The organism is Flavobacterium commune, assembly GCF_001857965.1.
In the GTDB taxonomy this organism is placed as follows: Bacteria; Bacteroidota; Bacteroidia; order Flavobacteriales; family Flavobacteriaceae; genus Flavobacterium; species Flavobacterium commune.
In genome coordinates this window covers 576,716-634,386 of sequence record NZ_CP017774.1, presented here as the reverse complement: position 1 = coordinate 634,386, position 57,671 = coordinate 576,716, and the positions used below count along the sequence as shown (strand labels likewise).

37 protein-coding genes, 4 tRNA genes and 4 rRNA genes (2 of these 45 running past the window's edge) are annotated in these 57,671 nt (G+C 35.7%); 29 read left to right on the top strand and 16 right to left on the bottom strand.

All coding sequences use genetic code 11. The features are described 5' to 3' along the window. The 4 genes from BIW12_RS02615 to BIW12_RS02600 form a co-directional block, all read left to right on the top strand. Positions 1 to 2,178 carry the 3' portion of a YfhO family protein gene (locus BIW12_RS02615; protein WP_071183680.1) on the top strand. The gene continues 255 nt to the left of window position 1, outside the view, so only the last 2,178 of its 2,433 coding nucleotides appear in the window; its start codon lies beyond the left edge, outside the window; it ends in the stop codon at positions 2,176 to 2,178. 45 nt (positions 2,179 to 2,223) lie between these two features. Beyond that, complete coding sequence (locus BIW12_RS02610) at positions 2,224 to 3,510, top strand: glycosyltransferase family 4 protein (RefSeq protein ID WP_071183679.1); 1,287 nt, start codon at positions 2,224 to 2,226, stop codon at positions 3,508 to 3,510. An 8-nt stretch (positions 3,511 to 3,518) separates the two neighbouring features. Then, positions 3,519 to 4,988: a lipopolysaccharide biosynthesis protein gene (locus BIW12_RS02605; RefSeq protein WP_071183678.1), complete on the top strand. Its 1,470-nt coding sequence runs from the start codon at positions 3,519 to 3,521 to the stop codon at positions 4,986 to 4,988. A 133-nt stretch (positions 4,989 to 5,121) separates the two neighbouring features. Next, the gene (locus BIW12_RS02600) at positions 5,122 to 5,415 is read left to right on the top strand and encodes a hypothetical protein (RefSeq protein ID WP_071183677.1); all 294 of its coding nucleotides are present in this window, start codon (positions 5,122 to 5,124) and stop codon (positions 5,413 to 5,415) included. Positions 5,416 to 5,509: 94 nt separating this feature from the next. Here BIW12_RS02600 and uvrA read toward each other — a convergent pair whose 3' ends face one another. Further along, positions 5,510 to 8,317, bottom strand: coding sequence for an excinuclease ABC subunit UvrA (gene uvrA / locus BIW12_RS02595; RefSeq protein WP_071183676.1), 2,808 nt, complete (start codon positions 8,315 to 8,317; stop codon positions 5,510 to 5,512). A 198-nt stretch (positions 8,318 to 8,515) separates the two neighbouring features. Here uvrA and BIW12_RS02590 point away from each other — a divergent pair, with 198 nt between their 5' ends. From BIW12_RS02590 to BIW12_RS02555, 8 genes are all read left to right on the top strand, one after another. Further along, complete coding sequence (locus BIW12_RS02590) at positions 8,516 to 11,317, top strand: triple tyrosine motif-containing protein (protein WP_071183675.1); 2,802 nt, start codon at positions 8,516 to 8,518, stop codon at positions 11,315 to 11,317. A gap of 244 nt (positions 11,318 to 11,561) precedes the next feature. After that, positions 11,562 to 14,609: a SusC/RagA family TonB-linked outer membrane protein gene (locus tag BIW12_RS02585; RefSeq protein WP_071183674.1), complete on the top strand. Its 3,048-nt coding sequence runs from the start codon at positions 11,562 to 11,564 to the stop codon at positions 14,607 to 14,609. An 11-nt stretch (positions 14,610 to 14,620) separates the two neighbouring features. Then, positions 14,621 to 16,153, top strand: a complete 1,533-nt coding sequence (locus BIW12_RS02580) for a RagB/SusD family nutrient uptake outer membrane protein (RefSeq protein ID WP_071183673.1) — start codon at positions 14,621 to 14,623, stop codon at positions 16,151 to 16,153. Positions 16,154 to 16,157: 4 nt separating this feature from the next. Continuing rightward, entirely contained in the window at positions 16,158 to 17,783 is a 1,626-nt protein-coding gene (locus tag BIW12_RS02575; RefSeq protein WP_071183672.1) for a hypothetical protein, read from the top strand. 11 nt (positions 17,784 to 17,794) lie between these two features. Beyond that, the gene (locus tag BIW12_RS02570; protein WP_071183671.1) at positions 17,795 to 19,441 is read left to right on the top strand and encodes a family 16 glycosylhydrolase; all 1,647 of its coding nucleotides are present in this window, start codon (positions 17,795 to 17,797) and stop codon (positions 19,439 to 19,441) included. Positions 19,442 to 19,505: 64 nt separating this feature from the next. After that, positions 19,506 to 21,806 carry a beta-glucosidase BglX gene (gene bglX, locus BIW12_RS02565; RefSeq protein ID WP_232227131.1) on the top strand — a complete coding sequence of 767 codons (2,301 nt, stop codon included), beginning with the start codon at positions 19,506 to 19,508 and terminating at the stop codon, positions 21,804 to 21,806. Between the two features lie 3 nt (positions 21,807 to 21,809). Beyond that, complete coding sequence (locus tag BIW12_RS02560; protein WP_071183670.1) at positions 21,810 to 22,565, top strand: glycoside hydrolase family 16 protein; 756 nt, start codon at positions 21,810 to 21,812, stop codon at positions 22,563 to 22,565. A 256-nt stretch (positions 22,566 to 22,821) separates the two neighbouring features. Then, positions 22,822 to 23,406, top strand: a complete 585-nt coding sequence (locus tag BIW12_RS02555) for an RNA polymerase sigma factor (protein ID WP_071186085.1) — start codon at positions 22,822 to 22,824, stop codon at positions 23,404 to 23,406. 260 nt (positions 23,407 to 23,666) lie between these two features. Here BIW12_RS02555 and BIW12_RS02550 read toward each other — a convergent pair whose 3' ends face one another. Then, the gene (locus tag BIW12_RS02550; RefSeq protein ID WP_071183669.1) at positions 23,667 to 24,314 is read right to left on the bottom strand and encodes an endonuclease III domain-containing protein; all 648 of its coding nucleotides are present in this window, start codon (positions 24,312 to 24,314) and stop codon (positions 23,667 to 23,669) included. 153 nt (positions 24,315 to 24,467) lie between these two features. Here BIW12_RS02550 and bcp point away from each other — a divergent pair, with 153 nt between their 5' ends. After that, complete coding sequence (gene bcp / locus BIW12_RS02545) at positions 24,468 to 24,920, top strand: thioredoxin-dependent thiol peroxidase (RefSeq protein WP_071183668.1); 453 nt, start codon at positions 24,468 to 24,470, stop codon at positions 24,918 to 24,920. A 241-nt stretch (positions 24,921 to 25,161) separates the two neighbouring features. Here the strand turns inward: bcp and BIW12_RS02540 are convergent, their stop codons facing one another. Both BIW12_RS02540 and BIW12_RS02535 read right to left on the bottom strand, forming a co-directional pair. Continuing rightward, a complete protein-coding gene (locus tag BIW12_RS02540) occupies positions 25,162 to 25,770 on the bottom strand; it encodes an outer membrane beta-barrel protein (RefSeq protein ID WP_071183667.1) in 609 nt (202 codons plus the stop codon). 232 nt (positions 25,771 to 26,002) lie between these two features. Beyond that, the gene (locus BIW12_RS02535) at positions 26,003 to 27,457 is read right to left on the bottom strand and encodes a TonB-dependent receptor (RefSeq protein ID WP_071183666.1); all 1,455 of its coding nucleotides are present in this window, start codon (positions 27,455 to 27,457) and stop codon (positions 26,003 to 26,005) included. 101 nt (positions 27,458 to 27,558) lie between these two features. Here BIW12_RS02535 and BIW12_RS02530 point away from each other — a divergent pair, with 101 nt between their 5' ends. Both BIW12_RS02530 and BIW12_RS02525 read left to right on the top strand, forming a co-directional pair. Continuing rightward, a complete protein-coding gene (locus tag BIW12_RS02530) occupies positions 27,559 to 28,323 on the top strand; it encodes an MBL fold metallo-hydrolase (RefSeq protein WP_071183665.1) in 765 nt (254 codons plus the stop codon). 10 nt (positions 28,324 to 28,333) lie between these two features. After that, on the top strand, positions 28,334 to 28,834 hold the full coding sequence (locus tag BIW12_RS02525; protein WP_071183664.1) for a hypothetical protein: 501 nt from the start codon (positions 28,334 to 28,336) through the stop codon (positions 28,832 to 28,834). A gap of 237 nt (positions 28,835 to 29,071) precedes the next feature. Here the strand turns inward: BIW12_RS02525 and BIW12_RS02520 are convergent, their stop codons facing one another. The 4 genes from BIW12_RS02520 to BIW12_RS02505 all read right to left on the bottom strand — a co-directional run bounded on the left by BIW12_RS02520 (position 29,072) and on the right by BIW12_RS02505 (position 34,119). Continuing rightward, positions 29,072 to 30,025, bottom strand: a complete 954-nt coding sequence (locus BIW12_RS02520) for a transketolase family protein (protein ID WP_071183663.1) — start codon at positions 30,023 to 30,025, stop codon at positions 29,072 to 29,074. 97 nt (positions 30,026 to 30,122) lie between these two features. Then, positions 30,123 to 30,977: a transketolase gene (locus tag BIW12_RS02515; protein ID WP_071183662.1), complete on the bottom strand. Its 855-nt coding sequence runs from the start codon at positions 30,975 to 30,977 to the stop codon at positions 30,123 to 30,125. Between the two features lie 424 nt (positions 30,978 to 31,401). Continuing rightward, on the bottom strand, positions 31,402 to 31,959 hold the full coding sequence (locus BIW12_RS02510; RefSeq protein ID WP_071183661.1) for an RBBP9/YdeN family alpha/beta hydrolase: 558 nt from the start codon (positions 31,957 to 31,959) through the stop codon (positions 31,402 to 31,404). Between the two features lie 597 nt (positions 31,960 to 32,556). Further along, the gene (locus tag BIW12_RS02505; RefSeq protein ID WP_071183660.1) at positions 32,557 to 34,119 is read right to left on the bottom strand and encodes a protein adenylyltransferase SelO; all 1,563 of its coding nucleotides are present in this window, start codon (positions 34,117 to 34,119) and stop codon (positions 32,557 to 32,559) included. A 363-nt stretch (positions 34,120 to 34,482) separates the two neighbouring features. Between BIW12_RS02505 and tgt the strand changes: the two genes are divergently transcribed. The 6 genes from tgt (at position 34,483) to BIW12_RS02475 (ending at position 41,825) form a co-directional block, all read left to right on the top strand. Beyond that, the gene (tgt, locus tag BIW12_RS02500) at positions 34,483 to 35,613 is read left to right on the top strand and encodes a tRNA guanosine(34) transglycosylase Tgt (RefSeq protein ID WP_071183659.1); all 1,131 of its coding nucleotides are present in this window, start codon (positions 34,483 to 34,485) and stop codon (positions 35,611 to 35,613) included. Positions 35,614 to 35,700: 87 nt separating this feature from the next. Continuing rightward, the gene (locus tag BIW12_RS02495; RefSeq protein ID WP_071183658.1) at positions 35,701 to 36,789 is read left to right on the top strand and encodes an LptF/LptG family permease; all 1,089 of its coding nucleotides are present in this window, start codon (positions 35,701 to 35,703) and stop codon (positions 36,787 to 36,789) included. Continuing rightward, the gene (locus BIW12_RS02490; RefSeq protein WP_071183657.1) at positions 36,776 to 37,666 is read left to right on the top strand and encodes a DMT family transporter; all 891 of its coding nucleotides are present in this window, start codon (positions 36,776 to 36,778) and stop codon (positions 37,664 to 37,666) included. Before BIW12_RS02495 ends, BIW12_RS02490 begins: the two co-directional genes overlap by 14 nt. A 218-nt stretch (positions 37,667 to 37,884) precedes the next feature. Then, positions 37,885 to 38,838 (top strand): acetyl-CoA carboxylase carboxyltransferase subunit alpha, encoded by a 954-nt coding sequence (locus BIW12_RS02485; protein ID WP_071183656.1) that lies wholly within the window; start codon positions 37,885 to 37,887, stop codon positions 38,836 to 38,838. Between the two features lie 143 nt (positions 38,839 to 38,981). Continuing rightward, complete coding sequence (dnaB, locus tag BIW12_RS02480; RefSeq protein WP_071183655.1) at positions 38,982 to 40,526, top strand: replicative DNA helicase; 1,545 nt, start codon at positions 38,982 to 38,984, stop codon at positions 40,524 to 40,526. A gap of 36 nt (positions 40,527 to 40,562) precedes the next feature. Further along, positions 40,563 to 41,825, top strand: coding sequence for an asparagine synthetase B (locus BIW12_RS02475; RefSeq protein WP_071183654.1), 1,263 nt, complete (start codon positions 40,563 to 40,565; stop codon positions 41,823 to 41,825). Between the two features lie 6 nt (positions 41,826 to 41,831). Here BIW12_RS02475 and BIW12_RS02470 read toward each other — a convergent pair whose 3' ends face one another. The 7 genes from BIW12_RS02470 to thrS form a co-directional block, all read right to left on the bottom strand. Next, positions 41,832 to 42,221 carry a hypothetical protein gene (locus tag BIW12_RS02470; protein WP_071183653.1) on the bottom strand — a complete coding sequence of 130 codons (390 nt, stop codon included), beginning with the start codon at positions 42,219 to 42,221 and terminating at the stop codon, positions 41,832 to 41,834. Between the two features lie 157 nt (positions 42,222 to 42,378). After that, positions 42,379 to 43,050 carry a response regulator gene (locus BIW12_RS02465; protein WP_071183652.1) on the bottom strand — a complete coding sequence of 224 codons (672 nt, stop codon included), beginning with the start codon at positions 43,048 to 43,050 and terminating at the stop codon, positions 42,379 to 42,381. Between the two features lie 9 nt (positions 43,051 to 43,059). Further along, positions 43,060 to 44,787, bottom strand: coding sequence for a tetratricopeptide repeat-containing sensor histidine kinase (locus BIW12_RS02460; protein ID WP_083382032.1), 1,728 nt, complete (start codon positions 44,785 to 44,787; stop codon positions 43,060 to 43,062). Positions 44,788 to 44,940: 153 nt separating this feature from the next. Beyond that, positions 44,941 to 45,285 carry a 50S ribosomal protein L20 gene (gene rplT, locus BIW12_RS02455; protein WP_035633036.1) on the bottom strand — a complete coding sequence of 115 codons (345 nt, stop codon included), beginning with the start codon at positions 45,283 to 45,285 and terminating at the stop codon, positions 44,941 to 44,943. 169 nt (positions 45,286 to 45,454) lie between these two features. Next, the gene (gene rpmI, locus BIW12_RS16125) at positions 45,455 to 45,652 is read right to left on the bottom strand and encodes a 50S ribosomal protein L35 (protein WP_007810722.1); all 198 of its coding nucleotides are present in this window, start codon (positions 45,650 to 45,652) and stop codon (positions 45,455 to 45,457) included. A 126-nt stretch (positions 45,653 to 45,778) separates the two neighbouring features. Then, a complete protein-coding gene (gene infC / locus BIW12_RS02450) occupies positions 45,779 to 46,333 on the bottom strand; it encodes a translation initiation factor IF-3 (protein WP_394332097.1) in 555 nt (184 codons plus the stop codon). A 16-nt stretch (positions 46,334 to 46,349) separates the two neighbouring features. Beyond that, a complete protein-coding gene (gene thrS, locus BIW12_RS02445; protein ID WP_071183650.1) occupies positions 46,350 to 48,296 on the bottom strand; it encodes a threonine--tRNA ligase in 1,947 nt (648 codons plus the stop codon). 1,042 nt (positions 48,297 to 49,338) lie between these two features. Between thrS and BIW12_RS02440 the strand changes: the two genes are divergently transcribed. From BIW12_RS02440 to rrf, 5 genes are all read left to right on the top strand, one after another. Next, positions 49,339 to 50,852: ribosomal RNA gene (locus BIW12_RS02440) — 16S ribosomal RNA — on the top strand. Positions 50,853 to 50,983: 131 nt separating this feature from the next. Next, a tRNA-Ile gene (locus BIW12_RS02435) sits at positions 50,984 to 51,057 on the top strand. A 158-nt stretch (positions 51,058 to 51,215) separates the two neighbouring features. Continuing rightward, a tRNA-Ala gene (locus BIW12_RS02430) sits at positions 51,216 to 51,289 on the top strand. A gap of 194 nt (positions 51,290 to 51,483) precedes the next feature. Further along, a 23S ribosomal RNA gene (locus BIW12_RS02425) occupies positions 51,484 to 54,363 on the top strand. Between the two features lie 171 nt (positions 54,364 to 54,534). After that, positions 54,535 to 54,644, top strand: a 5S ribosomal RNA gene (rrf, locus tag BIW12_RS02420). 101 nt (positions 54,645 to 54,745) lie between these two features. On the opposite strand, the gene BIW12_RS16120 is transcribed toward rrf, so the two are convergent. After that, positions 54,746 to 54,973 carry an endonuclease III domain-containing protein gene (locus BIW12_RS16120; RefSeq protein WP_198033445.1) on the bottom strand — a complete coding sequence of 76 codons (228 nt, stop codon included), beginning with the start codon at positions 54,971 to 54,973 and terminating at the stop codon, positions 54,746 to 54,748. Between the two features lie 777 nt (positions 54,974 to 55,750). Here BIW12_RS16120 and BIW12_RS02410 point away from each other — a divergent pair. From BIW12_RS02410 to BIW12_RS02400, 3 genes are all read left to right on the top strand, one after another. Beyond that, positions 55,751 to 57,264 (top strand): 16S ribosomal RNA (locus BIW12_RS02410). Together the 16S, 23S and 5S rRNA genes with 4 tRNA genes alongside form the textbook arrangement of a ribosomal RNA operon. 131 nt (positions 57,265 to 57,395) lie before the next feature. After that, a tRNA-Ile gene (locus tag BIW12_RS02405) sits at positions 57,396 to 57,469 on the top strand. 158 nt (positions 57,470 to 57,627) lie between these two features. Further along, positions 57,628 to 57,671, top strand: a tRNA-Ala gene (locus BIW12_RS02400) (it continues 30 nt past the right edge of the window).

Genomic DNA, 57,671 nt, shown 5'->3' with positions numbered 1-57,671 from the left:
GTAATAGATGATGTATTGCGTTTTTTACCGCGTCCGGCAGATTATTTATTTCTATACTTTTTAGGGTTTTATGGATTGTTGTTGGTCTTAAAAACAGATCCTTTAAAAGCCTTTTTTGGAGCGGTAGCCTTTGGGTTTTCTACTTATTTGATTATTATTCTGGGGGTAGGGCATAATGCTAAGGCGCATGCTATAGCTTATATGCCATTAGTTATAGCTGGTTTTATATTGGTTTTTAGAAAAAAATATGTTGTTGGAGGATTGCTTACAATGATAGCTACGGCGTTAGAAATTAATGCCAATCACTTTCAAATGACCTATTATTTATTGATTTTTCTGTTGATTCTTTCGGCATATTTTACTTTTAATTTTATAAAAGAAAAAGAATATAAATCGTTTTTTACGGCAATTGGAGTTTTAGCTGTTGCAGGAATTTTAGCTATTGGTGCCAATGCTACTAATTTATTGGCTACAGCCGAATATGCTGATTTTAGTACCCGTGGAAAAAGCGAGCTGACTTTTAACCCCGATGGTTCGAAGAATACCGACACCAGTGCGATGACCCGTGATTATATTACGGAGTATAGTTACGGAGTTATGGAAAGTTTCAATTTGATTGCACCAAGACTTTTCGGAGGTTCTAATAGTGAAAGTTTAGGAACCGATAGCAGTATGTATGATTTTATGATTAGTCAGGGTGTTCCTGCTGGTCAGGCAGCTGATTTTGTTAGCGGGATGCCAACTTATTGGGGAGATCAGCCTATTGTAGCTGCTCCGGCTTATATAGGTGTGGTGGTTTTCTTTTTAGGAATTCTGGCTTTGATTATAGACGAAAGAAAAATAAAATATGTGTTTCTTTCGGGAGCAGTGGTAGCTTTGTTGCTTTCCTGGGGGAAGAATTTTCCGGCTTTAACGGATTTCTTTATTGATTATGTACCAATGTACAATAAGTTTAGAGCGGTTTCGTCTATTCAGGTCATTTTAGAATTATGCTTTCCTGTCCTTGCCGTTATGGGATTACAATCTTTTTTTAAGGCCGATAAAAAAGAACAATGGCAAGCTTTGTGGCAGTCAACAGCTATTGTGATTGGAACAATCGTTATTTTGTTTCTTTCCAAAGGGATGTTTAGTTTCTCAGGAGCCAGTGATAGTTATTTTACCGAAAGTTATGGGCCTAGTTTTGTTGATGCGCTTAAAAACGACAGAAAGACTTTGTTTAGTGCCGATTTATTGCGCTCCGCCTTTCTGATTATTTTGACAGCCGGCGTTTTGTGGATGCTTATTAAAAACAAAATTGCTCAAAATACCGCCATCATTCTGGTTGGTTTATTTATGGTTTCCGATTTGTTTTTTGTTGATAAAAAGTATGTTTCGGCTAAGGATTTTGTGAGTAAAAGAGAGGTTGAGGTGCCTTTTCAGGAAACTCAAGCCGATGCTCAAATATTAAAAGATTCTTCACATTACCGTGTTTTTGAAGTAAATGGAAACTTCTCCAGCGCCAGAGCATCCTATTTTCATAAATCCATTGGAGGTTATCATGCAGCTAAACCACGCAGAGTACAACAATTATTTGATTATCAAATTGCTAAAAATAATTTGGAGATTTTAAATATGTTGAACGTAAAATATGTGATTCAAACCGATAAAGAAGGAAAAGAATTTCCGGTTTATAATCCTGATGCCAACGGAAATGCCTGGTTTGTTAGTGATGTTAAATTAGTAAATAATGCCAATGCTGAAATGAAAGCATTGGAACATTTGAATACAAAAAAAGTGGCTGTTTTTAATATGCAGTTGCATAGAGATAAATTTAAAAACGCCCGTTTAAAACGCAATATGGATACCACAGGGAAAATTCAGTTGCGAGTGTACAAGCCTAATTATATTAAATACCTGTCAGAAAGTAAGGATGGAGGTTTAGCTGTTTTTTCTGAAATTTATTATCCAAATGGGTGGAATGCTTATGTTGACGGTGAAAAAACAGATCATTTTCCTGTGAATTATGTTTTAAGAGGGATGATGCTTCCTAAAGGAGTTCATACGGTAGAATTCAAATTTGAACCCGAAGTAATTAAAACAGGAAGTACCATTACACTGATAAGTGGAGTAGGTATGCTGTTGTTGTTAATAGGAGGAGTTTATTTTGAAAGGAAAAAAGGATCAAAGATTGTTGGTTAACGATTTTTGATTTGAATTAGTAAATTAAACTTAATTCCTTAAAACTTGGAATCAAAAAAAATTTTAATAATTACCTATTATTGGCCGCCGGCAGGAGGTCCTGGTGTACAACGCTGGTTGAAATTTGTAAAATATTTACCGGATTTTGGCGTAAAGCCTATTGTATATATTCCTGAAAATCCCACTTATCCTATTGTTGATGAAAACTTAGTAAAAGAAGTTTCGGATAAGGCCATTATTCTAAAACAGAAGATATTTGAACCTTATCAATTGGCTTCTTTTTTATCGAAGAATAAAACTAAGAAGATGAATTCGGGAATTATTCCCAACCAAAAGAAACAATCGTTTTTAGACAAGGTTTTTTTATGGATTCGAGGGAATTTATTTATCCCTGATGCCCGTTTTTTTTGGGTAAAACCTTCCGTATCTTATTTAGAAAAATACATCATTGAGAATAATATTGATAGCATTGTTACTTCGGGGCCGCCGCATAGTTTGCATTTAATCGGACTGGAATTAAAACAGAAATTAAATCTAAAATGGTATGCTGATTTTCGTGATCCCTGGACTACTATTGGTTATCATAAATCCTTGCGATTATCAGCTTATGCGGCTCAAAAACACAAAGAATTAGAATCACAAGTTTTAAATACTGCCGATACAATTATTGTAACCAGTAAAACTACAAAAACCGAATTTGAAGCCTTGACCCCAAAACCTATTGCGGTAATTACAAATGGTTTTGATATAGAAAAAGTAGAGAAACAAACATTAGATACTAAATTTTCTCTGGCGCACATTGGTTCATTTCTTTCGGCAAGAAATCCCAAATTATTGTGGGAATCGTTGGTGGAATTAATAGCTGAAATTCCTGATTTTAAAACTCATTTGGAAATCAAATTAATTGGAGCAGTAAGTCAGGAAGTTTTAGAGACAATCAGCCAATTTGGTTTGAACGACTATTTGAATAATCTGGGATATGTTTCGCATGAAGAAGCGATAGCACATCAACGAAAGTCACAAGTTTTATTATTGATAGAGATTGATTCAGAAGAGACCAAGAGTATTATTCCGGGAAAATTATTCGAATATATGGTTTCTAATCGCCCAATTATCGCTATTGGCCCTAATGGTTCTGATTTTGCCGAAATTATTACGGATACGAATACGGGAGTATTTTTTGATTATTCTGAAAAAGTAAAGCTAAAAAACTTAATTTTGGGCTTTTATAATCAATACCTGGAAGGAAAATTACAATCTCATGGTGTAGGTTTGCAAAAATATTCAAGAAAAAACTTGACCGAGCAATTGGTACAACTTCTAACCTCTTAATTTTATAAATGGGAATCGTATTAAATCAGTCCTTAAAAAACACCATTATTACCTATATCGGTTTTGCTATTGGAGGAATCAATACCATTTATTTGTATCCTGTTTTTCTTGGTGCAACCTATTATGCTTTAACTAATTATATTTTGTCTTCGGCCAATGTAATTATGCCTTTGTTTGCCATTGGAATGCAGAATACTTTGGTAAAATTCTATTCTCAGTATGAAACTAACGAGGAAAGATCCCGGTTTTTATCTTTTACCGTACTGTTTCCTTTGCTGTTGATTGTTCCCTTATGTTTGATTGGTTTTATCTTTTTTGATGAAATATTGTATTTTTTATCTAAGAAGAATATCATCGTTAAAAATTATATTTGGCTGATTCCTTTTATAGGGATTTGTATGGCTTATTTCGAAATTTTCTATGCCTGGCTGCGGGTTCATATGCACTCGGTTTTTGGAAATTTTATTAAAGAAGTAGCACTCCGATTGGCTTCCTTATTTTTATTGGTTGGCGTTTATTACAATTGGATAACGGTAGAAGGTTTTGTTTATGCTACAGCAGTTGTGTATCTTTTGGCACTTCTGATAACCATGTTTTATGCTTTTAGTATTCAAAAACCTGATTTTCAATTTACCATTCCGGCTAATACTAAAGATATTTTAGTTTATACATTTTACATTATTTTATCGGGTAGCGTTGCTAATTTATTGTTAGATGGTGATAAAATGATATTGAATCAATATATGAATATCGAAAATATAGCCTACTATTCGGTGGCTACTTACATTGCTTTGGTAATTTCGGTTCCCAGTCGTGCCATGCACCAAATTGTGTATCCTATCACAGCCCGATTAATGCACGAAAATAACCATGACGAAATGGATATTTTGTATAAAAAAACATCGATTAATTTACAGGTAGTAGGAGGATTTGTAATGCTGGGTATTTTTGTCAATATTAAAATGCTTTATCAGTTAGTTCCACCTGAATATGCCGGAGGGATATCGGTGGTTTTTATGATTGGTTTGTCTAAGTATTTTGATTTGATTTTGGGGAATAATAATGCCATTATTTTCAATACCAAGTATTATCGAGCCGTATTGTTTTTAGGTGTGCTTTTGGTTGTTCTAACCGTAGGTTTAAATATGGTTTTTATCCCAATTTATGGAATCATGGGGTCAGCATTTGCTACTTTATTGTCAATCACGTTATATAGTTTAGCTAAATTGATGTTTGTTGTAAAACGTTTGCATTTGTATCCGTTTACTAAACAAACACTGTATTCGTTATATCTCACTACGGTTTTGTTTTTAGCGTTCTATTTTTGGGATTTTTCTTTGAGTCCTATTGTCGCTATTATTTTAAAATCCATTTTAGTAACTATAGCTTATGTTTATTTGAATTATAAGTTTGTTATTTCTGTCGAAATCAATCAGGTTATGGATGGTTTGTTGAAAAAGCTTGGTATTGTAAGATAAAATTTTCTTTTTAGTCGTTTTTAGGAGTGTTAATCACTAAAAGTGGGTATTGAAAAAGTTGATTTGTGGTATTAAATTTGTGGCAGCTTTATTGTCGTTGAATAGGCATTAATCTGTTGATAACCCTCAAATCATGGAAAACACTTTAATTATTAAAAATCAGAATTTAAAATTGGCTACAGTTTTAGCCCAAAAGATTAAAAAGGGTTTTGTTGTAGAAGAAGTTAATGATAAATTACCTTTTGTAGTTTTGTCTAAAAAGCCCGATAAAATCAATCATCGTTTGAATTTTTGGATTTCCTGTGCCACTTTCGGATTGTGGTCTATTCCCTGGGCATTCAAATCTTTTGAAGCTAAAAAAGAGAGGAAAATTATAATTGCCATCGATGAAGACGGAAATCCTTTTGAGGATAAATGTTATAGTTAGTTTCGGAACTAAAATAAAAACCGCATGATTTAACCGCAGATTCGCAGATTTATATTTTTAATCTGCGAATCTGCGGTTCTTATTTTAAAGGTGTTCAAAGTTTTTCTTTGAGATATTGAGCGGTAATCGATTTTTTGTTTTTTACAATTTCTTCAGGTGTTCCTACTGCTAATAATTGCCCTCCGTTTTCTCCGCCTTCAGGTCCTAAATCAATAATCCAGTCGGCACATTTTATCAGGTCGAGATTGTGTTCTATCACCAATAAAGAATGTCCTTTTTCTATCAAGGCATCAAAAGAAGCTAATAGTTTCTTGATGTCATGAAAGTGTAAACCTGTGGTAGGTTCGTCAAAAACAAATAAGGCCTTGTCTTTAGTAGCTCCTTTTACCAAAAAAGAAGCCAGTTTGATACGTTGCGCTTCTCCACCAGAAAGGGTTGAAGAAGATTGTCCTAATTGTACATAACCCAAACCAACATCCTGCAAAGGTTTTAGTTTTTGGGTAATCTTGTTTTGTTTGTTTTTTTCGAAAAAAGCTAAGGCATCATCGATGGTCATTGTTAAAATGTCGTTGATGTTTTTGCCTTCAAAAGCCACTTCTAATACTTCTTTTTTAAAGCGTTTTCCATTGCAGGTTTCGCAAGGTAATTGCACGTCGGCCATAAAAACCATTTCAACATTGATGGTTCCTTCACCGCTGCAGGTTTCACAACGTCCTCCATCAACATTAAAAGAGAAATGTTTGGCCTGATAACCTCTTATTTTGGATAGTTTTTCTTTGGCAAATAAATCTCTGATGTCATCATAGGCTTTAATATAAGTCACCGGATTTGAACGCGAGCTTCTTCCTATTGGGTTTTGGTCTACATATTCAATGTGTTTTATTTGCGAAAAAGAGCCTGATATTTCGGTAAATTGTCCCGCTTTTTCTCCTGCATTATCCAGTTTCTTCTGCATAGCAGGAAACAGAATTTTCTTGATTAGCGTACTTTTTCCACTTCCGGAAACTCCTGTAATCACGGTAAGTACATCCAAAGGGAAAGTAACATCAATGTTTTGAAGATTATTTTCTCTGGCACCTTTTATTTCGATGTGATTTTTGAAAGTACGACGTCTTTTAGGTACCGCAATTTCTAAATCGCCATTGAGGTATTGTGCCGTGAGCGAAGTAGAATGGAGTATTTCTTCAAAATCACCTTGAGCGACTAATTCTCCACCAAAAGTTCCCGCTTCAGGACCGATGTCGATAATCATATCGGCTGCTTTCATGATGTCTTCGTCGTGCTCGACAACAATTACAGTATTGCCTAAATCACGTAGGGACAACAATACTTTTATCAAACGTTCGCTGTCTTTTGGGTGTAAGCCAATACTCGGTTCGTCCAAAATATACATTGATCCTACTAAACTACTACCTAAAGAAGTGGCCAGATTGATACGCTGCGATTCTCCTCCTGAAAGTGTGGCCGAATTTCGATTCAATGTTAAATAATCCAAACCGACTTCGGTTAAAAAGGATAAACGATTATTAATTTCGACCAAAAGTCTTTTGGCTATTTGTTTTTCGTATTCGTCTAATTCTAAATTTTTAAAGAAATCAACTAAATGTTTAATAGGTAAATCGACTAAATCAGAAACGGTTTTGCCATTTATTTTAACGTAAGAAGCTTCTACACGCAGGCGTTTTCCTTTGCAGGTCTGACATTTAGTTTTTCCTCGGTAACGCGAGAGCATTACTCGATTTTGTATCTTATAATTTTTCTCTTCCAGTTCTTTGAAAAAGTCATTCAGACCTTGGAAATAGGAGTTTCCAGTCCAGATTAATTCTTTTTGTTCTTCGGTTAACTGGAAATACGGTTTATGGATAGGAAAGTCAAATTTGTAAGCACTATTGACTAATTGGTCGCGGTACCAACTCATGCTTTCGCCACGCCAAGGGAAAATAGCATTTTCGTAAATCGATAAACTGGTGTTTGGAACTACCAATTCGGCATCAATCCCAATGATGTTTCCATAACCTTCACAGCTAGAGCAGGCGCCATAAGGATTGTTAAAGCTGAATAAATGCAGATTAGGTTCCAAGAACGTAATTCCGTCCATCTCAAAATTATTTGAATAATCAAATCGTTTTTCGGTGTTTAATTCCTGTAAATAACAGATTCCTTTTCCTTCATAAAAAGCAGTCTGTACGGCGTCGGCAAGACGGTTGTAGAATTCTTCCTCGTCTTTAACAACAATACGGTCTACAATCAGCAGAATGTCTTTGTGGTCAAAACTGTGTTTTTCGGTCACTTCTAACGAAGTTGAGAATTCGTCTAAGCGAACCGTTTCATTATTGACTAAAATTCTGGAAAAACCTTGTTGAAGCAATACTTTTAGTTTGTCTTCCAGTTGTCTTCCTTCTTCCAGGTGAATAGGAGCAAGGAGCAACCATTTGCTGTTAAGTTCCAGATTTTTTACATCGTTGATGACATCCGAAACCGTATTTTTTTTGACTTCACGACCCGAAACCGGAGAAAATGTTCTTCCAATTCGGGCATACAATAATTTCATGTAATCGTAAATCTCTGTCGAAGTTCCTACGGTAGAACGGGCGTTAGTGGTGTTTACTTTTTGTTCAATGGCTATGGCTGGAGCAATACCCTTAATGTATTCAACCTTTGGTTTGTCTAATCGTCCAAGAAATTGTCTCGCATAGGACGATAAACTTTCCACATAGCGACGTTGTCCTTCGGCATACAAAGTATCAAATGCTAAACTGGATTTCCCTGAGCCTGAAAGTCCTGTAATTACCACTAATTTATTTCGAGGAATGACAACATCGAGATTTTTTAAATTGTGTACCTGAGCCCCTTTGATTATTATATTTTTCTTTGGATCTATTTTAGAAAAGTCAACTTGCATAAAAAATATTGGATTTTTACAAAAGTAATCATTTTATGACTGAGAAACAGAGGTGAACAAATCCTAAATTTAGTTAAAATAAGTGGCTTTTGGATGGAGTTGAGTAAATTAGAATTGTGGAATTATTAAGTATTTATTTTTCAACAACTAATTGGATTTAGTTTTAAATTTACAATAGACCAAAAAAAAGACTTAGCCTTGAAAACAAAAATTACTTTCTTATTTTTTATTTTTTCTATTGCCGTTTTCTCACAAGATTTGCCTCCTATTGTGAAATACGTTCCTAGTAGTTATGGGGCAGGAAATCAAAACTGGATGATTTCACAAGATCAAAATCAGTTTGTGTTTTTTGCCAACAATGAAGGACTTTTAGAGTTTAATGGTTCGTATTGGAAATTGTACCCTTCTCCAAATGAAACTATTATCAGGTCAGTAAAAGTAATTGGAGATCGAATTTATACAGGTAGTTATATGGAATTTGGTTTTTGGAAGCGAAAATCAGATGGTTTGTTAGCATATAAGTCTTTAAGTGCTGCCATAAAATCTAAGATTTTAGATGATGAGCAATTTTGGAATATATTAAGTTATGATTATTGGGTTGTTTTTCAGTCTTTGAATCGGATTTATATTTATGATACACAAAATAATAGTTTTAAAATTATTGCGCCCAGTGCTAATATTATTAAAGCTTTTAAAACAAAGAATGCTTTTTATTATCAAACTAATAATGAAGGATTATTTGAAATTGAAGGAGGAAAGAGCAAATTAATTTCAGCTCATCCTGATTTGAAAAAAAATCGGATTGTAAATGTTTTTGAACAAGGAGATGAACTTTTAATTTTAACTCAAGGGGCTGGTTTTTATACTCTTTCAGAGAAAGAATTAAAGAAATTCCCAACCGAAATTGATGTTAATTTTGCCGACGAAAGTGTCTATAGTTGTGAGTCATTGTCTAATGGCGGCTATGTTATAGGAACGGTTTCAAACGGTATTTTTATCATAACCAAGGAAGGAAAAAAGAAATACCATATCTCTCAAAAGAAAGGTTTGAGCAATAATACCGCCTTATCATTGTTTGAGGATAAAGAAAAAAATCTCTGGATTGGTCTTGATAATGGGATTAACTGCATCAATCTCAATTCGCCTATACAGAGTTATGTGGATGATTCCGGGGTTTTAGGTACAGTTTATACTTCGCAATTGTACAATGGAAAATTATATGTAGGAACTAATCAGGGGTTGTTTTACAAGGATTATCAAAGTAACGATGAATTTCAATTTATAAGTGGTACAAAAGGGCAGGTTTGGTCCTTGTATTTGTATGATGGTACCTTGTTTTGCGGACATGATTTAGGAACTTTTGTGGTAACAAATGGAATTGTGAAGAATATTTTTTCCAAATCAGGAACCTGGAATTTTGTTAGAGTTCCCGGAAATAAAAATCTTTTGTTACAAGGGAATTATTATGGTGTTTCGGTTTTAGAGAAAAAAAATAACGAATGGGTTTTTAGAAATAAAATCAGAGGTTTTGATTATTCTTCTAAATATTTTGCTATTACTAAAGGTTTCGAAATCTATGTAAGCCACGAATACAAAGGGGTTTTTAGATTAGAAACCGATGCTAAACTTCAGGAAGTCAGAAGGAATTTTGCCTATAAAAATCCCAAAAAAGGGAAAAATGCCAGTTTGGTTCAGTTTAACAACGTAATCTATTATGCTAATAAAGAAGGGGTTTTTAAATTAAATAATGCAACAAAAGAGTTTTATAAAGAGCCGGTTTTGAGTTCTGTTTTTGAAAAAGACGAATATACTTCGGGTAAAATGATTGTAGATAATTCTAATAAAATATGGTTGTTTTCCAAGAATTATATTAGTTATTATGCTTCTAATAAGTTGATTAATAAGCTAAAAAGAAACAGTATTCCTATTCCTGCTTCATTGACAAATTCCATGTTAGGCTATGAGAATATTACTCAATTATCGCCTTCTACTTATTTTTTTGGAACTACGGATGGTTATTATACAATGAATATTAACGAATTGGCTTTCGAAAATTATAAAGTTTCTATTTCAAATATTAGTAGTAATACGCTAAATGGGTCAGTGAAAACTAATCCAATTCTTGAGGAAGGTCGATTTCCACATGATGAAAACAACCTTACTTTTTCATACACCGTAGCCGAGTACAATAAATATATTAATGTGGAGTACCAATATATTTTAGAAGGTTTTCAGGATCAATGGAGTGATTGGAATGTAAGGCCCTCAGTTAATTTTAAGAATTTACCATCAGGGGATTATGTTTTTAAAGTGAAGGCAAAATTGGCTAATTCGAATCTGGAAAACACAGTAACTTATCATTTTACCATTTTAAAACCTTGGTATGCTACTAATTTGGCTATTGTTATTTATATTCTTTTAGGATTTTTATCCATTCGATTAATTCATAAAGAATACAATAAATATTATCAACGTCAGAAAGAAAAACTGATTGAAGAAAATAATTTGTTGTTAGAGATAAAAGAGTTGGAAAATGAACAACAATTAATGCGTTTAAAAAATGAACAATTATCTCATGATGTGGATGAAATCAATAAAGAGCTTGCTGCTTCTGCTATGAGTTTGCATAGTAAAAATGAATTATTAGCCTTTATCCAGAAAGATTTAAAAAACAATGAAGAAAGTGATAGCCGAAGTATTAAAACCGTAATTTCTACTATCAATAAGAATATTACAGGAAAAGATTCCTGGAGTGTTTTTCAGGAAGCTTTTAATAAAACAGATAAGGATTTCCTGAAAAAAATGAAAGAGGCACACCCTTCCTTAACTGCAAATGATTTGCGATTATGTGCTTACTTAAGACTCAATTTGTCTTCAAAAGAAATAGCTCCATTGTTAAATATATCGGTACGAAGCGTTGAGATAAAAAGATACCGTTTGCGTAAAAAAATGGATTTATCACATGAACAAGGCTTGGTTGAGTATATTTTGACTGTATAGCTGACCTTTACAAAGACAGTAAAAACTATACATTACCACAACATTTGCTAAATATTGTGGTTTTTTTATGTTTTTTAATAAAAAATTAAGGATTCATTATTTCTTGTGTTTTCTTGTTTTTGTTGAATTATTGATAAATAAAAGTGTTTTTATTTTTATTGTATGTTTTTTGTAGGGGTTATTTTTAATGAATTAGCGTTTTAAGATTATAATTTTATAATTCACAATAAAAAACACAAACTATATGAAATCAAATTATCTATTAATTGTTTTTCTAATGTTTTCAACTTTGGTTTTTTCTCAAAGTTATGACATAGGTGGAACTGTAAAAGAAAAAAGTTCTGGTTTACCAATACCAGGGGTTAATGTTCAAGTTAAGAACAGCACTAGTGGTACCTCCACTGATTTTGATGGGAATTTTACTTTAAAGGGACTTCCATCGGGTTCCGTTGTTGTCTTTTCTTTTATAGGGTATAAAACTTTTGAATATTCCGTAACAGGAACTAACACTAATATGAGTATTACTCTATTAGAAGATTCAAAAGTGTTAGATGAAGTGGTTGTAATTGGTTATGGAAGCCAAAAAAAGAAAGAAGTTACCGGAGCAGTTTCTACTGTGGATAGTAAAACTTTAGAAGTATTAAAACCTGTAAGAATAGAACAAGCTTTACAAGGAACTGTTTCAGGGGTTAATGTTACTACTCAATCAGGATCTCCAGGTGCAGCATTGGATATCAGAATTCGTGGTATTGCTACTAATGGTGATGCCAAACCATTAACTATAATAGATGGTTATATTGGAGAATTGGGACTATTGAATCCTAATGATGTTGAAACCATCACTGTTTTAAAAGATGCACAGGCTGCCATTTATGGTTCTGCTGCGGCGAATGGTGTAATCTTAGTAACCACTAAAATGGGTAAAAAGAATTCTAAAGGTAAAATAGTATATAATACCTATGCTGGTTTCCAAGAAACTTCACGCACTTTACCAATATTAAATGCTACGGAATATGCTTTGTTGCTTAATGAAAGATATGCTAATAGTGGAAATGCAATACCATATACAAATGTTAGCGGATTTGGTAAAGGAACAAATTGGCAGGACAAAACGCTAAGTAAAGGGGTGCCTATCATTAGTCACGATTTGACTTTTTCGGGAGGATCTGACAAGATTACGTATTCTGTTAGTGGTTCACACTTAGATCAAGAAGGGATTGTAGGTGAATCAAAATCCGGATTTTTAAGAAATACAGCAAGGGTTTCTCTTGGTGCAGATGTTACTGAGAAGCTAAAGTTAAAAACAAATGTGATTTATACCTATTTTGACAGAAGAACCTTGCCTGAGAATAGCAATGCTTCCGTACTATTAAATGCAGTTAATGCGCCATCTAATCTTAATCCTTACGATTCATCAGGTAATTTTACGGTGTTTCCGGGAGGCTCCCTAGGAAATGAAATGATTAACCCTTTGGCTCAAATTGCTAATAGTTATAATGATTATAACTTTAAGCAAATAAATGGAAATTTTGGGTTGGATTATAAGTTCACTCCTGCTTTTGTATTAAGCAGTACCATTGGATTTAAAACGGCAAATAGTGAGTCTAAAAGCTTTTCTCCGATATTAGATTACGGTAGTGGTAAAGTGTTTAATACCACACGTAGCTCCGTCTCTCAAAATGCGGTTAACGACAACAACTATTCTTTTGATTTATTTGCTACTTATACTAAAACCATAGCTGAAAACCACAAATTGGTTGGTGTAGTTGGTAATACTATTTTTAAAGAATATGGTAACGGTTTATTTGCAACAGGTTATGATGTGCCTAATAATTCATGGGATTTTGCCGATATTAGCTTGGCTAACGGTGCTCCTCCTGCAGGAACAGTGCCTGTAAGTTCTTATGTATATGACGAAAGAAGGTTGTCTTATTTTGGAAGATTACAATACGATTATAAAGGAAAATATCTTTTGTCTGCCATGTTAAGACGAGATGCTTCAACCAAATTTGGTCCGGGAAATAAAGTAGGTTATTTTCCTTCGGTAACGGCTGGTTGGGTAATTTCTGACGAAGGATTTTTTGGTGAATCATCAATTATAAATTTCTTAAAATTAAGAGGAAGTTATGGTATAGTAGGAAATGATGCTATTCCTAATAATGGCTACATTTCTCAGCTTACGGGTGAAGCAACCTATGTTTTTGATGGTACTTTAATAAATGGTCGCGCTAGTGGTCAAATTCCGAATCCGAATCTTAAATGGGAAGAAGCTAAGAAATTTGATGTTGGAGTAGATATGAATTTGTTTGACAATAAAATAAATATAGTTGTTGATTATTTTATTGATACCAGAGCTGATTTATTAATCCCTGGCATTCCAGTTTCAGGCATATCAGGAGGGCAAGCACCCGGAGCTTCAAATCCTACGATTAATGCTGGAACAGTTAGAAATGAAGGTATTGAATTTGCTGTAAATTATAGCAATAGATTTTCAGATGATTTTAATATGAGTTTAGGTTACAATGTTACTATGCTACGCAACAATGTAACTTATATGGGGACACCATTTATTGCCGGTGGCTCCTTTGGAATTGGTCAACAAGCGCCTTCAAGAATGCAGGTAGGTCATTCCATAGGGTATTTTTATGGTTTGAAAACAAATGGTATTTTTCAAAATCAACAAGAAGTTAATGATGCCCCATCTCAGGTTGAGCTTGGAGTAGCGGCATCTCCGGGAGATATTAGATATGTTGATGTTAATGGAGATGGCAAAATCAGTTTTGATGACAGAACAGATATTGGAGATCCAATCCCTACAGCAACAATGGGTTTCAATGTGCAGTTTAATTATAAAGCACTTGATTTTTCGATGTACACCTTTGCTTCTTTAGGCAATAATATGGTTCGTAATTACGAGAGTGTTGCACCAGATGCCAATCGTTTAAATTATGTTTTAGGCAGATGGACTGGAGAAGGAACTAGTAATAGCGTTCCCAGAGTTACAACAGCAGCTACAACTAATAATTTGTTTTCTGATTATTTTGTTGAAGATGCGTCCTATGTAAGAATCCAAAATATCCAATTGGGATACTCTTTAAATCCAAATACAATAGAAAAAGTTGGACTAAGTAAGTTACGCCTATATGCTGGGGTTAATAATCTTTACACTTTTACAAAGTACAAAGGATTTGACCCGGGTGCTTCTAATGGTGCTCCTATAGGAGGTGGGATCGATTATGGTTTCTATCCTATTCCAAAAACGTATATGTTAGGTTTAAACATTAATTTTTAATTTATATTAAAATGAAAAAGTATCTATTTATCACCATAATGACGATAACTGTTTTTGCTACAATGACTAGTTCTTGTAGTGATGATTTTGTGAGTCGTCCTGTTCAATACTCTATCGATTCAGAGAATTATTTTAATTCTAAATCCGATTATGAAAATGCTGTAATTGCAGCCTATGATTTATTACAGTCCACTTTTATTAATGTTTTAATGGGAGAAATAGCCTCTGATAACACATTTGCAGGAGGAAACAGTCCAACAGACGTTATAGGCTACCAACAAATTGATCAAATGATTCATGGTCCTGTGAATGAAAATTTAAAACAACTTTGGGATTGGATGTTTGCAGGAGTTCAAAGAGCTAATTATATCCTTGAATTCAAAGATAAAACGGATTTTGAAGGAAAAAATAAAATTATTGCAGAAGCCCGTTTTCTAAGAGCTTACTATCAATTTGAGTTGGTAAAATGGTTTGGAGGTATCCCAATGAAAGGAGACGCACGTTTTTCCCCTGGTGATGAGACTTCAATACCACGTTCATCAGTTTCAGATGTTTATGCTTCTATCCAAAATGATTTAATTTATGCCGCTGAAAATTTACCTGCAACCCCTGCACAACAGGGCAGAGCTACAAGCGGTGCAGCTTTAGCCTTACTTGGAAAAGCATACTTGTATGATAAAAAATACGATTTAGCTGCCGAGACTTTTGGAAAATTAATTGCGACTGGTAGATACCATTTAGTTCAAACTGCTGATTTGACAACACAGCAAATAAATGCTGGTTTGACTCCTTTTGGAAGTATTTTCGAAGAATCGGGGGAAAACGGACCTGAATCTGTTTTTGAAATTCAGTACACAGATGTTGAAGGTGCCAGTTATGGACAATTACAATATAGCGAAGGAAATGTTGCAGTAGGTTTTGCAGGTCCTTTTGGATACGTTGGTCCTGTATTTGCTGATGGAAACAACTTTAATTTACCTACTCCAAAGATAGTTAGTGCTTTTGAAGCAGGCGATTTAAGAAAGGAGGTAACTATTTTAGATATGGTAGCATGGATAGCACAAAATCCAGGTACGAGTTACACCAAACAAAATCAAGATACAGGATATTTTAATAGAAAATACATACCTAGAAAAAGAAGAACAGAAGCAGCTGGGGATGTTAAATTGACAAGTCCAAATAATTACAGAGCTATTCGCTATGCTGATGTATTATTAATGGCAGCAGAAGCATACAATAAAAGTACAGCTCCAAATGATGCTCTTGCTCGAAATTATCTGAATGAAGTAAGACGTCGTGCTTTTGGGGATAACAACCATGATATTACTGCATCAGGAGCAGCCTTAGCTGATTTTATTCAGGCAGAAAGAAGAGTAGAATTAGCAGGAGAGGGACATCGCTTCTTTGATTTGGTTCGAACAGGAAAAGCGGCTCAGGAAATTCCGGGATTTACGGCTAATAAGAATGAATTATTTCCTATTCCAATTGAAGAGATTCAATTTGCAGCAGGAAACTGGCAACAAAATCCTAACTATAATAATTAGTACAATGAAAAAGATAAAATACATAACAAGTCTTATTGTAGCAGCTATGATTTTTAGTTGTTCAACCGAGAATGATCTGATTGATTTGGATACACTGGGTGCTCCAACTAATATTTCAGCATTAACTACTGTTACGCAGGATAATACAGGAAAAGTAACTTTCTTGCCTAAAGGAGAGGGAGTTACTAAATACGAAATATATTTTGGTGATGAAACCACAACACCGGCTTATGTGAATCCGGGGGCTACGGTAGATCATGTTTACAAAGAAGGAACGTATAATGCTAAAATTGTTGGAACTACTTTAAATGGAAAAAGAACTGAAGTCACTCAACAAGTTGTCGTTTCTTTTAAAGCACCACAAAATTTAGTGGTTACTATCGAAAATGATTTAGCTGTTTCTAAAAAAGTGAATGTTGTGGCAACTGCAGATTATGCCTTGTTTTATGATGTTTATTTTGGCGAGGCTGGAAAGCCAGATCCTATTTCGGTTAATAATGGAGAACCGGTTTCTTATACCTATCAAAATGCAGGCGTTTATACGATTAGAGTAGTTTCTAAAAGTGCAGCGATTCAAACCACTGAATTTTCACAGCAATTTACGGTAACTGTTGTGAATAAGCCTTTTACTTCGGCTCCAACACCACCTAATCGTCAGGCGGCTGATGTTATTTCTATTTATGGTTCAAAATATACGAATGTTGTCGGTACCAATTATTTCCCGGATTGGGGACAAGCAGGTCAGGGAAGCAGCTGGACAGAATTTGACTTAAATGGCGATAAAATGCTCAATTATATCAAATTAAGCTACCAAGGGATAGCATTGGCTGACGGAACAACCATTGATGTTTCCGGAATGGAATTCATTCACATGGACGTTTGGACTGCTGATTTACAAAAAATAGAAACTTCTTTAATCAGTAAAACCAATGGTGAAAAACCAGTAGTAAAGGATTTAACTGCAAATCAATGGACCAGTATTGATATTCCAATCTCAGCTTTTACAAGCCAGGGATTAACAGTAGCTGATATATTTCAATTGAAATTTGTAGGAACACCTTGGGCAGGAGGAAGTGTTTTTATCGATAATATTTATTTCTACAAAACACCTTCTGCTTTAATTGAAATGCCTATTGATTTTGAATCTACAACCTTAACGTATCCATGGGCAGGTTTTGGAGCAGCTGATTTTGGAGCTATTCCGGCAGCTGTGATTGATAATCCTGATAAATCGGGTAATAATTTATCCAATAAAGTAGTGAAAATTGAGAAACCATCAGGAGCACAGGTTTGGGCTGGAGCGAGTTTGAATTTAGATGCTAAAGTTGATTTTACTAAAGGAACTAAGGTGAAAGTGAATGTTTGGTCGCCAAAAGTTGGAGCTAAGATTTTGTTCAAAATGGAAGTTTCAACCTCTCCAAAAGATGGTAATGGTAATCCAACAGTTTTTGTTGAAATCGAAGCCACAACAACAGTGGCTAATTCATGGCAGGTACTCACGTTTGATTTGACAAGCTCAGCTGCGTTCAATACTGCTAATGCGTATGATAGAGTCATTTTGTTCCCTGATTTTGGTGTAAATGGAACAGGAACTACCTATTATTTTGATGATATCAAACAATCTAACTAAAACTACAAAAGATGAAAAATATATTAAGAAGCACAATTGCCATTTTTGCATTGTTACTGATGGTCAATTGTCAGGAGGATAATTTAGTTTTTGGAACATTAAGCGCTCCAACTAATCTAGATGTTACAGTAGAAATAGTTGGAAAAACTGATGCTCTGCCTAATGGAGATGGTTCTGGTACTGTTAAGTTTAAGAGTACAGCTGATGGTGCTATTTCCTATAAGTATATCTATGGGGATGGCGTTACAGAAAATTCTCCAGGAGGTATTGTAGAGCACGGCTTTACAACAGTTGGTGTTAATACTTATACAGTAACAGTAATTGCTTATGGTAAAGGAGGTTTAGCTACCAATGAAACAGTAGAAGTCACTGTTTTTAGTAATTTTAGCGATGAAAGATCTACACAGTTTCTTACTGGTGGTACGGCTACTGGAAAAAAATGGTATTTAGCTGCCTCCGAAAAAGGTCATCTTGGAGTTGGACAAAATGATGGTGACGCTACTAAAAATTATTTTGCTAATTATTACCAGGCAGAGCCTTTTGAAAAATCAGCTACTTGTTTCTATGATGGAGATTATACTTTTGCTTTGGTAAATGGTAAAATTGAATACAAACAAGATAACAAAGGAAATACCTTTTTTCACAACTCTTATAAAAGTGTTGCAGGCGGAACAAATGGTGGCGATGATGCTTGTTTAGCTTATAGTACAGCAGGTACTAAAATTGTATCTTTAAGTCCTTCCACTTCAGTTGTTTCTAAAAATCCAGCTGAGACAAGAGTAACTACAGGAACAGTGATGAATTTTTCTGATGGAGGTTTTATGGGCTATTATGCAGGAGCGACTCAATATGAAATTTTATCCATTACTGAAAATAGAATGGTAGTGCGATTAGTTCAAGGAAATAATGCAGCACTAGCCTGGTATCTCATATTTACTACTACTATACCAACTTCGTCTCCTGATCCAGACTATACTGTTTTAAAATTCTCAGATGAATTTAATACCGATGGCGCTCCCGATGCTACTAAATGGACTTACGATTTAGGAACCGGTACTGATGGCTGGGGGAATAATGAAGCACAAAGTTATACGAATGCTTCTGACAACGTAATTGTTGCTGGTGGAAGTTTGAAAATTACCGCTAAAAAAGTAGGTTCGTCTTATACTTCAGCCCGACTAAAAACAGAAGGGAAATTTGATTTTACCTATGGAAAAGTTGAGGTTAGAGCTAAGTTGCCCGTTGGTGGAGGAACCTGGCCTGCAATCTGGATGTTAGGGGCTGATTATGCTACTAATACGTGGCCGGCTTGTGGAGAAATAGACATCATGGAGCATAAAGGAAATGAACCTAATAAAATCCATGGTACTTTACATTATCCGGGTCGCTCAGGAGGAAATGGGAATACAAATACTACGACAATAACAAATGCTTCTTCTGAATTTCATGTATATAAAGCTGTTTGGAGTCCTGCGTCAGTAAAAATATATGTGGACGATGTGCTTTTCCATACGGTTACTAACGACAGTAGTTTGCCTTTCAATAAAGATTTCTTTATGATTCTAAATGTAGCCATGGGGGGAACCTTTGGAGGAACTATTGACCCGGCATTTACGCAATCTTCTATGGAAGTAGATTATGTAAGAGTGTACCAATAATCAAATTAAAAATGCAATTGAAAGGTCGAATAAAATCGGCCTTTTAATTAAAAACAGACAGAAAATGAGAGTAATAAAAACAATGTCATTTGTTTTCATTACCATTGCTATATTGAGTTGCAGCCAAAAAATAATAAAGCCCAATGTAAGTTTTGTTCCAAAAAATCAATTAGAAATGAGAGTTGACTCTGTTTTGAAATTGATGACTTTGGAAGAAAAAATTGGACAACTCAATCAATACAATGGTTTTTGGGAAATTACAGGACCTACGCCTAAAGAAGGTCAGGCAGCTAAGAAATACGCCGACTTAAAAAATGGTTTGGTAGGTTCGATGTTGAATGTGAAAGGAGTAAAAGACGTAAGAGCTTTACAGAAAATAGCAGTCGAAGAAACACGATTAGGAATTCCATTGTTATTTGGTTTTGATGTGATTCATGGGTATAAAACCATCAGTCCTATTCCATTAGCCGAAGCTGCCAGTTGGGATTTAGTAGAAATAAAAAAATCAGCTGCCATAGCTGCTGAGGAAGCGGCTTCTGTAGGGCTCAATTGGACTTTTGCTCCTATGGTAGATATTTCCCGTGATGCCCGATGGGGTAGAGTGATGGAAGGTGCCGGGGAAGATCCTTATTTAGGAAGTCAGATAGCAATTGCCCGTGTGCAAGGTTTTCAAGGCGATGATTTGAAAGCGAGAAATACTATTTTGGCTTGCGCCAAACATTTTGCGGCTTATGCTTTTGCTGAATCAGGACGAGATTATAATACAGTTGATATTGGCGAATCTACTTTGCAAAATATCGTTTTCCCTCCATTCAAAGCCGCTGTCGATGCCGGGGTTCGCACTTTTATGAATTCTTTTAATGAACTGAATGGAATTCCCGCAACAGGGAACGCTTATTTGCAAAGAAAAATCCTGAAATCCGATTGGGGTTTTGATGGTTTTGTGGTTTCTGACTGGGGTTCGATTAACGAAATGATTCCTCATGGTTTTGCTAAAGACAGTAAACATGCGGCCGAAATCGCTATTAATGCAGGTTCGGATATGGATATGGAATCCAATGCTTATGTGGAGCATTTAGCCACTTTAGTAAAAGAAGGAAAAGTAAAAGAAAGCCTAATTGATGATGCCGCCCGACGAATTTTGAAAGTTAAATTCGAATTGGGTTTGTTTGATAATCCTTATTTGTATTGTGATGAAAATTACGAAAAAGAAACCCTAGGAAAAGCGGCTTTCCAGGAAGGAGTTTTAGAAATGGCTAAAAAATCAATTGTTCTTTTGAAAAACGAAAAAGAGCTATTACCATTAAAAAAATCCGGTCAGAAAATTGTTGTAATTGGTGCTTTGGCAAATGATAAAACCAGTCCGCTGGGGAGTTGGCGCATCGCAGCCGATGATAATTCGGCAGTATCTTTATTAGAAGGATTACAAAATTATAAAGGAAACCAATTGAGTTATGTAAAAGGTGCCGATGTAACCGAAGGTAGAACCGAATTTATCTGGGAAACCAAAATTAACACCACTGACAAAAGCGGATTTGACGAAGCAATACAGGCCGCAAAAACTGCCGATGTAGTGATTATGTCTTTAGGTGAACACGGTTTGCAGTCAGGAGAGGGTAGAAGTAGAACTGATATTGGATTGCCGGGAGTACAACAGGAGTTATTAGAAGCGGTTTATAAAGTGAATCCGAATATTGTTTTGGTTTTAAATAACGGAAGACCATTAGCCATTCCTTGGGCCGATGCTCATATTCCTGCTATTGTAGAAGTCTGGCAATTGGGAACACAAAGTGGAAATGCCATTGCACAGGTGTTGTATGGAGATTATAATCCGAGTGGAAAATTACCTATGACTTTCCCCAGAAATGTGGGACAGGTTCCTATTTATTACAATTATAAAAACACCGGTCGCCCTTTTATGACAGAGCCCGATAGCGTATTTTGGTCGCATTATATTGACGAAAAAAATACGCCTTTGTATCCTTTTGGTTATGGTTTGAGTTATGCAAAATTTGAATATTCAAATTTAAGTTTAAGTCAAAAAGCATTTTCAGGAAACGAGCAAATTGAAGTTTCAGTAACGGTTAAAAATTCAGGAAAATACGCTGGAAAAGAGGTGGTTCAGTTATACATTCGTGATTTGATCGCATCGGTAACCCGTCCGGTAAAAGAATTGAAAGGATTTGAAATGATTGAATTACAGCCCGGTGAATCTAAAAAAGTAAATTTTACAATCAATAAAAAAACAATTGAATTTTATACTGCCCAATCAAAGTGGGAAGCAGAACCGGGGGATTTTAAAGTTTTTGTCGGAGGAAATTCAGTGCAAACTTTGGAAAATGATTTCCAATATTTAAACAACTAAAAAATGAATAAATTTTTAATTATACTTTTCGTCAGCACCCTTTCTTTGGCCCAGCCAAAAGGGAAAAAATTAGTTTGGGAAGAACAATTTAACGCTAAAGAATTAGATTTGAATAATTGGAATGTTGAATTAGGAGATGGTTGCCCCAACTGCGGTTGGGGTAATAATGAACGCCAACTTTATACTAAAGAAAACCAACAGCTAAAAGACGGATACTTAGTGATAACAGCTAAAAAAGAAGGAGAAAAATATACTTCTTCGAGAATTACAACTAAGGGAAAAAAGGAATTTCAGTACGGCTATTTTGAAGCCAAAGCTAAATTGCCTGTTGGTTCCGGAATTTGGCCGGCTTTTTGGATGCTTGGAGCTAATATTGATAAGGTGGGTTGGCCTAAATGTGGAGAAATTGACATTTTGGAATATGTTGGTAAAGAACCTAATACCGTTTTTACATCCTTGCATACCCAGGACAGTCATGGAAATACAATTAATACAAAGAAAACTAAAATAGCAACAATTGAGCAAGGATTTCATTTGTATGCAATAGACTGGAATCCGGAAAAAATTGATTTTTATGTCGATAATCAATTGGTTTATACCTTTAATCCGGAGCATAAAACAGAGGCTATTTGGCCATATAATCAACCATTTTATTTTTTGGTAAATATGGCTATAGGCGGAAATTTTGGTGGTCCGGAAGTAGATGATGCTATTTTTCCGCAAGAGTTTAAAATAGATTATATCAAGGTTTATCAGTAAAAAAAATGGAGAGAGGAAGCAGTAAGGTTTTGGTTTTCAGAATTTAAGTTGAAATGTTGTAAAAGAATAACAATATTTTATAAAATATTGTAAAACTTTATTTTTGGTTTAATTTTTGTCAAATTTATTTACCAAGCAAGACAATTATTCGTTAAATTTGGAGAATTAATCACCTCAAAAATAGAAGCGCCTATAGTATAAAACTACTTTTTAGAAAAATACCCCAATTTAACTCATACTAAAAAGTATTACTATGATAGCTAATATTCAAATTCCAGACGCCTTGTTGGTACAGGATTATGTGGCAGGTAACGAAGAGGCCTTAGCTACTTTGATCAAAAGACACGAATCTAAAATTTACGGTTTTATATATTCAAAAGTTTCCGATAGAGATGTTGCTAACGATATTTTTCAGGACACTTTTATAAAAGTTATTAAAACCCTTAAATCCAATTCCTATAACGAGGAAGGGAAATTTCTTCCTTGGGTGATGCGTATTGCTCATAATTTGATTATCGATTATTTTAGAAAAAACAAAAAAATGCCCTTGTATCGGGAAACCGAGGAGTTTTCGGTTTTCTCCATTATGACGGATGATACGCTAACTATCGAAAATCAGTTGATTGCCAATCAGGTAGAATTAGACATTCAAAAACTGATCGAAGAACTTCCGGAAGACCAAAAAGAAGTTTTGGTGATGCGTATGTACAAAGACATGAGTTTTAAAGAAATTTCGGAAATCACAGGAGTGAGTATCAATACTTCTTTAGGGAGAATGCGTTATGCACTAATGAATTTGAGAAAAGTAATTGATAAACATCAAATTATTTTAACCAATTAAACAATATATCCAAACTTGCCACGTTCTATTCTAACGACTTAAAAAGAAAGAATAATATATGGCAAAAATTTACTCTAAAAAAAATCTAGTTACTACACAGATGAAACCTAAAAAAGAAGTTATTTCTTTTCTATTAAATTATTCCAAAGCGCTGCACATGATAAAAGTTGCAGATAATAGTTTTGAAATTATTGTAAATTAATGAAGCTAGCAATAGCTGTTTTGGTAAATCTCACTAATTATTTTAGAGTTAGTGAGATTTACTTTTTGTAGCCGTCTAAGGCGGTTTTTCGACCAATAGTTCTCGTAATAATATCTTTCTCCAAACTCCAACCACGAGCCGGCGAATATTCGCGACCATACCAGATAATTTGCAGATGCAAATCGTTCCACAATTCCTCCGGAAACAATCGTTTGGCATCTTTTTCGGTTTGAACAACACTTTTTCCATTGGTTAAATTCCAACGATACATTAAGCGGTGAATATGCGTATCTACAGGAAAAGCAGGAACTCCAAAGGCTTGTGACATGACCACACTAGCCGTTTTATGTCCCACAGCAGGCAATGCTTCCAAAGCTTCAAAACTTTGTGGTACCTTACCATCGTGTTTTTCGATTAGAATTTCCGATAAGCCGTGAATTCCTTTGGATTTCATTGGCGATAAGCCGCAAGGACGAATAATTTCCTTAATTTCCTCCACCGACATTTTTATCATATCATACGGATTATCAGCTTTAGCAAACAGTAAAGGCGTGATTTGGTTCACTCTCACATCCGTACATTGGGCCGAAAGCAAAACAGCAATCAACAGCGTATAAGGATCTTTATGGTCTAGCGGAATCGGGATGGTAGGATAGAGTTCTTTTAACGTATTTATAACAAATGTTACCCGTTCTTGTTTGGTCATTTTAGTTTAATTTTGAATGGTAAAGAAAAGAAATTTCAATGGCAATGGCAAAAAATCAATGACAATGTCAATATCAAAAAACAATAGCAATTAAAAAATAAAACTTAGTGAACTTAGCAGCAGCTTTGCGAACTTTGTGGTTAAACAAAAAATATGACAACATTAAAAAAAGGCGATAAAGCTCCCGATTTTTTTGGCGTAGACCAAGACGGAAAAGCACATCAATTAGAAGATTATAAAGGAAAAAAATTAGTTGTTTTCTTTTACCCAAAAGCAAGTACACCAGGTTGTACAGCCGAAGCCTGTGATTTAAGAGATAATTTCCAGCGTTTTCAGGCTAATAATTATGCCTTGTTAGGTGTTAGTGCCGATTCGGCAAAAGCGCAAGCCAAATTCAAAGATAAATACGAATTTCCATTTCCATTATTGGCCGACGAAGAAAAAGAAGTCATTGAGGCATTTGGCGTTTGGGGACCTAAAAAGTTCATGGGACGCGAATACGACGGCATTCACAGAACCACTTTTGTAATCGACGAAAACGGAATTATCGATGAGGTCATTGAAAATGTAAAAACCAAAGAGCACGCCGCTCAGATTTTGAAGTAAACAAAAACGCCACAAGAGAATTTCTTTGTGGCGTTTTTGTTGTTGAGTAGGTATGCGAAAGGATTCGCGCACTAACTGTGGAGTATACCCAATTTTGTCATTCCGAAGAATGAGGAATCTCATCAAGTATTTCTAGCTTTTTTCTCATCTTTGCGGGCACGGAAAATATTTCCGCGCTAACTTTGTGTTGGTATATTTGGGCAGTTGAACACAAAATAGCATTTTTTATACTTTGTCGGGATTAATTTTTTGAAGTCAAATTACTTATATCAAATAATAAATTCAAATAAAATCCATAATTTTTAGCTGTATTATTTTCACTATCCAAAGTATTCGTTAAATTTCGATCTGCTAAAACTTCAATACTTAATGATTTAGAAAAATTAATTCCTAATCCGAGTAGAACACCAACATTTGATTTTTTATAAAAGTCGTCAAGAAGTTCTTGGTCATCACGAGCGTTTTTATCTAAAATCGAAGTTAGTCTAAATCCTCCTGTTAAATAAAATCCTTTGTTATATTCTTTATTAACATCAAACTTTGTCAATAAATGTGCTTGCAATGTTTTTAATCTTACTCCGTTAAAAGCTCGCCCAATATTAGGTATATCATAACTAGCAACTTCGTTTGTAGTGTTGTAGATACCATATAGTTTTAATCCGAAGTTTTCGTTCATAATATATTCTCCAAATAATCCTAAATTAATATCACTATTTGCAGCTCCTCCACTTATTGGCCCATCAATTTCTATATCATAGAAATTTCCGCCAATTAATAATCCATAATTAAAGTCTTGAGAAAAGCCTTTTAGACTTAAAACAAAAATAACACATATAAAGAAGTGTTTCATTTTCAAAAATATTTAAAAATTATTATTTTACTAAATTTCAAATTAATGTCAACTTATATTTAGGTCTGATATAATTCGTGACTATACGCTAATATTGGTTGGATAGCTTTGACGGCAATCAAACTTTATTTATTCTCAAAAATAGGATATTTATTTCAAAAAATATTTGATAAACAAAAACGCCACAAAAGAAATTCTCCTGTGGCGTTTCAGTATTTATGAGTTTGTGTTTTTATTCCGCTAAAGTCTTATTAGGATCGTAACCAAACAGTCGTTTTTCTTTGATGATTTCTGAAACTCCGCTAGGCAGCATTGGTTCCCAGCCCGGTATTCCGTTGTTAATCATTTTTAGGACTTCACGGGAGAATACTTTTAGGTTTTCAGGGTTGTAATCTTCCACATCAATTACTTTTCCGTTGAATTTAAAGAATTTGTATAGTTCTTTCATTCGGGGATGCACTTTTAAGTTTTCAGAAGTGGTGATTTCTCCGTTTTCGTCCAGCATTGGGTATAATAATACCTTCATGTCCCGGAAGAATAATTTACCAAAAGCTTCCAGAATTCCACCACTTAAATGGCGATAGTATTTCTCGTCAAAAATATCCACAAGGTTGTTAACACCCATGGCAAGTCCCATACGGGCTTTGGTATAATTAGCAAAATATTCTACCACTTTGTAATATTCCTGGAAGTTCGAAATCATTACCGTTTGTCCTAGCGAACAAAGTAATTCGGCACGATCCATAAAATCTCTTTCGTCAATTTCACCATCGGAACGCAGGTTAGACAAGGTAATTTCGAAAATAACCAAGGTATTGTCTTTGTCCACTTTGTTTTCTTCAAGGAACATTTGTAATGATTTCTCATACATATCCATATTCACCTTGGTAACTGGACGGAAACTACCTCTAATGGCTAATATGTTTTTTTTGTATAAAACGGCAGCCGGAAGAATGTTTTTTCCTTTTGGATTGAACATTACGGCATCTGTCATTCCGTTTTTAACCAGTTGCAAACTGATTAAACGGTTGTCAACATCAGCAAAACGAGGTCCTGAGAAATTGATGGTGTCAATCTCCAGTTGGTCTTTGTCTAAATGATCGTATAAATAGCGCAGTAATTTTTTTGGGTCGTCGTATTTGTAAAAAGCGCCGTAAATTAGGTTAACACCAAGGATTCCAAGGGTTTCCTGTTGGAGTTTAGCATCCGTTTCTTTAAAACGGATATGAAGTATGATTTCGTTATACTCTTCGGTAGGGTCAATTTGGTAACTAATACCTACCCATCCGTGTCCTTTAAATTGTTTGGCAAAGTCGATTGTGGCTACCGTATTGGCGTAGCTAAAAAACATTTTGTTAGGGTGTTTCTCTCTGTTCAGTCGTTTTTCAATTAAGTCAACTTCGTGCGAGAGCATTTTCTTCAGTCGGTTTTCAGTAACATAGCGACCGTCTTTTTCAACACCATAAACGGCATCGCTAAAGTCTTTATCATAGGCCGACATTGCTTTTGCAATAGTTCCCGAAGAACCACCGGCTCTAAAAAAATGTCTTACTGTTTCCTGTCCTGCGCCAATCTCGGCAAATGTTCCATAAATATTTTCGTTTAAATTGATACGTAGTGCCTTGTCTTTTATCGAAGGGACTTGTGCAATGACTCTGTCACCTTTTAGTTTTATTTCGCTACCCATTTTTTAGTTTAATTTTATGTATTTGCCTGATGTTACAAAGTTAATTAAATAGCTAGCCTAATAAAAGAGAAATAATCCTATTTTTGTGAAAAAAATAAGATTTGAAGGTATATTTTTTAGGTACAGGTACTTCTCAGGGAATTCCGGTTATAGGTAGTGATCATCCCGTATGTAAAAGTGCGGACAGCAAGGATAAAAGACTCCGGGTTTCGATATGGATCCACTGGGATAATTATTCGTATGTTATTGATTGTGGTCCTGATTTCAGACAGCAAATGCTTGTTGCTAATTGTCAAAAAGTAGACGGAATTATTTTTACGCATGAACATGCTGATCATACTGCCGGTTTAGATGATATAAGACCGTTTAATTTTAGGCAGGGCGTGATGCCTATTTATGCACACCAACGCGTTATTGACAATATGAAAATGCGTTTTGACTATGTTTTTGAAACAGTTAATAAGTATCCGGGAGCTCCTTCGGTAAAAACGATTGAAGTAATCAATAATGAATCTTTTGCTATTGGAAACAAAATAGCTGTTCCGGTCAATGTGTCACATGGGGGTTTGCAGGTTTTTGGATATCGTATTGATGATTTTGCCTATCTAACAGATGTAAAAACAATAGAAGATGTCGAAATTGCAAAGCTTCAAAATTTAAAAGTATTAGTAATTAATGCTTTAAGGGAAGAACCGCATTTTTCACATTTTAATTTAGAAGAAGCTTTGGGATTTATTGCTTTGATAAAGCCTGAAAAGGCTTATTTAACACATATTAGCCATGTGATGGGATTTCATGAAGAAGTGCAGCAAAAACTTCCTGAGAATGTATTCCTAGCTTATGATAATTTAGAAATCACCCTATAATAATTTTACAATGAAAAAGTCATTCACGCTCTACGCCTTTATTTTATTGGTATTAATTAATATTTTTACCTATATGTTTTTAAGTAAGGAAGTGAAATTTGAGCAAAACCGATACGAAAAAACCACAAAAAAACTCAGAGACAGTGTGGCTTTGATGACTGATAAATTGATTGATGCCAATTATTTTTCTTTGGAAAATAATGAAAACGCTCAAAATTATTTTGATTCGGCTATAGCCAATAAAACAATCGCTTACGAGAAATTAATTCCTGTTGTAACCGAAAAATTGATGGATTTGAATGCTAATCCAAAAGGGAATCCTTATGTGGGACAGGATCAGATAGGGGTAAATAAATTTGTAATTAACAAAGTAAAAGTGCTAAACCACCGCTGGATTATTGCCGATTATAGTGATGGTAAAATGTGGGGAGAAGTCTTGTTGAAATATTTTGTCAATGAAGACGAAAGTATTTCTTTTGAAGTGATGCAGTCTTTGCTTTATGCTCAATAATAAGAATTTAAACCATATAAGTTTAGGTTTAAACTTATCTCTTTTGTAGTTTAATGATTCCAACGACTTTAACTTATGTGATCTAATTTAAAAACTATAAACAAGAAACTAGATAAACAAAGGCTTATATGACTTATATGTTATAAAAATTCCTTAAAATTAAAATGCTTCTTCAAAACAAAAATCCCATCTCGTTTAGAACAAGATGGGATTTTTAATATATTTTAGAATCTCGAATTATTTTCTTTTAATAACTCTTTCTACAGCTTCAACAATCGCTTGATTGTTTAATTTGTATTTTTCCATTAATTGCTCAGGAGTACCTGATTCACCAAAACTATCTCTAACAGCTACAAATTCTTGTGGAGTAGGATTGTTTACAGCTAATACACCTGCAATACTTTCTCCAAGACCACCAAGGTAGTTGTGTTCTTCAGCTGTTACGATACATTTAGTTTTAGCTACCGATTTCAAAATAGCTTCTGCATCTAATGGTTTAATAGTGTGGATGTTGATTACTTCAGCAGAAATTCCTTTTTCTTCTAATTTCTCAGCAGCAATTAAAGCTTCCCAAACCAAGTGACCTGTAGCAACAATAGTTACATCAGTACCTTCGTTTAACATGATTGCTTTTCCAATGATAAATGGTTCGTCAGCAGGAGTAAAGTTAGGTACAACCGGACGTCCAAAACGCAAGTAAGCAGGACCGTGGTGGTCAGCTAATGCAATTGTAGCCGCTTTTGTTTGGTTGTGGTCACAAGTGTTGATAACAGTCATTCCCGGCAACATTTTCATCAAACCGATATCTTCAAGGATTTGGTGAGTTGCACCGTCTTCTCCTAAAGTTAATCCGGCGTGAGAAGCACAGATTTTTACGTTTTTATCAGAGTAAGCAACCGATTGACGAATTTGGTCATAAACCCTTCCTGTAGAAAAGTTAGCAAAAGTTCCTGTAAATGGAATTTTTCCACCAATAGTTAATCCTGCAGCAATTCCAATCATGTTTGCTTCAGCAATTCCGATTTGGAAAAAACGCTCCGGGTGATTTTTCTTGAAATCATCAAATTTCAATGATCCAATTAAATCGGCACAAAGTGCTACAACATTTTCATTCTTTTGACCTAATTCAGTCATTCCCACTCCAAAACCTGAACGGGTATCTTTACTTCCTGTATTTATATATTTTTTCATTTGTTTTTTTTGAGTTACTGAGCCTCTAAGACTCTAAGATGCTAAGTTTTAAAATCTATCCCGATAACTATCGGGACGTTGATCTCTAATCTGAAATTCAATAATCTGAATTGCCTCCAGTATTATAGTTTTGTCCTAAAGCGTTTTCAAGTTGAGCATCATTAGGTGCTTTACCGTGCCAAGCATGACTGTACATCATATAATCTACACCGTTACCCATTTCAGTATGTAATAATACACAAACTGGTTTTCCTTTTCCTGTTCTTGCTTTTGCTTCAGCCATTCCTCCAATGATAGCTTCAACATCATTTCCTTTAGTGATTTCAACCACTTCCCAGTCAAAAGCTTCAAATTTAGCACGAAGGCTACCCATTGCTAAAACTTCGTCAGTAGTACCGTCAATTTGTTTTCCGTTAAGGTCAACAGTTGCAATTAAGTTATCTACTCCTTTAGCAGAAGCATACATAATAGCTTCCCAGTTTTGACCTTCCTGTAATTCACCATCACCGTGAAGTGTGTAAACGATATGCTTGTCGTTGTTTAGTTTTTTAGCTTGCGCTGCTCCAATTGCTACTGATAATCCTTGACCTAGAGAACCAGATGCAATACGTACTCCCGGCAAGTTGTCGTGAGTTGTTGGATGTCCTTGTAATCTTGAATTTAACAAACGGAAAGTTGCCAATTCTGAAACTGGAAAATAACCGCTTCTTGCCAGAACACTATAAAAAACAGGAGAGATGTGTCCGTTTGATAAGAAGAATAAATCTTCACCAATACCGTCCATATCCCAACCTTCTTTGCGGTCCATTATGTTTTGATATAAGGCTACCAAAAATTCAGTACAGCCTAGAGAACCTCCCGGGTGACCTGAATTAACAGCGTGAACCATTCGAAGGATGTCTCTTCTTACTTGGATAATTAAATCGTTTAATTGTTGAGTGTTAGGTTTCATTTTGAGTGTAAAAGTTAATAAACTTTTGCAAATGTAATTTTTATTTTGCCGTAAGACAAATGATTTTTATAATTGTTTGATTGCAATTGTATTAGGAATAACAGCTCTAAATGAGGTTTTGGTTTCTTTATGGAGAAAATAGATGAATTTTATAAATGTAAATTCAACACTAATTTTTTTAATTGATACTTATCGAGTCATTGCTATTAGTGATTTGATGGAATTTGATGTCTAAGTTAGCGTCTTTTAATTTTTCCAGTACTTTTAGTTTTTTAAGTTCATTTTCAGAATTATTTTAGAGAGCAATTTTTTTTGGAAGATAGCTGTGTTTTAACAATTTTATTTATGAATGTTAGAAAATGATTTTAGGTAGTGTTTTTGGAAAACGTTATAGTAATAAAAAAGCCCCGGATGAGGCCTTCGTTTAATTCTTGTTTTCAGTAATTAGCTGTAGTAAAGTTTGTAATATTTCTTGTCCTTCTTCCCAAAGTCCCAGTTGTGAATCCAGATTCAAATGTCCTTTTGGGCCAACATTGTAAAATAGACTTCCCCATTTTTGAGCTAAAAATTCGGCTCTTTCTGCCGAAATGTAAGGGTCGTTAGAGCTGGTAATTACAATAGATGGATATTTTAATTTATCTAAAGGAATAGGAGCGAAGTTCCAGGTTTCTTCGGGAGTATGAGTTGCCGATTCTACATCGGCGGGAGCTACCAGTAAAGCACCAGCAATTTTGCTGCTGTCATTTTGTTGAGACCAATGAGCAACTAAAGAAACGGCTAAACTATGAGCGACAATAATAATGGATGTTTCGATACTTTTGATAGTAGCATCCAGATTGCTTAACCAATCCTTTAATTGTGGTTGATTCCAATTGTTTTGAACTACTTTTTTTGCATTTGGAAAATGATGTAACCAATTGTCCTGCCAATGTCCTGTTGTCGAATCTCCTAATCCGGGAACTATTAATATGCTGTACTCCATAATTATTTTATACTATTAAGAATACTACAAAGCTATGAAATCCCAATTTATTATATCAAATTAGTCTAATAAAAGTTGAGTGAATAATTTTTGTTTTTTTATTTAATAAATTCTTAGATGCTCAGGCAGTTTTAAGTTTATTTTTTTAAGCAAAATAGGAGTAAGTATGATTCCTGATAAGTTACAAATAAAAGTATAGTCAAAAAATAAATCAGACATATTTTTTAAAATCAAACTAATTATAATTGATATTGAAATGAAAATTATAGTATTAGTATAACATAAGAATTTAACAGTAAATTCTTTTTCTCTGCAATAATAAATTATTAATAACGGCCAATAATAGTAGAAAGCATGAAATGTTTTTAGTAAAAGTATTGGCCAAATATTAATATGTTGTGTAAATATCTCTATTATGAAATATAGTATACAGGATATTAATGTTTCTGTAAACCAAATTATTGCTAATGTCTTTAAAACGTCAGAAAGTCTCATTCTTATTTAATTCTTTAATCAAATATAAAAAAAGATTTCTTACAAAATAAAAAAGTACAGCGAAAGCTGTACTTTTAAGATTTAATAGTTTGTAATCGAAAATTAAGAACTACAAGACAACATAGAACAACCCACTTTGTTTCTTGCCCAATCGGGACGTTTGGCGAACCATTTTTCCTGGTCTTCTTGTTCAGAATAGGGCTTTTTTAATAAATTGAAAAGTTCGTCAATTAGGCCGTACTCTCCTTTGTCGGCGGCATCGATGGCGAGTTGTGCCATGTAATTTCGCAATACATATTTTGGGTTGATGGCGTTCATTTTTTCAGTGCGTTCGGTATCAGTTCCTTTTTCTAATTGCAAACGAATACTGTATTTATTGAACCATTTATTCCATGCTTCAGTTATTTCAGGCAATTGTTCGATGGGACCATAAAAAGCATCCTGAATAATCGTAATTCCTTTTCCCGGATTTTCTTTTGAAAAACGACTCAGGTTTCTATAGAAAATGGTCATATCCGTTTCGGTTAAATGCAAATTGTTTTCTAATTCCTGAATGAGTTTTTGATCGTTTTCTTCTTCAGTGAAAAGACCAATTTTAGAAAGCATCATATTCAAATATTTGGTTTCGAAACTAGTACCAAAATCAGCGAGAACTTTTTCTAATCCTTCTGTTTCATTAATAAGAGGATATAAAGCATTGGCGAGTTGGTATAAATTCCAAAGCACAATATTAGGTTGGTTGCCATAACGGTAACGCTTGTGTTGTGAATCGGTTGTATTAGGAGTCCAGCCATAATCATAACCTTCGAGCCAGCCGTAAGGTCCGTAATCAATGGTTAGTCCCAGGATTGACATATTATCGGTATTCATTACTCCGTGTACAAAACCCACACGTTGCCAGTGAATGACCATTTCCAGACTGTTTTCGGCCACTTTTTTGAAAAATTGGAGATAGCTTTCTTTTGAAGGCGTACCTAATTCAGGATAAAAATGTTTGATGGTATAATCAACCAGTGTTTTTAGTGTTTCAATGTCATTGCGAACTGCTAAGATTTGGTAGTTTCCAAAACGCAAAAAGCTAGGCGCAATCCGGCTTACGATGGCTCCTTTTTCGTAAGCAGGATTGCCATTATAAAGTACATCTCTTAAAACTTCGTCACCAGATAGGGCTAATGATAAAGCTCGGGTAGTAGGAACGCCAAGATGAAACATGGCTTCGCTGCATAAATATTCCCGAATAGAAGAACGCAAAACGGCTAATCCATCGGCGGTTCTGGAATAGGGAGTTTTTCCAGCGCCTTTAAGTTGGATTGCCCAGCGTTGCTTGTTATGCACGATTTCGGTTAAATTAATGGCGCGACCATCGCCCAATTGTCCTGCCCAGTTGCCAAATTGATGTCCACCGTAGCACATGGCATAAGGTTGGGTGTTAGGCAAAACTTCGTTTCCTGTAAAAACGTTTTTGAATTCGTCCGATTGTGCATCAGCTGTTGCTAATCCTAAGTTTTCCAGCATTTCCGATGAAACGTGGATGATTTGAGGATTTGCTGTTTTTGTAGGTGTTACAAATGAAAAACAAGCATTTTCAACCTGTCTGACGTAGTTTTCTGTAATTGGGTCGGCGGGTAATTCTTTGTTGAAAGTATCTTGGATGTTGAGTTTCATTGTGTTTTAAGTAAAATTATTAGTTATACAAAGTTACGAATATAAACACACTTAAATTTACCATTAAGGAGTTAAGGAAGTATAGGTTTGATGGATTTAGAATTCTTATTGGTTTGTGAAAAAGTTAGCTGCGAATTCACTAATTGTTTTGGAAGTCAGAATTACAATGAATTCAATAGGTGGTTTAAGTGTTTTGGTATAAGAATTTGTGTAATTAAAAACAGCTGGTAATTTGTGTTTGTTGGTGTAATTTGTGGTGGAAACTTTTAAAAGTCAACACTCTGATTTTGCTGTTAAAAATAAGTGACTTTTTCCAAATTAAACTATCTTTGCCAGCCGAACAATCGGTAGAAAAACCTTAGTATGAAGTTTGATTTATTACAAAAAGACCCACTTTCTAAAGCCAGAGCGGGAAGCATTACCACAGATCACGGTGTAATTGAAACGCCTATTTTTATGCCTGTAGGCACTGTTGCCTCGGTAAAAGGGGTGCATCAGAGAGAATTAAAAAACGATATTAATCCTGATATTATTCTTGGAAATACCTATCATTTGTATTTGCGTCCACAGACTAAAATTTTAGAAGCAGCGGGTGGTTTGCATAAATTCATGAATTGGGATCGTAATATTTTGACGGATTCTGGAGGTTATCAGGTGTATTCTCTTTCGAATAGCCGAAAAATTAAGGAAGAAGGGGTGAAGTTTAAATCGCATATTGATGGTTCGTATCATGTGTTTACGCCCGAAAATGTGATGGAAATTCAGCGTACTATTGGAGCTGATATCATTATGGCTTTTGACGAATGTACGCCTTATCCTTGCGATTATAATTATGCGAAACGTTCGATGCACATGACCCACCGTTGGTTAGACCGTTGTATCAATCATCTGGACAAAGTGCCGGTGAAATATGGTTATGATCAAGCTTTTTTTCCTATTGTTCAGGGAAGTACTTACAAAGATTTAAGACGTCAATCGGCTGAATATATTGCTAATTCCGGTCAGGTAGGAAATGCCATTGGAGGATTGTCAGTTGGTGAACCTGCTGAGGAAATGTATGCGATGACTGAGGTGGTTACCGAAATTTTGCCGGAAGACAAACCGCGTTATTTGATGGGAGTGGGAACTCCGATTAATATTTTAGAAAATATTGCACTAGGAATTGATATGTTTGATTGTGTGATGCCTACCCGTAATGCCAGAAACGGAATGTTGTTTACGGCTAACGGAACAATCAATATCAAGAATAAAAAATGGGAAGCCGATTTTTCGCCAATTGACGAAATGGGAATCACATTTGTGGATACCGAATATACCAAAGCCTATTTACGTCACCTATTTGCAGCTAATGAATATCTTGGAAAACAAATTGCTACGATTCATAATTTAGGTTTTTATATGTGGTTAGTTCGTGAGGCCAGAAAACATATTTTGGCAGGCGATTTCAGACCTTGGAAAGAGATGATGGTAAAAAACATGAGCCAACGCTTGTAAAAAAAAGCTGGGAGTTAGATGATGGAAGCTGGGAGTTTCTCAGTACTTGACTTCTAATTTCTAACTTCTAACTTCTAACTTTAAAGTATGTTAACGATATTAGATAGGTACATTCTTAAAAGATATTTAGCCACTTTTATGGCTATGTTGTTGATGTTTATCCCTATTGGGATTATAATTGACGTTTCGGAAAAGATTAATAAGATGATTGAGAATAAAGTTCCATTTATGGACGTTGTTGTCTATTACGGTAATTTTACTATCTATTTTGCAAATGCGTTATTCCCAATATTTTTGTTTTTGTCAATTATTTGGTTTACTTCAAAATTGGCCAATAATACTGAGATTATAGCTATTTTGAGTTCGGGGATTTCTTTTACTCGTTTTTTAAGACCATTTATCATTGGAGCTACAATAGTTTCTATTGGAGTTTTATTAATGGGATTTTATGTAGTTCCAAAAGCCAGTGAAGGGTTCAATAATTTTCGATACATGTACTTGAGATCGGGAGGTAGAGAGCAAATGGTTGGCGACAATACAGATGTTTACCGACAATTGAATAATAAGGAATTCTTGTATGTAAGTAATTTTAATAGTTCTTCTAAGATGGCTTTTAATTTTGTTTTAGAGAAATTTGATAAAGAAAAAATGGTTTCTAAAATTACTGCCAGCAGGATTAAATGGAATGAAAAAGACAGTACTTATACTTTATACGATTATACTAAAAGAACAGTAGGAGAATTAGGGGATAAGATTGAAGTTTTGCCTGAAAAAAATCTGAAGTTTAAATTTGAACTCGAAGATTTAACTCCTGTGGTTTATATTGCTGAAACTCTAAGAGTGGGCGAGTTAATCGATTTTATTGATAAGGAAAGAAAAAGAGGTTCGTCTAATATCAAGGTTTATTCGGTGGTTTTGTATAAGAAATTCAGCGTTCCGGTTTCGGCATTTATTCTCACAGTTATTGCTGTTGCGGTATCCTCGATGAAAAGGAGGGGAGGAATGGGAATGAATTTGACCATAGGAATTGCTGTGGCATTTAGTTTTGTGTTTTTTGATAAGATTTTTGGAGTTTTGGCCGAGAAATCGACTTTTCCTCCTATGTTAGCTGTTTGGTTTTCAAATATCGTTTTTGGAATTCTGGCTGTATATCTACTGCGCAATGCCAAACGATAGACTTAAAAGCTATTTGAATCTCCATCTTATAGTATTTATTTGGGGATTTACTGCCATACTTGGTGCTTTGATTACAGTGGATGCCGATGTTATTGTTTGGTATCGAATGCTTTTAGCAGCTTTGTTTTTAGGTTTTTATAACTTTTATTCCAGAAGATCTTTTCGTATTCCTTTGTTTTCTCTGCTTAAATTAAGCTTTGTAGGTTTGTTAATTGCACTGCATTGGATTTTTTTCTTTCATGCCATACATGTTTCCAATGTATCGATTACTTTGTCTGTTTTTTCATTGGGTGCTTTTCTGGCTTCATTGTTAGAACCCTTGTTTTATGGGCGAAAAGTGCTTTGGTACGAAGTGTTTTTTGGTTTGGTTATTATTGCGGCATTGTCAGTAATTATGCAGGTCGAAATGGCTTATTTTGAAGGAATGTTGTTTGCCTTGGTTTCTATAATTTTAGGAGTTTTGTTTACCTTATCTAATGGGAAATTAATTCTGAAGCACGATTCGGCGGTGATTACATTTTATGAGTTTCTGGCTGGAATATTTTTCATTAGTGGTTATTTTCTTTGGAAAAATAAATTTACTGCGGACTTTTTTGATGTTTCTTTTAATGACTGGACACTGTTGTTTGTTTTATCCAGTGTTTGTACTGCTTATGCTTTTACAGCTTCGGTAAAAGTAATGAAGCAATTAAGTCCTTATACGGTAATGCTGACAACTAATCTGGAACCTGTTTACGGAATTGTTCTGGCTTACTTTATTATTGGAGAAAAAGAAAAAATGAGTGCCTTGTTTTATGTAGGAGCAGTTGTTATTATCGTGACGGTAATATTAAATGGTATTTTAAAACACCGAAGAAGATTAGTAAAAAATAATTAATATGATTTAAGAAGTTGGATTCAAAGGAATTGATTTCTATTTGAAAGATAAAAATTAACGTTGATAATCAGCTGAATGAATTCTTTTTAGATGTATTCTAAAAGAATTGTAATGTAGATTTTATGGTGACAGCTTCACTAAAATAAAAAATAAGAGGGTGTAAATGATTTAATATTTTATATTTGCACTTCCAAATAAAATAATAACGCACAAATCCTATGGAATATTTAGATTTTGAGCTTCCAATAAAAGAACTTGAAGATCAGTTAGAAAAATGTCAAGTTATTGGGCAGGAATCAGATGTTGATGTTACCGCTACATGCAATCAAATCAACGATAAACTGATTGAGACTAAGAAAAATATCTATGAAAATCTTACTGCCTGGCAACGTGTGCAATTGTCAAGACATCCAAGCAGACCTTATACCTTAGACCACGTTAGAGGACTTTGTGGAGATACATTTTTAGAACTTCATGGAGACAGAGGATTTAAAGATGATAAAGCCATGATAGGTGGTTTAGGAAAAATTGGCGGTCAATCTTTTATGATTATTGGTCAACAAAAGGGATACAATACTAAAACGCGTCAGTACAGAAACTTTGGAATGGCTAATCCTGAAGGTTATCGTAAAGCTTTGCGATTGATGAAAATGGCCGAAAAGTTTAATATTCCAGTAGTTACTTTAATAGATACTCCGGGAGCTTATCCAGGTTTAGAAGCTGAAGAGCGCGGACAAGGTGAAGCTATTGCCAGAAATATTTACGAAATGGTTTTGCTTAAAGTGCCTATTATTACCATCATTGTTGGTGAAGGTGCTTCAGGTGGGGCTTTAGGAATAGGAGTTGGAGACCGTGTTTACATGCTTGAAAACACTTGGTATTCGGTTATTTCTCCTGAGTCTTGTTCTTCTATTTTATGGAAAAGCTGGGAGTATAAAGAAAAAGCAGCTGAGGCATTAAAATTGACTTCTGCTGATATGAAAAAACAAGAATTAATAGATGATATTATTCCTGAACCATTAGGAGGAGCTCATTATGACAGAGAGACTACTTTCAGAACAGTTGAACAGTATATCTTAAAAGGATACAACGAATTGAAAGATTTATCAACAGCTGATTTAATTGCTCAGAGAATGGATAAATACACTAAAATGGGTGAATTCAAAGAATAATAAACTTATTTTAAAATGATAATCCGTCTCGTTTACTAACGAGACGGATTTTTTTTGGTTATAAACAAAATCGACTTAGTTATAAACATATTCGTGTAATAACTAAACTGTGTTTTTTTTAAAATTTATGTTACTTTCGTGCTATGGAAAATTTCAAGAATGTTAAGCCTGTTAAGGTAGATAAAACTACAATCATAAATTTAGAAAAAGGAAAACTTCCTCCACAAGCTATTGAATTAGAGGAAGCTGTACTGGGTGCAATGATGATTGATAAAAAAGGGGTTGATGATGTCATTGATATTCTTCAGTCTGACGCATTCTATAAAGAATCTCATAAGCATATTTTTGAAGCAATTGTACAGTTGTTTACTGAAACACAACCTATCGATTTGTTGACTGTTTCGGCTCAGTTAAAAAAGAATGGAAAATTAGAGTTAGCAGGAGGCGATTTTTATTTAATTCAGTTAACACAAAAAATATCTTCATCAGCACATATTGAATTTCACTCAAGGATTATTCTTCAGAAATTTATTCAACGCAGTTTAATTCGTATTTCATCTGAAATTATCGAAGATTCCTATGATGAAACTACCGATGTTTTTGATTTGTTAGACAAAGCAGAATCAAAACTTTACGAAGTTACCCAGGGAAATATTAAACGTAGTTCGGAAACTGCACAAAGTTTAGTTTTACAAGCCAAAAAGAAAATTGAAGAAATTAGTAAAAAAGAAGGATTGAGTGGTGTTGAAACCGGTTTTACTAATTTAGATAAACTAACTTCAGGATGGCAGCCAAGTGACTTGATTATTATTGCGGCTCGTCCGGCAATGGGAAAAACAGCTTTTGTATTGTCAATGGCAAGAAATATGGCAATTGATTACGGACACGGAGTAGCTGTATTTTCGCTGGAGATGGCTTCTGTACAATTGATCACTCGTTTGATTTCGTCTGAAACAGGTTTGTCGTCTGAGAAATTACGTACTGGTAAATTAGAACCACACGAGTGGACTATGCTAAGTACTAAGGTTAAAGACTTAGAAAAAGCACCTTTATTTATTGATGATACGCCTTCGCTTTCTATTTTTGATTTACGAGCAAAAGCAAGACGTTTGCATTCACAACACGGTATAAAGATTATTATTATCGATTATTTGCAGTTGATGACCGCTGGTGGAAATTCAAAAGGTGGAGGAAATCGTGAGCAGGAGATCTCGACTATTTCCCGAAACTTAAAGGCTTTAGCCAAAGAATTGAATGTTCCTGTAATTGCACTTTCACAGTTATCGCGTGCCGTTGAGACGCGTGGTTCCAGTAAGCGACCTTTGCTTTCTGACCTTCGTGAATCGGGAGCGATTGAGCAGGATGCTGATATTGTATCGTTTTTATACCGTCCTGAATATTATAAAATTGACGAATGGGATGATGATGAAGCAGCACCAACTGCAGGTCAGGCCGAAATCATGATTGCAAAACACCGTAATGGTGGAATCGAAAATGTTCGTTTGAAATTCTTAGGACATTTAGGTAAGTTTGACAATTTAGATGATTATAGCGGAGGTTATGATGACGATTTACCTTCGGCAATGAATCAGGATGATAATTCTTATATTACTAAAAATCTGCCTTCACCTCATGAAGCTTTTGGAAGTAATTTGAATGATGACGATGACGACGATATGCCTTTCTAAGATAAAAAAATGCTATATTTGAAATAAAACATTCCAATGCTTTTTAGAAAAATAGCTTTCCTCATAATTATCTTAATTTCTTTTTCAGTAAAGGCTTCTTTTATTTTGTTGCCAATGGATGAGAATTCACAGCAAAATCACCTTAAAGCTTACGGAATTACCTATTGGTGTCTGGATAAAAAATACAAGGCGAGTTGGCTGCTTAATTATCGCGGTGGCTCGTTTTTATTACCCGATGCAGCTGAAATTCGAAAAGAATGCCAAATTAGAGGAGTAAGTTTCGAAATTTTATCAGATAATGAACAGCAGGTTATTTTAAACGAAATTGCAAGTCCATCGCAAAATATGGAAAATGTGATTTTGGAAAAAGCACCCAAGATTGCTGTTTATACGCCTAAAGGAAAACAACCTTGGGATGATGCCGTAACTTTGGTTTTAACCTATGCCGAAATTCCTTTTACCGCTATTTATGATGAAGAAGTTTTAAGTGACCAATTAGTTCTGTATGATTGGTTGCATTTGCATCATGAAGATTTTACGGGACAATACGGTAAATTTTATAGTTCATATCGAAATGTGCCCTGGTATATCGAACAAAAAAAAGAAGCTGAAAATCTGGCTGTCAAATTGGGTTATGCTAAAGTTTCGCAAGAAAAAGGAGCTGTAGCTAAAAAAATCAGAGATTTTGTTATCGGTGGCGGATTTATGTTTGCCATGTGTTCGGCAACGGATAGTTTTGATATTGCTTTATCAGCTGATGGAGTAGATATTTGCGAATCAATGTTTGATGGCGATCCGAGTGAAGCTAATTATCAGTCGAAATTAAATTATGGTAATTCTTTAGCATTTAAAGATTTTATTTTAGAAAGAAGTCCTGAAAAGTATGAGTTTTCAGATATTGATATGACCGAAAAAAGAATCGTCCCAATGGAGAAAGATTATTTTACGCTAATGGAATTTTCGGCCAAATGGGATCCAATTCCTTCTATGTTATGTCAAAATCATACCCAACTCGTGAAAGGATTTATGGGACAAACTACAGCTTTTGATGCCAGATTGATAAAATCTAATGTTTTGACATTAGGGACTTGTGAGCTAAATGGAGAATCCAGATACATTCACGGACAAAAAGGAAAAGGAATGTTCAGTTTTTATGGAGGACACGATCCGGAAGATTACCAACACAAAGTAGGGGATGCTCCTACAGTTTTAGATTTACATCCTAATTCACCAGGTTATCGATTGATTTTAAATAATGTTTTGTTTCCTGCTGCGAGAAAAAAACAACAAAAAACCTAGTATTTATTAATCGATTTTTAATTTATACTTTAAGCCATTAATATCAGTTGCTATTATTTCTTTATAATTAATATCCTCACTGATAATTTCAATTTCATTATTGTTTTTTTCTTTTAAAATTCCGATTCCGACTTCATTTTCAAGATTAATAATTCCATTTACTTGTTCGCCATTTTCATTTGTTCCTGTAAATTGATGATCGTATTTCTTATTATTTCGGGGGGAATAATAATAAAAATAGTTTGACTTATAAATGTTGGATGTTTTTATCTTCTGTTTCTCAGTTGTCTCTTTTTTCGAAATGAGATTTTGTTTATCATCATTGGAGCAGGAACTCGAATTTATTAATAATCCTATTATTATAAATTTGGATAGACTATTCATTTTAGTTCTCATAGTTGATTTATTTTAACTATGTCGTTTAGTTTTTATTAGTGGTAGTTTTAATGTAGATTGGAATCCAAATCTATAACTAATAAAAATATTTTTTTTACGGAAAACCGTAAACAGAGAACTTTTTTATGAAGGAATTATTAATTCTAATAGATTGATTTTAGATTAATCCCATGTCTTTTGCTATAGCAATAAGGTGTACATTGTTATTTGCTTTGAAGTAGGTTTTGAGTTTGTTAAGGCGTTTTTCAATACTACTATTTCCGTTTGGGACAATTCCTGATTTTTTAAATTCGGTTGCAATTTCGTTTATAATTAATCCTTTGGATAATGATTTTAATAATGAAATATCATAAGATTCTATTTCGATTATAGATTTTTCTGTTGATGTATTAGTGTTTATTTCCGGTAATAAAATTCCAGTTTCGTTATTGTAAATTCGGTTAATTGCTTTTTCTAATTCTTTAATGCTATTTCTGCCTTTTATCACATAAGCATCAATCTTTAAAATATTGAATAAAGATTTTATTTTAAAAGATTTATCTTCAATAGAAAAGACAATTGTTTTGATGTTTGGTTGTGTTTTTTTTGCAGCAGCAATAAGTTCTTCGCCATTAATAAGTTTATTTTCTCTGTGGTCTTGTTTAAAAGATAAGTCGCTTATTAATAAATCGAATGGTTTTTTTTCAGCTAATGCTTTTTTAATTCTTATATGAGCGTCATCACAATATTTTACGTGTTGAATATCGTCTATAGAAAGTTCTTCTAAGGTGTGTATGATGGATTGACTAATAGAATCTAAATCTTCGGCAATTAATACTTTTTTAAACATATTGATTAATTATATTGGGATAATCATATTTATTTTAACGCCTTTATTGGGTTCGCTATCAAAATAAAAACTACCATTGATGGCTGTAATACGGTTTTCTGCATTTTGAAGTCCATTTTTTTTAATATTTTCTTCAAGATTAATTCCAATTCCGTTGTCAAAATAATTCAATAAAAGTTTATTTTCTTGTTCTTTAAACGAAATTATGACTAAGTTAGATTTACTATGTTTTTTCATGTTTATCAATGACTCTTGAAGGACACGATATATTGTAATTTTTTTTAAGTTGTTTATGTTGGACCAATCTATATTTTCTAACCCATTAATAATAACATTTACCGAGTGATTTTTAAAGCTGTAAATCATATCTTTTAAATGTTCCTCAAAAAGATTTCCGGTTTCAACTAGGCTGTTTTCTCTTGAAATATTTCTTGTTGTTGAATAAATATGATCTAAATTTTCGAGTAGTTTTTCGGTGTTATTAGTAGAAGAAAGGTCATTAGTTTCAGCAAAATTGATAGTTTGAAAGATATCATTGGCTAATTCGTCGTGTAGTTTTTTTGAAATTCTAATTTCGGTATTATAGGCTGTTTGAAGTTTTTCTTTTTTATTTTTCTCAATTAGGTAGTAATAGATGAACCCGGATATGATTAGTATAATTACTATTGTGAAAGTAATTACAATATTCTTGTTTTTTTCTAATTCCTCTTGTAGCTCTTTTTCAGCTTTTAATTTCTGATTTTCTTCTTTTTCTTTTTTAGAATCGTATTTTAATTTAGCAAAATAATTTTTTGCCTTTTGTCTTACTTTAGTAATGCTATCATTAAGATGTATGTAATTAAGAGAATAGTTTTTTAATTCTTTTCCTGTGCTGTTTTTTATTAAGAAACTTAAGGCTAGTAAACGATCACCTGGATTGTTATATTCTGTTGCTTTTTGATAATATAAATTAGCATATCTCACTGCCTTTTTTTGGTCTTTTTTTAAATAATATTCATATAAATTATAATAATTAGTTGTTAAATCATAATCATCATCAGCTGTTGCATCCATATTGGAACTAAGTTTTAATGATTTATTTAGAAATGCAATAGCGTTTAGGTTACCAATTTTAAAATAACAATAACCTAAGTCATTTAATATACCGGAGAGATAATATCTGTTTTGTTTTATTTCTTTTTCATCAAGTAAAGGGAGTAATATTTCTATAGCTTTTTTGTATTTCTTTTGTTGTTTGTAAATATTTCCAATGTTAATGACACTTAGTAGTTTACGTTTTTTAGAAACATTAAACGAGAGTGCTTTTTTATAATAAAATAAAGCCTCATTAAAATTTGCTTGGCATGTGTGATTGTATGCTAGCATGGTGTGAAATTTATATTTTTGTCTTTCATTCTTTACCTTTTCAATATTAGAAAGCGTTTCAACAATTGTACTTTCAGCACCTGAATAGTCTCCTTGTAGTTGTTGAGATGTTACTAAAATAAACATAGTAGTAGTGTACTTTGTAAATTCTTTTTCAGGATTGATTATTAGCTTTGTTTTGTTAGCATAATAAAAGGCACTATCATATTTAGAATTATCGTAATACTCGTTGGCAAGTTTGTAGTATTGATTAACTTGTTTTGTATTGTATGTGCTGTCTTTTAAAACAACCTCTTCCTTTTTATGGCATGAAAAGGTTAGGAGTAACAATAATACAGTTATTGTTCTGAAAATTATTTTTGGAAAAATCATTTTACTAAAATACTATTTTTCTGTATATCTGAAAATGTCCTGACGTTATTTAGGTGTCTTTTTTTTGAGTTTCAATATAACAAAAAAACCTCATTCGGAAGAATGAGGTTTTTCTATGTAAGTAAGTAATCCTAAATTGAGTTGATAAAACGTTTATTTTACTTTATTAAGTACAGCTTTGAAAGCTTCTGGGTGGTTCATAGCTAAATCAGCAAGAACTTTTCTGTTCAATTCGATTCCGTTAGCTTTTACTTTACCCATGAATTGTGAATAAGACATTCCCTCTAATCTAGCTCCAGCGTTGATACGTTGAATCCATAAAGCGCGGAAATTTCTTTTGTTCACTTTTCTGTCACGGTATGCATAGCACATTGCTTTTTCTACCGCATTCTTTGCAACTGTCCAAACGTTTTTACGTCTTCCAAAGAAACCTTTGGCTTGCTTCATTATTTTTTTTCTTCTTGCTCTTTTAGCAACTGAATTTACCGATCTTGGCATAATTTTATTGTTTTTTTGTAGCAGGCGTCCCGAATTTAATCAAGAGAACTTATGGCCATACTCCAAGGTTATAATTTAATTGTTTTAACCTAAAGAATAAAAAGTTAGAAGTTAGAATTAGAGGTTAGAAGTTTTTTACTTATAACAAATAACTCTTAACGATTAACAATTATATAATTCTTAATTGTTGTTTGATGCTTTTCATATCTGTTGAGTGAACTAGCGCTGAGTGAGTCAAAGCTAATTTACGTTTCTTAGATTTTTTAGTCAAGATGTGACTTTTAAAAGCGTGTTTTCTTTTGATCTTTCCAGAACCAGTAACTTTAAAACGTTTCTTGGCGCTAGATTTGGTTTTCATTTTAGGCATTTTTTCCTAGTGTTTTAATTTATTCTTACTTACTTGTCTTTGCGAGCTTGCGAAGCACCCGAGCGAAGCGAACGGAGCTTTTGCTAATCTCATTGTATTTTCTGCAATTTGTCTTCTGCTAACTGCTTACTTTTTTTTCTTAGGAGCGATGAACATAATCATTCTCTTTCCTTCAAGAACGGGCATTGCTTCCACCTTACCATGTTCTTCTAAATCCTGAGCTAGTCTTAATAATAAGATTTGACCTTGATCTTTATAAATAATCGAACGCCCTTTAAAGAAAACAAATGCTTTCAATTTAGCACCTTCTTTTAAGAATTTTTCAGCGTTCTTTCTTTTAAATTCATAATCATGCTCATCTGTTTGAGGACCAAAACGGATTTCCTTAACGACAACTTGTGACGATTTCGCTTTTAGAATTTTTTCACGTTTCTTTTGCTCATAAACAAACTTTTTGTAATCCATGATTTTACAAACCGGCGGATCTGCATTCGGTGAAATTTCAACTAAATCCAATTCAAATTGATCTGCTAAACGCAAAGCTTCTGAAGTTTTGAAAACTCCTGGCTCTACATTTTCACCTACTAATCGTACTTCTGGTACACGAATAAGATTATTTATTCTGTGTGCATCTTTTTTTTCTACGCGAGGTTGAAAACCTCTGTTGCTTCTTATTGCTATGACTTTAAAATTTAAGTTAAACTGTAAATACTTTTAATGTTTTGTTTATTTCTTCGTTTACAATTGTAGCAAATTCTTCAATTGTTACGCTAATATTTCCTTTTCCTTCTTGACCTTGACGGCGGATTGAAATTGTTCCGTTTTTCTCTTCTTCCTCTCCTACAATCAGCATGAACGGGATTTTTTGCAATTCAGCATCCCTAATTTTCTTACCAATTGTTTCGTTTCGGTTGTCAATTAGCCCGCGAATTTCGTGATTTTCTAGCAATTCTAAAACTTTTTTAGCATAATTTTCATATTTCTCGCTCAAAGACAAGATAATAGCTTGTTCTGGCATAAGCCAAAGAGGGAAATTTCCTGCTGTGTGTTCCAGTAAAATAGCTATAAAACGTTCCATAGATCCAAAAGGGGCTCTGTGGATCATAACTGGTCGGTGTAATTCGTTATCTGACCCTTTATAAGTTAAATCAAAACGCTCTGGCAAGTTGTAATCTACCTGAATAGTTCCAAGTTGCCATTGTCTTCCAAGGGCATCTTTTACCATGAAGTCTAATTTTGGTCCGTAAAAGGCAGCTTCGCCATATTCAACAACGGTGTTTAATCCTTTGTCACGGGCAGCATTGATGATTGCATTTTCTGCTTTTTCCCAATTTTCATCTGTACCAATATATTTCTCTCTGTTTTCTTGGTCTCTTAATGAGATTTGAGCAGTAAAGTTTTCAAATCCTAATGAACCAAAAACATAAAGGACAAGATCAATTACTTTCTTGAATTCTTCATCTAATTGTTCCGGAGTGCAGAAAATATGGGCATCATCCTGAGTAAATCCTCTTACACGAGTCAAACCATGTAATTCTCCAGACTGCTCATATCTATAAACAGTACCAAATTCAGCATAACGCTTTGGTAAATCTTTATAAGACCAGGGTCTTACATTATAAATTTCACAGTGATGAGGGCAGTTCATAGGTTTCAATAAGAACTCTTCGCCTTCGGCTGGAGTATTTATTGGTTGGAAGCTGTCTGCTCCGTATTTTGCATAGTGACCAGAAGTTACATAAAGTTCTTTTTGACCAATATGTGGAGTGACTACTTGCTCATAACCGGCTTTCTTCTGTGCTTTTTTTAAGAATTGTTCTAATCTGTCTCTTAAGGCAGCTCCTTTTGGAAGCCATAAAGGTAAGCCTTGACCCACTTTTTGAGAAAAAGCAAATAATTCTAATTCTTTTCCGAGTTTACGGTGATCACGACGTTTTGCTTCTTCTAATAAAGCTAAATATTCAGTAAGATCTTTTTGTTTAGGGAAAGAAGTTCCATAAACACGAGTCAACTGTTTGTTTTTTTCATCACCTCTCCAGTAAGCACCAGCAACACTCATTACTTTCATTGCTTTTATAAGGCCTGTATTCGGAATATGTCCTCCACGACATAAGTCGGTAAAAGTATCGTGATCGCAAAAAGTGATTGTTCCGTCTTCAAGATTCGAAATTAATTCTGTTTTATATACATTGTCCTTATATAGTTCTAAGGCTTCTGCTTTAGAAACAGGACGTAATTTGAATTCGTGTTTTCCTCTAGAGATTTCAAGTACGCGATCTTCGATTTTCTTGAAATCAGCTTCGGTAATTTTTTGATCTTCAAAATCCACATCATAATAGAAGCCGTTTGCAATTGCAGGTCCAAGAGTTAATTTGATTCCAGGATACATTTCTTCCAGTACTTGTGCCATAACGTGGGAAGTCGAATGCCAAAAAGCTTTTTTTCCATCGGCATCATTCCATGTATATAATGTAAGACTGCCGTCCGTGGTCAAAGGAGTTACTGTTTCTACGGTGGTACCATTGAAAGAAGCAGAAATTACATTTCTTGCAAATCCTTCGCTAATGCTTTTAGCAACATCCATCGGAGTAGCGCCTGGCGCAAACTCTCTAACTGACCCATCGGGCAAAGTAATCTTAATCATTGTTAGTTTAATTTTGAGAGTGCAAATATATAGTATTAGAAAAATACATACAATATATATTATAGTATGTTTCGTGGAATTCAAGTCTAAATAAAAACACTTGCTTATATATGTATTGTTTTCTGGAGCTATTTCTCGCTATTCACTACAATCTTTCTTGTCTCGTTAAAAAAAAACGGGACAAGAAAGGATTTTCGTTGCTATCGGGGCTAGGGTTGTAGTTATTAAGTTGGTTTTTGTTGTCACTTCGAGTGGTTTTAAATGATAATGCGGTAGTTTATTGTTTAAAATTGTATCGGGAAGCTTTGTTTGAACTAAAGTTCTTGATATTGGGTTGGTGTTTTTTGTGTTTATCTAATAAAGACCTTAGTGAGTCTCTGTGTTTTCTTAGTGATTCTTCGTGGAAAAGCTTTAAAAGTGGTGCAGGGAGATAGGGTGGATGTTCGATTAAAAGTCTTTAAAATATAGAATCACAACTCTAAAATCCTACAAACGCTAAAAACGCTAAAAAATAAAAACCACGTTTTCAGTTAATTAAAAAATACTTTCAAAATAGTTTGAAAAAGCTATTGTCAAAACGAATAAAGGTTCTACTTTTGCACCCGCAACAACGCAGACGTTCATTAAAATACTGACAAACGTTAAATCTAAATTATAGATTTATTTCTAAAAAAAAGGTTTAAAAAAGTTTGTGAGATTTAAAAACAGATGTTACATTTGCACCCCGCAAAAGCGACAAGTTATTTGAAAAGCTGGTAAGGAATTGAGAAGAAAAGAAGAGTAAGATTTTCTAAAAAAAACTTTAAAAATTTCTTGCGAGATTAAAAAGAAGTTGTACTTTTGCACCCGCTTCGAGAGACATGCTACGGTGTGAAAAACGAAGAGAAAAAATAAGAAGAACACGTTCCTAGACATATTGAATTGACAGCCGTCCCGATTAATCGGGACAAAAGAATAAGAGTAATAGAATCGAGAGATTAGAATAAAACCACTAGAACTTCAGTCAAATAATAAATAGTCCGCCACGGCGGACAAACAATATACGATGAAGAGTTTGATCCTGGCTCAGGATGAACGCTAGCGGCAGGCTTAACACATGCAAGTCGAGGGGTATAGTTTTTCGGAACTAGAGACCGGCGCACGGGTGCGTAACGCGTATGCAATCTACCTTTCACAGAGGGATAGCCCAGAGAAATTTGGATTAATACCTCATAGTATAGCAGTTTCGCATGAAACCACTATTAAAGTCACAACGGTGAAAGATGAGCATGCGTCCCATTAGCTTGTTGGTAAGGTAACGGCTTACCAAGGCTACGATGGGTAGGGGTCCTGAGAGGGAGATCCCCCACACTGGTACTGAGACACGGACCAGACTCCTACGGGAGGCAGCAGTGAGGAATATTGGTCAATGGACGCAAGTCTGAACCAGCCATGCCGCGTGCAGGATGACGGTCCTATGGATTGTAAACTGCTTTTGTACAGGAAGAAACACTCCTTCGTGAAGGAACTTGACGGTACTGTAAGAATAAGGATCGGCTAACTCCGTGCCAGCAGCCGCGGTAATACGGAGGATCCAAGCGTTATCCGGAATCATTGGGTTTAAAGGGTCCGTAGGCGGTTTAGTAAGTCAGTGGTGAAAGCCCATCGCTCAACGGTGGAACGGCCATTGATACTGCTAGACTTGAATTACTAGGAAGTAACTAGAATATGTAGTGTAGCGGTGAAATGCTTAGAGATTACATGGAATACCAATTGCGAAGGCAGGTTACTACTAGTTTATTGACGCTGATGGACGAAAGCGTGGGTAGCGAACAGGATTAGATACCCTGGTAGTCCACGCCGTAAACGATGGATACTAGCTGTTGGGAGCAATTTCAGTGGCTAAGCGAAAGTGATAAGTATCCCACCTGGGGAGTACGGGCGCAAGCCTGAAACTCAAAGGAATTGACGGGGGCCCGCACAAGCGGTGGAGCATGTGGTTTAATTCGATGATACGCGAGGAACCTTACCAAGGCTTAAATGTAGATTGACCGGTTTGGAAACAGACTTTTCGCAAGACAATTTACAAGGTGCTGCATGGTTGTCGTCAGCTCGTGCCGTGAGGTGTCAGGTTAAGTCCTATAACGAGCGCAACCCCTGTTGTTAGTTGCCATCGAGTCATGTCGGGAACTCTAACGAGACTGCCAGTGCAAACTGTGAGGAAGGTGGGGATGACGTCAAATCATCACGGCCCTTACGCCTTGGGCTACACACGTGCTACAATGGCCGGTACAGAGAGCAGCCACTGGGTGACCAGGAGCGAATCTACAAAGCCGGTCACAGTTCGGATCGGAGTCTGCAACTCGACTCCGTGAAGCTGGAATCGCTAGTAATCGGATATCAGCCATGATCCGGTGAATACGTTCCCGGGCCTTGTACACACCGCCCGTCAAGCCATGGAAGCTGGGGGTGCCTGAAGTCGGTGACCGCAAGGAGCTGCCTAGGGTAAAACTGGTAACTAGGGCTAAGTCGTAACAAGGTAGCCGTACCGGAAGGTGCGGCTGGAACACCTCCTTTCTAGAGCCTTAGTGTTAGCTATATGCACGCTAAGGAAAAAGACGAAAAGAACTATTGGTCATTAATATTGACATTTTATTACTCTTGCTGTTAATTTAAAAAAAAAGAATAAGAATTTAAGTAAAAAACAGAGTCTCGTAGCTCAGCTGGTTAGAGTACTACACTGATAATGTAGGGGTCGGCAGTTCGAGTCTGCCCGGGACTACAAAATTCAAGATTTTAGGATTTAAATTTTAGAATTAAGAAAAAAAAACTGAAAAACTTAAATAAGAAGGAAATTCTAGAAGTTGGAATTCACCAAAAGAAATTAGAAATTCGATTTAGAAATCTAAAATCTGAATTCAAAAATCTAAAATTGAAATTGGGGGATTAGCTCAGCTGGCTAGAGCGCCTGCCTTGCACGCAGGAGGTCAACGGTTCGACTCCGTTATTCTCCACAATCTTTAAGAAGATAGAATAAAGAAAAAAGAATATAGACTAAATCTATTCTCTATTATCTGTATTGTCTATTCTAAAAAGAAAAAGTTCATTGACATATTGAGATAAAAAATATTAAAAAGTAGAAAGCGTTTTCTATTATTTATAATAGGAAACAAATAAAACGGTCTTGTTTTAATTAACAAGATTGGTACAATAAGCAAAATAAGGGCGTATGGGGGATGCCTAGGCTCTCAGAGGCGATGAAAGGCGTGATAAGCTGCGAAAAGCTACGGGGATCTGCACACAAGATTTGATCCGTAGATACCTGAATGGGGCAACCCACTATGTTGAAGACATAGTACACCGATAGGTGGGCAAACCCGCTGAACTGAAACATCTAAGTAGGCGGAGGAGAAGAAAACAAAAGTGATTCCGTAAGTAGTGGCGAGCGAACGCGGATTAGCCCAAACCAATGTTGTTACGGCAATGTTGGGGTTGTAGGACCACGAGATTTTATGCATGAAGAATTAGAATCTACTGGAAAGTAGAGCCAAAGAGAGTGATAGCCTCGTATAAGTAATGATTGTAATAGATAGTGGTATCCTGAGTAGGGCGGGGCACGTGAAACCCTGTCTGAATTTGGCGGGACCATCCGCTAAGGCTAAATACTCCTGAGAGACCGATAGTGAACCAGTACTGTGAAGGAAAGGTGAAAAGAACCGTGAATAACGGAGTGAAATAGATCCTGAAACCATACGCTTACAAGCGGTCGGAGCCCTTTTGTGGGGTGACGGCGTGCCTTTTGCATAATGAGCCTACGAGTTAACGTTGCTGGCAAGGATAAGTACTTCAGGTATGGATCCGTAGCGAAAGCGAGTCTGAATAGGGCGCTTTAGTCAGTAGTGTTAGACGCGAAACCGTGTGATCTACCCATGGGCAGGTTGAAGCTGTGGTAACACACAGTGGAGGACCGAACCGGTTGACGTTGAAAAGTCTTCGGATGACCTGTGGGTAGGGGTGAAAGGCCAATCAAACTCGGAAATAGCTCGTACTCCCCGAAATGCATTTAGGTGCAGCGCTAGATATAAGTTATATAGAGGTAGAGCTACTGATTGGATGCGGGGGCTTCACCGCCTACCAATTCCTGACAAACTCCGAATGCTATATAATGTTCTCTAGCAGTGAGGGCTTGGGTGCTAAGGTCCAAGTCCGAGAGGGAAAGAACCCAGACCATCAGCTAAGGTCCCCAAATATATGTTAAGTTGAAAGAACGCGGTTTGTCTGCCCAGACAGCTAGGATGTTGGCTTGGAAGCAGCCATTCATTTAAAGAGTGCGTAACAGCTCACTAGTCGAGCGGACGAGCATGGATAATAATCGGGCATAAACATATTACCGAAGCTATGGATTTTGCGTAAGCAAAGTGGTAGGGGAGCATTCCAGCAGGGTTGAAGGTGTATCGTAAGGTATGCTGGACTGGCTGGAAAAGAAAATGTAGGCATAAGTAACGATAATGCGGGCGAGAAACCCGCACACCGAAAGACTAAGGTTTCCACAGCTATGCTAATCAGCTGTGGGTTAGTCGGGACCTAAGGCGAACCCGAAAGGGACAGTCGATGGACCACGGGTTAATATTCCCGTACTACTGTTAACTGTGATGGGGTGACGGAGTGATGAAAGCGCCGCGAACTGACGGAATAGTTCGTTAAAGTACCTAGCTATATTCTCTATAGGCAAATCCGTAGAGAATGGTGAAATACGATAGTACACGGAGACTTCGGTTGAAGTGATAGTGCGCCTAAGGGCTTCCAAGAAAAACCTCTAAACTTCAGGTTAATAGTACCCGTACCGCAAACCGACACAGGTAGTCGAGATGAGAATTCTAAGGTGCTCGAGAGATTCATGGCTAAGGAATTAGGCAAAATAGACCCGTAACTTCGGGAGAAGGGTCGCCCGCCGTAAGGCGGGCCGCAGTGAAGAGGTCCAGGCGACTGTTTATCAAAAACACAGGGCTCTGCAAAATCGTAAGATGAAGTATAGGGCCTGACACCTGCCCGGTGCTGGAAGGTTAAGAGGAGATGTTATCTTCGGAGAAGCATTGAATTGAAGCCCCAGTAAACGGCGGCCGTAACTATAACGGTCCTAAGGTAGCGAAATTCCTTGTCGGGTAAGTTCCGACCTGCACGAATGGTGTAACGATCTGGACACTGTCTCAGCCATGAGCTCGGTGAAATTGTAGTAACGGTGAAGATGCCGTTTACCCGCAGTGGGACGAAAAGACCCTGTGCACCTTTACTATAGCTTAGTATTGACCTTGGATAAATGATGTGTAGGATAGGTTGGAGACTGTGAAGTGGCGTCGCCAGGCGTTGTGGAGTCATTGTTGAAATACAACCCTTTGTTTATCTGAGGCCTAACCCCCAACCGGGGGGACATTGCTTGGTGGGTAGTTTGACTGGGGTGGTCGCCTCCAAAAGAGTAACGGAGGCTTCTAAAGGTTCCCTCAGTACGCTTGGTAACCGTGCGAAGAGTGCAATGGCATAAGGGAGCTTGACTGAGAGACATACAGGTCGATCAGGTACGAAAGTAGAGCATAGTGATCCGGTGGTTCCGCATGGAAGGGCCATCGCTCAAAGGATAAAAGGTACGCCGGGGATAACAGGCTGATCTCCCCCAAGAGCTCATATCGACGGGGGGGTTTGGCACCTCGATGTCGGCTCGTCACATCCTGGGGCTGGAGAAGGTCCCAAGGGTTGGGCTGTTCGCCCATTAAAGTGGCACGCGAGCTGGGTTCAGAACGTCGTGAGACAGTTCGGTCTCTATCTACTGTGGGCGCAAGAAATTTGAGTGGATCTGATTCTAGTACGAGAGGACCGAATTGGACTAACCTCTAGTGTATCTGTTGTCACGCCAGTGGCACTGCAGAGTAGCTACGTTGGGAAGGGATAAGCGCTGAAAGCATATAAGCGCGAAACCCACCACAAGATGAGATTTCTTTTAAAGGTCGTGGGAGATGACCACGTTGATAGGCTATAGGTGTAAAGGCAGTAATGTCATAGCCGAGTAGTACTAATAACCTGTAAGCTTATGTACATCCGCTTGTCCCGATGTAAATCGGGACAGCAAACTTTCTAATGACAATTTAAATTATTTATCTCAGTATGTTAAGATATTTGCTCGACGCGAGCAGTTATGAGTTTTGAGTTATAAGTTAAGAGTTTAAAAACTGCAAACTATAAACTGTGAACTGAAAACTAACAACCTTAAGGTGGTTATTGCGGCGGGGCTCACCTCTTCCCATCCCGAACAGAGTAGTTAAGCCCGCCTGCGCAGATGGTACTGCAGTTTTGTGGGAGAGTATGTCGTCGCCTTTCTTTGAAAACCCTATCCTAATCAGATAGGGTTTTTTGTTTTATACCTATATTTGAAATGATTATTTGTATTTTCTAAAATTTCGGCTAAAAGAGGTTTTGCTTTAAATGGATTTTTTGGAATATTTACAAACTGAATTTATCGGGCATTCTGAACATTTAGGTTTCGGTCTGCATATTTCTCTTCCTAAGAATGAAATTGCCATGCCGATTTCGTTCCAAATTTCTTTTGGTAAAATAGCCATTAATTGTTTTTCTGCTTTCAATCCGTCTTTTGTTGGATTAATTATTCCGATCCTTGGAACTACCCGGAGAATATGAAGGTCAGTCATGGTTGATTATTAAGACTTCGTAATTAGTTTAGCTTTCTTATAATGTATCTTTAAGATGATTTCTGTATAAGTGAGTTAATGTGTATTAATGTTGTTTTAAAGAAGTGTTTTTTGGATTTTGTGTTGGGTTTTAAGTTAGAAATCGAAATTAAAAGTTCTTTTTCTTGTTCTTGGAAAAGCATGTTTGGAGTGATAAAAGGATTGAGATTGCTCTATTAATCGTAAAATACTTAAAAAACTCTATTTGTAAAGTTAAGATTTTCAGTTAATTAAAAAATACTTTCAAAATAGTTTCGAAAAGTTATTGTCAAAACGAATAAAGGTTCTACTTTTGCACCCGCAACAGCGCAGACGTTCATTAAAATACTGGCAAACATTAAATCTAAATTAGAGATTTATTTCTAAAAAAAAGGTTTAAAAAAGTTTGTGAGATTTAAAAACAGATGTTACATTTGCACCCCGCAAAAGCGACAAGTTATTTGAAAAGCTGGTAAGGAATTGAGAAGAAAAGAAGAGTAAGATTTTCTAAAAAAAACTTTAAAAATTTCTTGCGAGATTAAAAAGAAGTTGTACTTTTGCACCCGCTTCGAGAGACATGCTACGGTGTGAAAAACGAAGAGAAAAAATAAGAAGAACACGTTCCTAGACATATTGAATTGACAGCCGTCCCGATTAATCGGGACAAAAGAATAAGAGTAATAGAATCGAGAGATTAGAATAAAACCACTAGAACTTCAGTCAAATAATAAATAGTCCGCCACGGCGGACAAACAATATACGATGAAGAGTTTGATCCTGGCTCAGGATGAACGCTAGCGGCAGGCTTAACACATGCAAGTCGAGGGGTATAGTTTTTCGGAACTAGAGACCGGCGCACGGGTGCGTAACGCGTATGCAATCTACCTTTCACAGAGGGATAGCCCAGAGAAATTTGGATTAATACCTCATAGTATAGCAGTTTCGCATGAAACCACTATTAAAGTCACAACGGTGAAAGATGAGCATGCGTCCCATTAGCTTGTTGGTAAGGTAACGGCTTACCAAGGCTACGATGGGTAGGGGTCCTGAGAGGGAGATCCCCCACACTGGTACTGAGACACGGACCAGACTCCTACGGGAGGCAGCAGTGAGGAATATTGGTCAATGGACGCAAGTCTGAACCAGCCATGCCGCGTGCAGGATGACGGTCCTATGGATTGTAAACTGCTTTTGTACAGGAAGAAACACTCCTTCGTGAAGGAACTTGACGGTACTGTAAGAATAAGGATCGGCTAACTCCGTGCCAGCAGCCGCGGTAATACGGAGGATCCAAGCGTTATCCGGAATCATTGGGTTTAAAGGGTCCGTAGGCGGTTTAGTAAGTCAGTGGTGAAAGCCCATCGCTCAACGGTGGAACGGCCATTGATACTGCTAGACTTGAATTACTAGGAAGTAACTAGAATATGTAGTGTAGCGGTGAAATGCTTAGAGATTACATGGAATACCAATTGCGAAGGCAGGTTACTACTAGTTTATTGACGCTGATGGACGAAAGCGTGGGTAGCGAACAGGATTAGATACCCTGGTAGTCCACGCCGTAAACGATGGATACTAGCTGTTGGGAGCAATTTCAGTGGCTAAGCGAAAGTGATAAGTATCCCACCTGGGGAGTACGGGCGCAAGCCTGAAACTCAAAGGAATTGACGGGGGCCCGCACAAGCGGTGGAGCATGTGGTTTAATTCGATGATACGCGAGGAACCTTACCAAGGCTTAAATGTAGATTGACCGGTTTGGAAACAGACTTTTCGCAAGACAATTTACAAGGTGCTGCATGGTTGTCGTCAGCTCGTGCCGTGAGGTGTCAGGTTAAGTCCTATAACGAGCGCAACCCCTGTTGTTAGTTGCCATCGAGTCATGTCGGGAACTCTAACGAGACTGCCAGTGCAAACTGTGAGGAAGGTGGGGATGACGTCAAATCATCACGGCCCTTACGCCTTGGGCTACACACGTGCTACAATGGCCGGTACAGAGAGCAGCCACTGGGTGACCAGGAGCGAATCTACAAAGCCGGTCACAGTTCGGATCGGAGTCTGCAACTCGACTCCGTGAAGCTGGAATCGCTAGTAATCGGATATCAGCCATGATCCGGTGAATACGTTCCCGGGCCTTGTACACACCGCCCGTCAAGCCATGGAAGCTGGGGGTGCCTGAAGTCGGTGACCGCAAGGAGCTGCCTAGGGTAAAACTGGTAACTAGGGCTAAGTCGTAACAAGGTAGCCGTACCGGAAGGTGCGGCTGGAACACCTCCTTTCTAGAGCCTTAGTGTTAGCTATATGCACGCTAAGGAAAAAGACGAAAAGAACTATTGGTCATTAATATTGACATTTTATTACTCTTGCTGTTAATTTAAAAAAAAAGAATAAGAATTTAAGTAAAAAACAGAGTCTCGTAGCTCAGCTGGTTAGAGTACTACACTGATAATGTAGGGGTCGGCAGTTCGAGTCTGCCCGGGACTACAAAATTCAAGATTTTAGGATTTAAATTTTAGAATTAAGAAAAAAAAACTGAAAAACTTAAATAAGAAGGAAATTCTAGAAGTTGGAATTCACCAAAAGAAATTAGAAATTCGATTTAGAAATCTAAAATCTGAATTCAAAAATCTAAAATTGAAATTGGGGGATTAGCTCAGCTGGCTAGAGCGCCTGCCTTGCACGCAGG

Coding starts and splice junctions, on each gene's coding strand:
- BIW12_RS02515 (WP_071183662.1), bottom strand. CDS start 30,977: ATGAAACCTAACACTCAACAATTAAACGATTTAATTATCCAAGTAAGA.
- BIW12_RS02560 (WP_071183670.1), top strand. CDS start 21,810: ATGAATAAATTTTTAATTATACTTTTCGTCAGCACCCTTTCTTTGGCC.
- rpmI (WP_007810722.1), bottom strand. CDS start 45,652: ATGCCTAAAATGAAAACCAAATCTAGCGCCAAGAAACGTTTTAAAGTT.
- BIW12_RS02525 (WP_071183664.1), top strand. CDS start 28,334: ATGAAAAAGTCATTCACGCTCTACGCCTTTATTTTATTGGTATTAATT.
- BIW12_RS02575 (WP_071183672.1), top strand. CDS start 16,158: ATGAAAAAGATAAAATACATAACAAGTCTTATTGTAGCAGCTATGATT.
- BIW12_RS02580 (WP_071183673.1), top strand. CDS start 14,621: ATGAAAAAGTATCTATTTATCACCATAATGACGATAACTGTTTTTGCT.
- tgt (WP_071183659.1), top strand. CDS start 34,483: ATGAAGTTTGATTTATTACAAAAAGACCCACTTTCTAAAGCCAGAGCG.
- BIW12_RS02540 (WP_071183667.1), bottom strand. CDS start 25,770: ATGAAACACTTCTTTATATGTGTTATTTTTGTTTTAAGTCTAAAAGGC.
- BIW12_RS02460 (WP_083382032.1), bottom strand. CDS start 44,787: ATGATTTTTCCAAAAATAATTTTCAGAACAATAACTGTATTATTGTTA.
- uvrA (WP_071183676.1), bottom strand. CDS start 8,317: ATGCAAGTTGACTTTTCTAAAATAGATCCAAAGAAAAATATAATAATC.
- BIW12_RS02485 (WP_071183656.1), top strand. CDS start 37,885: ATGGAATATTTAGATTTTGAGCTTCCAATAAAAGAACTTGAAGATCAG.
- bglX (WP_232227131.1), top strand. CDS start 19,506: ATGAGAGTAATAAAAACAATGTCATTTGTTTTCATTACCATTGCTATA.
- BIW12_RS02585 (WP_071183674.1), top strand. CDS start 11,562: ATGAAATCAAATTATCTATTAATTGTTTTTCTAATGTTTTCAACTTTG.
- BIW12_RS02495 (WP_071183658.1), top strand. CDS start 35,701: ATGTTAACGATATTAGATAGGTACATTCTTAAAAGATATTTAGCCACT.
- BIW12_RS02510 (WP_071183661.1), bottom strand. CDS start 31,959: ATGGAGTACAGCATATTAATAGTTCCCGGATTAGGAGATTCGACAACA.
- BIW12_RS02535 (WP_071183666.1), bottom strand. CDS start 27,457: ATGGGTAGCGAAATAAAACTAAAAGGTGACAGAGTCATTGCACAAGTC.
- BIW12_RS02600 (WP_071183677.1), top strand. CDS start 5,122: ATGGAAAACACTTTAATTATTAAAAATCAGAATTTAAAATTGGCTACA.
- BIW12_RS16120 (WP_198033445.1), bottom strand. CDS start 54,973: ATGACTGACCTTCATATTCTCCGGGTAGTTCCAAGGATCGGAATAATT.
- BIW12_RS02490 (WP_071183657.1), top strand. CDS start 36,776: ATGCCAAACGATAGACTTAAAAGCTATTTGAATCTCCATCTTATAGTA.
- BIW12_RS02505 (WP_071183660.1), bottom strand. CDS start 34,119: ATGAAACTCAACATCCAAGATACTTTCAACAAAGAATTACCCGCCGAC.
- BIW12_RS02465 (WP_071183652.1), bottom strand. CDS start 43,050: ATGTTTAAAAAAGTATTAATTGCCGAAGATTTAGATTCTATTAGTCAA.
- dnaB (WP_071183655.1), top strand. CDS start 38,982: ATGGAAAATTTCAAGAATGTTAAGCCTGTTAAGGTAGATAAAACTACA.
- BIW12_RS02475 (WP_071183654.1), top strand. CDS start 40,563: ATGCTTTTTAGAAAAATAGCTTTCCTCATAATTATCTTAATTTCTTTT.
- rplT (WP_035633036.1), bottom strand. CDS start 45,285: ATGCCAAGATCGGTAAATTCAGTTGCTAAAAGAGCAAGAAGAAAAAAA.
- BIW12_RS02570 (WP_071183671.1), top strand. CDS start 17,795: ATGAAAAATATATTAAGAAGCACAATTGCCATTTTTGCATTGTTACTG.
- BIW12_RS02470 (WP_071183653.1), bottom strand. CDS start 42,221: ATGAGAACTAAAATGAATAGTCTATCCAAATTTATAATAATAGGATTA.
- thrS (WP_071183650.1), bottom strand. CDS start 48,296: ATGATTAAGATTACTTTGCCCGATGGGTCAGTTAGAGAGTTTGCGCCA.
- bcp (WP_071183668.1), top strand. CDS start 24,468: ATGACAACATTAAAAAAAGGCGATAAAGCTCCCGATTTTTTTGGCGTA.
- BIW12_RS02605 (WP_071183678.1), top strand. CDS start 3,519: ATGGGAATCGTATTAAATCAGTCCTTAAAAAACACCATTATTACCTAT.
- BIW12_RS02520 (WP_071183663.1), bottom strand. CDS start 30,025: ATGAAAAAATATATAAATACAGGAAGTAAAGATACCCGTTCAGGTTTT.
- BIW12_RS02550 (WP_071183669.1), bottom strand. CDS start 24,314: ATGACCAAACAAGAACGGGTAACATTTGTTATAAATACGTTAAAAGAA.